Source organism: Variovorax boronicumulans (assembly GCF_029892485.1).
Lineage (GTDB): Bacteria > Pseudomonadota > Gammaproteobacteria > Burkholderiales > Burkholderiaceae_C > Variovorax > Variovorax boronicumulans_B.
The window spans coordinates 56,683-114,353 of the sequence record NZ_JARXVG010000012.1 but is presented as its reverse complement, the minus strand read 5'-3'; the positions used below and the strand labels follow the sequence as shown (position 1 = coordinate 114,353).

Annotated in this window: 42 protein-coding genes and 1 pseudogene (2 of these 43 only partly in view); 20 read left to right on the top strand and 23 right to left on the bottom strand. The window is 68.0% G+C overall.

The features are described 5' to 3' along the window. The 4 genes from M2282_RS24565 to M2282_RS24550 form a co-directional block, all read right to left on the bottom strand. On the bottom strand, positions 1 to 33 hold the start of the coding sequence (locus M2282_RS24565) for a VOC family protein (protein ID WP_280811382.1). It extends 357 nt beyond the left edge of the window; 33 of the gene's 390 nt are visible here — the first part of the coding sequence; the start codon lies at positions 31 to 33; its stop codon lies beyond the left edge, outside the window. A gap of 17 nt (positions 34 to 50) precedes the next feature. Then, on the bottom strand, positions 51 to 527 hold the full coding sequence (locus tag M2282_RS24560; RefSeq protein ID WP_280811381.1) for a hypothetical protein: 477 nt from the start codon (positions 525 to 527) through the stop codon (positions 51 to 53). Between the two features lie 4 nt (positions 528 to 531). After that, positions 532 to 1,176, bottom strand: a complete 645-nt coding sequence (locus tag M2282_RS24555; protein ID WP_280811380.1) for a hypothetical protein — start codon at positions 1,174 to 1,176, stop codon at positions 532 to 534. A 101-nt stretch (positions 1,177 to 1,277) separates the two neighbouring features. Next, positions 1,278 to 7,304, bottom strand: coding sequence for an alpha-2-macroglobulin family protein (locus M2282_RS24550; RefSeq protein WP_280811379.1), 6,027 nt, complete (start codon positions 7,302 to 7,304; stop codon positions 1,278 to 1,280). Between the two features lie 183 nt (positions 7,305 to 7,487). Between M2282_RS24550 and opgC the strand changes: the two genes are divergently transcribed. Further along, on the top strand, positions 7,488 to 8,630 hold the full coding sequence (opgC, locus tag M2282_RS24545; RefSeq protein WP_280811378.1) for an OpgC domain-containing protein: 1,143 nt from the start codon (positions 7,488 to 7,490) through the stop codon (positions 8,628 to 8,630). A 130-nt stretch (positions 8,631 to 8,760) separates the two neighbouring features. On the opposite strand, the gene M2282_RS24540 is transcribed toward opgC, so the two are convergent. Genes M2282_RS24540 through M2282_RS24530 form a run of 3 tightly spaced genes read right to left on the bottom strand, consistent with a single transcriptional unit; the run spans position 8,761 to position 10,913 of the window. Continuing rightward, positions 8,761 to 9,528, bottom strand: a complete 768-nt coding sequence (locus tag M2282_RS24540) for an SGNH/GDSL hydrolase family protein (RefSeq protein WP_280811377.1) — start codon at positions 9,526 to 9,528, stop codon at positions 8,761 to 8,763. A 28-nt stretch (positions 9,529 to 9,556) separates the two neighbouring features. After that, on the bottom strand, positions 9,557 to 10,315 hold the full coding sequence (locus M2282_RS24535) for an anti-sigma factor (RefSeq protein WP_280811376.1): 759 nt from the start codon (positions 10,313 to 10,315) through the stop codon (positions 9,557 to 9,559). A 22-nt stretch (positions 10,316 to 10,337) separates the two neighbouring features. Continuing rightward, positions 10,338 to 10,913: an RNA polymerase sigma factor gene (locus tag M2282_RS24530; RefSeq protein WP_280811375.1), complete on the bottom strand. Its 576-nt coding sequence runs from the start codon at positions 10,911 to 10,913 to the stop codon at positions 10,338 to 10,340. Between the two features lie 167 nt (positions 10,914 to 11,080). Here M2282_RS24530 and M2282_RS24525 point away from each other — a divergent pair, with 167 nt between their 5' ends. Together M2282_RS24525 and M2282_RS24520 are read left to right on the top strand one after the other, a co-directional pair. Further along, positions 11,081 to 11,620 (top strand): hypothetical protein, encoded by a 540-nt coding sequence (locus M2282_RS24525; protein WP_280811374.1) that lies wholly within the window; start codon positions 11,081 to 11,083, stop codon positions 11,618 to 11,620. A 24-nt stretch (positions 11,621 to 11,644) separates the two neighbouring features. Then, complete coding sequence (locus M2282_RS24520; protein WP_280811373.1) at positions 11,645 to 12,958, top strand: hypothetical protein; 1,314 nt, start codon at positions 11,645 to 11,647, stop codon at positions 12,956 to 12,958. Between the two features lie 18 nt (positions 12,959 to 12,976). On the opposite strand, the gene M2282_RS24515 is transcribed toward M2282_RS24520, so the two are convergent. Both M2282_RS24515 and argH read right to left on the bottom strand, forming a co-directional pair. After that, positions 12,977 to 14,452: a rhomboid family intramembrane serine protease gene (locus M2282_RS24515; RefSeq protein ID WP_280811372.1), complete on the bottom strand. Its 1,476-nt coding sequence runs from the start codon at positions 14,450 to 14,452 to the stop codon at positions 12,977 to 12,979. 34 nt (positions 14,453 to 14,486) lie between these two features. Further along, a complete protein-coding gene (gene argH, locus M2282_RS24510) occupies positions 14,487 to 15,884 on the bottom strand; it encodes an argininosuccinate lyase (protein WP_280811371.1) in 1,398 nt (465 codons plus the stop codon). Positions 15,885 to 15,906: 22 nt separating this feature from the next. On the opposite strand from argH, the gene M2282_RS24505 reads away from it, so the two are divergent. From M2282_RS24505 to M2282_RS24495, 3 genes are read left to right on the top strand one after another with little or no spacing between them, the layout of a single operon-like run. Beyond that, a complete protein-coding gene (locus M2282_RS24505; protein ID WP_280811370.1) occupies positions 15,907 to 17,019 on the top strand; it encodes a sensor histidine kinase in 1,113 nt (370 codons plus the stop codon). Continuing rightward, on the top strand, positions 17,016 to 17,768 hold the full coding sequence (locus M2282_RS24500; protein ID WP_280811369.1) for a LytR/AlgR family response regulator transcription factor: 753 nt from the start codon (positions 17,016 to 17,018) through the stop codon (positions 17,766 to 17,768). Before M2282_RS24505 ends, M2282_RS24500 begins: the two co-directional genes overlap by 4 nt. After that, complete coding sequence (locus M2282_RS24495) at positions 17,765 to 19,036, top strand: AI-2E family transporter (protein WP_280811368.1); 1,272 nt, start codon at positions 17,765 to 17,767, stop codon at positions 19,034 to 19,036. The genes M2282_RS24500 and M2282_RS24495 overlap by 4 nt, the downstream gene beginning before the upstream one ends. A 6-nt stretch (positions 19,037 to 19,042) precedes the next feature. Here M2282_RS24495 and M2282_RS24490 read toward each other — a convergent pair whose 3' ends face one another. Further along, positions 19,043 to 19,522 (bottom strand): winged helix-turn-helix transcriptional regulator, encoded by a 480-nt coding sequence (locus M2282_RS24490; protein WP_280811367.1) that lies wholly within the window; start codon positions 19,520 to 19,522, stop codon positions 19,043 to 19,045. 93 nt (positions 19,523 to 19,615) lie between these two features. Next, entirely contained in the window at positions 19,616 to 20,149 is a 534-nt protein-coding gene (locus M2282_RS24485) for a GNAT family N-acetyltransferase (RefSeq protein WP_280811366.1), read from the bottom strand. Between the two features lie 48 nt (positions 20,150 to 20,197). Between M2282_RS24485 and M2282_RS24480 the strand changes: the two genes are divergently transcribed. Beyond that, positions 20,198 to 21,118 carry a LysR family transcriptional regulator gene (locus M2282_RS24480; RefSeq protein ID WP_280811365.1) on the top strand — a complete coding sequence of 307 codons (921 nt, stop codon included), beginning with the start codon at positions 20,198 to 20,200 and terminating at the stop codon, positions 21,116 to 21,118. A 112-nt stretch (positions 21,119 to 21,230) separates the two neighbouring features. Here the strand turns inward: M2282_RS24480 and M2282_RS24475 are convergent, their stop codons facing one another. The 7 genes and pseudogenes from M2282_RS24475 to ppc form a co-directional block, all read right to left on the bottom strand. Next, a complete protein-coding gene (locus M2282_RS24475; RefSeq protein ID WP_280811364.1) occupies positions 21,231 to 24,809 on the bottom strand; it encodes a YadA-like family protein in 3,579 nt (1,192 codons plus the stop codon). A 225-nt stretch (positions 24,810 to 25,034) separates the two neighbouring features. Beyond that, positions 25,035 to 25,106 (bottom strand): annotated as a pseudogene (locus M2282_RS31110) (ESPR domain-containing protein); the annotation flags it as partial. Between the two features lie 610 nt (positions 25,107 to 25,716). After that, positions 25,717 to 26,958 (bottom strand): MFS transporter, encoded by a 1,242-nt coding sequence (locus M2282_RS24465; protein ID WP_280811362.1) that lies wholly within the window; start codon positions 26,956 to 26,958, stop codon positions 25,717 to 25,719. Positions 26,959 to 27,156: 198 nt separating this feature from the next. Then, complete coding sequence (locus M2282_RS24460) at positions 27,157 to 27,684, bottom strand: hypothetical protein (RefSeq protein WP_280811361.1); 528 nt, start codon at positions 27,682 to 27,684, stop codon at positions 27,157 to 27,159. Between the two features lie 30 nt (positions 27,685 to 27,714). Next, positions 27,715 to 35,919, bottom strand: coding sequence for a GH36-type glycosyl hydrolase domain-containing protein (locus M2282_RS24455; protein ID WP_280811360.1), 8,205 nt, complete (start codon positions 35,917 to 35,919; stop codon positions 27,715 to 27,717). Then, entirely contained in the window at positions 35,916 to 36,134 is a 219-nt protein-coding gene (locus tag M2282_RS24450) for a hypothetical protein (protein WP_280811359.1), read from the bottom strand. Before M2282_RS24450 ends, M2282_RS24455 begins: the two co-directional genes overlap by 4 nt. A gap of 168 nt (positions 36,135 to 36,302) precedes the next feature. After that, on the bottom strand, positions 36,303 to 39,146 hold the full coding sequence (gene ppc, locus M2282_RS24445; RefSeq protein ID WP_280811358.1) for a phosphoenolpyruvate carboxylase: 2,844 nt from the start codon (positions 39,144 to 39,146) through the stop codon (positions 36,303 to 36,305). Positions 39,147 to 39,230: 84 nt separating this feature from the next. Between ppc and hemC the strand changes: the two genes are divergently transcribed. From hemC to M2282_RS24425, 4 genes are all read left to right on the top strand, one after another. Further along, positions 39,231 to 40,157 carry a hydroxymethylbilane synthase gene (gene hemC, locus M2282_RS24440; RefSeq protein ID WP_280811357.1) on the top strand — a complete coding sequence of 309 codons (927 nt, stop codon included), beginning with the start codon at positions 39,231 to 39,233 and terminating at the stop codon, positions 40,155 to 40,157. A 16-nt stretch (positions 40,158 to 40,173) separates the two neighbouring features. Beyond that, entirely contained in the window at positions 40,174 to 40,956 is a 783-nt protein-coding gene (locus M2282_RS24435) for a uroporphyrinogen-III synthase (protein WP_280811356.1), read from the top strand. After that, positions 40,953 to 42,053: a uroporphyrinogen-III C-methyltransferase gene (locus M2282_RS24430; RefSeq protein WP_280811355.1), complete on the top strand. Its 1,101-nt coding sequence runs from the start codon at positions 40,953 to 40,955 to the stop codon at positions 42,051 to 42,053. Before M2282_RS24435 ends, M2282_RS24430 begins: the two co-directional genes overlap by 4 nt. A 102-nt stretch (positions 42,054 to 42,155) precedes the next feature. Further along, complete coding sequence (locus M2282_RS24425; protein ID WP_280811354.1) at positions 42,156 to 43,439, top strand: heme biosynthesis protein HemY; 1,284 nt, start codon at positions 42,156 to 42,158, stop codon at positions 43,437 to 43,439. Positions 43,440 to 43,452: 13 nt separating this feature from the next. Here the strand turns inward: M2282_RS24425 and M2282_RS24420 are convergent, their stop codons facing one another. Beyond that, positions 43,453 to 45,000, bottom strand: coding sequence for an MFS transporter (locus M2282_RS24420; RefSeq protein WP_280811353.1), 1,548 nt, complete (start codon positions 44,998 to 45,000; stop codon positions 43,453 to 43,455). A gap of 109 nt (positions 45,001 to 45,109) precedes the next feature. On the opposite strand from M2282_RS24420, the gene M2282_RS24415 reads away from it, so the two are divergent. Next, positions 45,110 to 45,976, top strand: a complete 867-nt coding sequence (locus M2282_RS24415) for a LysR family transcriptional regulator (RefSeq protein WP_280811352.1) — start codon at positions 45,110 to 45,112, stop codon at positions 45,974 to 45,976. 48 nt (positions 45,977 to 46,024) lie between these two features. Here M2282_RS24415 and M2282_RS24410 read toward each other — a convergent pair whose 3' ends face one another. Next, positions 46,025 to 49,270, bottom strand: a complete 3,246-nt coding sequence (locus M2282_RS24410; RefSeq protein ID WP_280811351.1) for an Rne/Rng family ribonuclease — start codon at positions 49,268 to 49,270, stop codon at positions 46,025 to 46,027. 546 nt (positions 49,271 to 49,816) lie between these two features. On the opposite strand from M2282_RS24410, the gene M2282_RS24405 reads away from it, so the two are divergent. Genes M2282_RS24405 through M2282_RS24390 form a run of 4 tightly spaced genes read left to right on the top strand, consistent with a single transcriptional unit; the run spans position 49,817 to position 53,002 of the window. Further along, positions 49,817 to 50,908: an RluA family pseudouridine synthase gene (locus M2282_RS24405; protein ID WP_280811350.1), complete on the top strand. Its 1,092-nt coding sequence runs from the start codon at positions 49,817 to 49,819 to the stop codon at positions 50,906 to 50,908. Further along, positions 50,901 to 51,575, top strand: a complete 675-nt coding sequence (locus tag M2282_RS24400) for an HAD family hydrolase (protein ID WP_280811349.1) — start codon at positions 50,901 to 50,903, stop codon at positions 51,573 to 51,575. Before M2282_RS24405 ends, M2282_RS24400 begins: the two co-directional genes overlap by 8 nt. Before the next feature lie 10 nt (positions 51,576 to 51,585). Beyond that, a complete protein-coding gene (locus tag M2282_RS24395) occupies positions 51,586 to 51,954 on the top strand; it encodes a Rieske (2Fe-2S) protein (RefSeq protein WP_280811348.1) in 369 nt (122 codons plus the stop codon). A 4-nt stretch (positions 51,955 to 51,958) separates the two neighbouring features. After that, on the top strand, positions 51,959 to 53,002 hold the full coding sequence (locus tag M2282_RS24390; protein WP_280811347.1) for a S49 family peptidase: 1,044 nt from the start codon (positions 51,959 to 51,961) through the stop codon (positions 53,000 to 53,002). 21 nt (positions 53,003 to 53,023) lie between these two features. Here M2282_RS24390 and M2282_RS24385 read toward each other — a convergent pair whose 3' ends face one another. The 3 genes from M2282_RS24385 to M2282_RS24375 are packed head-to-tail and all read right to left on the bottom strand — an operon-like array spanning position 53,024 to position 55,517. Further along, positions 53,024 to 54,175 (bottom strand): MFS transporter, encoded by a 1,152-nt coding sequence (locus M2282_RS24385; RefSeq protein WP_280811346.1) that lies wholly within the window; start codon positions 54,173 to 54,175, stop codon positions 53,024 to 53,026. 2 nt (positions 54,176 to 54,177) lie between these two features. Next, a complete protein-coding gene (locus M2282_RS24380; protein WP_280811345.1) occupies positions 54,178 to 54,939 on the bottom strand; it encodes an SAM-dependent methyltransferase in 762 nt (253 codons plus the stop codon). Then, entirely contained in the window at positions 54,936 to 55,517 is a 582-nt protein-coding gene (locus M2282_RS24375) for a Maf family protein (RefSeq protein WP_280811344.1), read from the bottom strand. Before M2282_RS24375 ends, M2282_RS24380 begins: the two co-directional genes overlap by 4 nt. A gap of 83 nt (positions 55,518 to 55,600) precedes the next feature. Between M2282_RS24375 and M2282_RS24370 the strand changes: the two genes are divergently transcribed. From M2282_RS24370 to M2282_RS24355, 4 genes are all read left to right on the top strand, one after another. After that, positions 55,601 to 56,158, top strand: a complete 558-nt coding sequence (locus tag M2282_RS24370) for a YceD family protein (protein WP_280811343.1) — start codon at positions 55,601 to 55,603, stop codon at positions 56,156 to 56,158. Positions 56,159 to 56,313: 155 nt separating this feature from the next. Then, positions 56,314 to 56,496 (top strand): 50S ribosomal protein L32, encoded by a 183-nt coding sequence (gene rpmF / locus M2282_RS24365; RefSeq protein ID WP_007830466.1) that lies wholly within the window; start codon positions 56,314 to 56,316, stop codon positions 56,494 to 56,496. A 61-nt stretch (positions 56,497 to 56,557) separates the two neighbouring features. Continuing rightward, a complete protein-coding gene (gene plsX / locus M2282_RS24360; protein WP_280811342.1) occupies positions 56,558 to 57,655 on the top strand; it encodes a phosphate acyltransferase PlsX in 1,098 nt (365 codons plus the stop codon). Then, positions 57,655 to 57,671, top strand: partial view of a beta-ketoacyl-ACP synthase III gene (locus tag M2282_RS24355; RefSeq protein ID WP_280811341.1) — the start only. The gene runs 961 nt beyond the window's last position; only the first 17 of its 978 coding nucleotides appear in the window; its start codon is at positions 57,655 to 57,657; the stop codon falls past the right edge of the window. The genes plsX and M2282_RS24355 overlap by 1 nt, the downstream gene beginning before the upstream one ends.

The window sequence follows — 57,671 nt, the reverse complement described above, 5'->3', positions numbered from 1 at the left end:
GAGGAGGGTGACGGTGGCGAGGTGGCGTGGCATCGGTACCAAAAGGAGGCTCAGTGGGTGCGAACGAAATACTCACGAAGATGTTCGTCCGGGAAGCCCGTGTCCGCGCACCCGACATATACCCACATGGTGTTTGCATCCTCAAAGTTGTAGACGGTGATCGCTTCATTGCCGACGACCGCTGCCTTGGATTTCACAGCCACGGTGTTGCGCGTGTGCCCGAGTCGGATGTAAGGGTGCGTCTCCTTGAAGCCTTGAAATCGTTGCACCGGACCACCGCCGAGACGCATGTTTGCATCGGGCATGTCGTAGGCAATCGAGTTCTTGGTGAATGTGAGAGTCATCCTTCCCATCAACTCGGAAAGAAACGCCACCTTCTTGTCGTCGAGCTTTGCGCGTTCCTTGTTGAATCGCATCGTGCGATCGACGTCGGACTTCCACTCTCCGACAAGAACTGGCTGAGCCACCGCTCCGAAATGGAGAAACGCCAGAAACCCGGCCACGGCGAGCGCGCGCATCGCTGTCATCGGCTCAGGTGAAAACAATCGCCGTCTTGTGCGCAATGCTCAAGCGCGCCGATTCGTACAGCAGCAGCCACGACTCGATTTCCCGGTAGAGGCCTTCGTCGTCGCCCATGCCGTCGGCCAGCCGGGCCGCTTCCTCGTCCGACAGCTGGCCGTCCGTGAGCGCGATGCCCAGGGCCGGCGCAACCAGCACCAGTTCTTCGAGCAACCGGTACGAGGAGCCGAGCATGCCGCCCGGCAGGTCGGTGTCGTCTTCCCCGGCAAAGATCACCTCCTCGAAGTCGACCGGCAGGTAGAAGCCTTCCGCGTCGGAGTGGCAGAGCAGGTGGCTTTCGAAGGTGCTGGCCACGTCTTCGAGCGTCTCGTCTTCCGTGGGGTCGGTGTCTTCCGGCAGCGGCGTTGCCATCCATCCGGACGTCGTCACGCGGTGCGCGTAGGCGCGGCGCAGGTAGTGGATGAACGAGTAGGGCAGGCCGTCGATCGGTGCGCGCGAATCGAGTGGCGGCAGTGTGCGAGGCTCCACGTGCGGCGGCAGGCCCGCCTCGGCGAGCTTGCGGTTCACGGCCGCGAAGTCTTCATCGAACCGCTCGGCGCTCTCGGGATCGTTTTCGATCAGGTCGGCGAGGATGCCGACGCAAATGGCCAGACCCATGGGGTGCTCCAGGTTGTTGGTTGGTTGCTTCGCTGCGATGGTGACGGGAACCGGTGAAGGCGGGATGACGGCCCGCCCTTCACCGTTCCCCGGTGGCCGAGTTATTTCGCCGCCTCCACCTTCACCCGCGCATTCGGCGTCTCGCCGAACATCTCGGGCGCGTACATCGCCTCGACGCGGCTGGGCGGCAGCGCGAAGTCGCCGACGTTGTTCAGGCGCACGGTGTATTCCATTTTCACCACGCCCTTGGGCAGGTACTCGTAGTAGCTGCGGAAGGCCTCGAAGCTGCGTTCCTCGAAGGCCGGCGAACCCGCGCCCGACTTCTTCTCGCCCTGCGTGGCGATCTGCGAATCGCGGCCGAGGCCCCCGCCCAGGATGGTTGCACCGCCCGGGATCGGATCGCTGATCACCACCCAGGTCATGTCGGCGCTGGCGTTCACCTCGAGGGTCACGCGCAGCACGTCGCCGCGGGTGTACTTGCCCGCGGTGGCCTGCTCGACCGGGGTGATGGTCTTCTTGATCGCATAGCCGGCCGCGAACGGCGCCTTCAGCTGCACGGCGGCAATGGACTGCAGCGTGAGCCACGGCTTGCCGGTGCCTTGCTGCGTCACCAACAGCGTGTCGCGTACCGGGGCGCCCGAGGGGGAGGCAGCCCACGGCAGGAACATCGTGTTGTTCTTCAGGTTGCCCGGCGATGCGGGTGCGCCGAAGAAGGTGGTCTGGTTCGGTGCGCCGGCCGCGTCGCTGGTCTTCACGCGTTCCACACGGCTCCAGTCGACCTGCGCCTTCACCGCGCCCAGCGTGGCGGCCGTGACGCCGGCCACCGGCGTGCTCTCGAACACCTTGCTGAATTTCTCCAGCGCGAGCCCGCCCCACAGGTTGGCGGTGGTGGTGTGCCAGGCACCGTTCTGCTGGCGGCCGATGAAGCCGTTGGCGAGCTTGCCGATGTCGTCCTTCCAGCTCGGGTCGTCCATCACGCTGAGCAGCAGGCGGGCGGTGTTCACGTCGCCGTTGGTCATCAGCCACCACCAGTAATCGTCCTGCTCGGTGCTGAAGATGAGCTTGGTGCCCTGGTACGACAGGCGCGCCTTCAGCACGTTGTTGGCCTCGTCCAGCCGCTGCTGGCGCTGCGGCACATCGTTCACGCGCTTGAGGATGTTGAGCCAGTCGATCACCGCGCTGGTGGGCCACTGGTTCGGCGCGATGGTGATGCTGCCGACCATGCTCCCCTTGGCCTTGCCGTAGCGCGAGAGCGCTTCGAGCGCGGCGAGCTTGCGCACGTCCAGGTCCTTGCGCGGGCTCCAGAACTCGCGCGTGATGCGGCCCTCGACAAAAGCGATCAGGCCCGACTCCATCGGCGCGCGCACGTCGTCGGCGAGCGCGAAGGCGGGGTTGAGCTGCGCGGCCTCGTTCGTCGCTGCGAGCAGGTACGAGGTGAGGATGTCGCTGCCGCGGTTGGCTTCGCCGTCGCGCGGCGGGAAGTAGTTGGCGAGGCCGTCGCTGTCGAGGTAGGTCGGCAACGTCGCCAGCACGCCCTGCCACATCTTCGCGTCGCGCAGGCCGACCGATTTGCTGGTCTTCTGTTCGAGGCAGATGAAGGGGTAGTTCGCGAACCAGTCGCGCACGCCCGGCAGGCCTTCGGCGAGCTTGGGTTGCAGAGAGAGCTTGAGGCCGCCGCGGCCGGGGAGGGCGTCGGCGGGCGGGGCCACGTCGAGCGTGAAAGGTCCGTCGACCTGCACCAGCGTCGCTTGCTGCACGGTCAATGGCACCGAGGGCACGATGCGCTGGCGCACCTTGAGCGCGTCGCGCGCACCGCCGAGGGTGTCCTTCGCCTCGATCTCCCACAGGATGGCTTCGGCGCGCGTCTGCGCGAGCTGCGCGGGCGCGGTCACGGTCCATGCGACTTCACGCGCTTCGCCGGCCGGGATGTCCACGGTCTGCGTCTCCAGCGTGAGCAGCGTGGCGCGCGGCGTGGCCTCGACCTTCATCGGTTTCTGCGTGGTGTTGCGCAGCGTGATCTGGGCGCGGAACTGGTCGTCCTCGCGCACCAGCGGCGGCAGGCCGCTGATGATCTGCAGGTCCTGCGTGGCCTGGATGCTGGCCTGCCCGGTGCCGAAGAGGCTGGTGCCCGAATCGGCGACGGCCACGATTTTGAAGGTGGTCAGCGCGTCGTTCAGCGGCACGGTCACCACGGCCTGGCCGTTGGCATCGAGCACCACCTTCGGGTTCCACACGAGCAGGGTGTCTAGCAGCTCGCGCGTCTGGCCCTTGCCGCCGCCGCCGCCCGCGGGCACGGCCTTGCGCCCGTAGTGGCGCCGGCCGACGATTTCCATCTGTGCGGTGGAGGTGCTCACGCCCCAGCTGCGGCGTTGCAGCATCGCGTTGAGCAGGTTCCAGCTGTCGTTGGGCATGAGTTCCAGCAGGGCCTGGTCGACCGCGGCGAGCGCCACTTCGGCGCCGGCGGCCGGCTTGCCGTCGGGCAGCTTGGCGGTGATGGTGACCTGCGCCTTGCTGCGGATCGGGTAGCTGGGCTTGTCGCTGGTGACGGTCACGTCCAGCTGGTGGGCGCGCGTTCCCACGCGGATCTCGGCCATGCCGAGGCGATAGGCGGGCTTGCTCAGGTCGACCATCGCGGTGGGCGCGACATATTCCTTGCCCTCGTACCAGAAGGCGGTCCACCACTCGCGCGGCGCCTTGAACCCCCAGGTGAAGAAGCTGTACCACGGCACTTCGCGCAGGCGGCCGCGCAGCGCGAGCACGCTGATGTACGCGTTCGGGCCCCAGTCGGCCTTGACCTGCAGGGTGACCGTCGGGTCCTTGCCGTCGAGCTGCACGACGTGGGTTTCGATGATGCCTTCGCGTTCCACCGAGACCAGCGCGGTCGCGAAACGGAAGGGGCTGCGCACCTGGAACTTGGCGACCTCGCCGGGCTGGTAGCTCTTCTTCTCGGGCAACACGTCGATGCGGTCGTTGTCCTCGCCGCCGAACCAGAGTTCGCCCTGCTTGGTCACGTAGACGGAGCTCACGGCCTTGCTGTCGCGGCCGTCGCCGTCGGTGGCGCTGGCGATGAGTTCCACTTCGCCGGCTTCCTTCAGCTCCGATTCGCACAACAGCAAACCGCGCGAATCGCTCTTGCCGCTGCAGACAGTGCCGATGTCCTTGGTCTCCGTCTTGTTGTCGTAGGTGTAGAAGCCGCCCACCATGCGCTTGCGGCTGGTGGTGGTGATGCGGGCCACGGCGCGCACGTTGAGCGTCACGCCGGCCTGGGGCTTGCCCGTGAGGTCGAGCGCGAGCGCCTGGAACTTGAGCTTCTGGCTGGTGGAGACCCAGCCCTCGGTCTTGATGCCGGCAATGACGGAGGCCGGCCACAGCGTCTGCGTGCTGCGGATGGTCTGCACCTCGCCGTTCGGGTCGGCGTAGGTGGCTTCGAGCAGCAGCTCGCGCGCGGCCTTCACCTTCGGTACTTTGTCGATGGTGACCTTGCCGGCGCCGTCTTTGTTCAGCGTGAGCGGCAGCTTGTCGGCGATCACGCGGGTGTCGCTGGCGCTGTTGATGTCTTCCTCGCCGCCCGCGGTGTCGGCCGCGACAGCGGCCTGCGTGCCTTCGCCCTGTTCGACGCGCGGCGGGTTGAAGCTGAAGGCGTCGTAGTCCGGGAAGCTCAGGCTCTTGCCTCGCACCATGGCCGACACGCGCACCGGCAGGTTGGCGGCGCCGCCGCCGGCTACATAGTTGATCTGCACGTCGGTGGGCACGCTCGTTGCGGCCACCAGCGGTTTCTTCTCGGTCGGCGCGATGCGGCCTTCGAGCACGGGCAGGCGGAATTCCTCGACGCGGAACGTGCCGGTGCTGAAGCTGCGGCTGCCGCCGCCTTCGTCGCCGTCGCCTTCTTCACTGTCGCCGTTGGCGTCCTTGCCGCCGCCGGTGCGCAGCATCACCTCGTACGCGCCGAGCTTGGCGGCGGGCGGAATGGGGAAGGTGTTCTCGGCGCTCAGGCCGCCGGTGGCGGTCTTGCGCCAGTTCAGCGGCTGGGTGAAGCGCTGGCCGCTGCCGGTGTGCGTGATGACGAGCGTGTCGGGCCGGTTTTCCGGCAGGCCAAAGCCCTTGCTGGTCTGCGTGCGGATCAGGTGCTTCATCGACACCGTCTCGCCAGCGCGCAGCAGCGTGCGGTCGAAGATGGTGTGGGCGATGCGGTCGGGCTCGGGCTGCAGGTTGGTGGGCACGTTGAAGCGCCAGGGCTCGATGCCGCGCTGCCAGTCGCTGAAGGTGACGGCGAGGTCTTCGACGCCCTTGTCGTCCTTGGCGCGGGCGCTCACGAACCAGGCGCCGCTGTCGTATTCGTTCGGGCCGTTGCAGCTGGGTGCCTGCGGCGACACGCCCTGCAGCGTGACGATGCCGTTGGCGTCGGTGGTGCCGGTGGCCACGGCCTTGCCGTCGCAGCTGGAGACGCGCACTTCGGCGCCCGCGACGACCTTGCCCTTGTCCAGGGTGGTGACCCAGGCCATCGAGTTCTCGCGGCCCAGCTTGAAGTGCACCGCGAGGTTGGTGGCGAGCGCGGTGGTGCGCACGTACATCGTGCGGCCGGCGGGGTAGCGCTCGTCGAGCAGGGCTTCGCCCAGTTTCTGCGAGGCGATTTCCAGCACATGGAAGCCCGGCGTCAGCGGGATGCCGATGACTTCGAAGGGGCGCGGGTCGCCGCCTTCGGCCTTGGGCATGTCGAGTGCCTTCACGCCCGGCTGGCCCGCCAGCAGCGACAGCATGCGGGTCTGCAGGCTGGTGCGGTCGTCCTTGTCGATGACGGGCGGCAGCGCGCCCTTCACGTCCTTGCGCGCCTGTTCGCGCGAGACGGTGTAGCTGTCGTAGCGGCGCACCTTGCGGAACCACGCGATGATTTCCGCGTCGGTCTTCGGGTTCATGTCGCTCACCTTGCCGGGCGTGAGGGCCTGCACCATCAGCTGCGGCTCCACGCGGCGCACGGTCACCGGCATCATGGCCGGGGTGTCGGGCTCTGCCAGCCGCTCGATCACGCCGAAGGGCGAGGCGGCGAACTTGGCCAGCGGCGGCATCGCGCCGGTCGCCACCTTCAGCGGAAAGGTGGCGGGCGTGGCCAGCGGGCGGCCCGAGGCGTCCTCGAACTTGGAAGGCAGCTCGATGCTGTACTGCGTGCTCTCGGCCAGCGGCGGGCCGAAGCTCACGTTGCTGACCACGTCGTCGTCGCTCTGCGTGCCACCGTCGTTGTCGAGCTTGGCCTTGATCGTCTTGCCGTCGCCCTTGAGTTCGATCTGCGAGGCCAGCTTGCGCGTGACCGGTGCGTTGAAGCTCAGCTGCATCGGGCGCAGCGGCAGGCACGCGGACTGCGCGTTCTCGCGCTCGCAGGTGAACGAAATGGCGAAGGGCTCGCGCACCTGGTAGTCGAGCCGGCGCTCGACGTTGTTGGCAACGCCCGAGGGCGTGGCCACGCCCTTGCCGTAGACCACCTGCACCTTGGCGCCCGGCGTCAGCGTGCGGTTGCACTGCATCGTGATGAAGCGCAGCGGGTCCTTCTCGGCCGCCTTGTCGCGGCTGAAGGCCTTGAGCACGCCCGCGCGCTGCTCGCCGTCGAGCAGCTTGACCGGAATGCGCTCGCCCACGCCGTCGGCCGAGCACCAGACGTTCTGGCGCACGCTCTCCAGCGTGGCCGCGCCGTTGAGTTCGAGCACGAACATCTGCTGCTCGTCGATGCGGGCGTAGGTGCCCGGCATGAAGCTGCGAACGAACGGGCCGCCGCTGTTGAACTGGTAGCGCTCAGGGCCGGTCAGCTCGCCGCCCGCGCTGGGCTTGAAGGTGGGGATGCGGGTGACGGTGCAGCGCACGCCGGGCGGCAGGTCGTTCTCGAAGTCGTAGACCCAGGCTTTTGCGTCGGTCCAGCGGCCGGTGCCCTTGCCGGCCTGCGCATCGGTGCAGCTCACCGAGAGCGGCGCGGGCGCCTTCGGATCACCGAAATTGACGGCGGCCTGGTCGAACTTGGCAACGATCTGGCGCACGCGCGCCACCTCGCCTTGCGGGGTCAGGCTGGTGATCTGGAGTGCAAAGCTCGGGGCGGCCAGCAGCGTGCTCGCGGCCAGGAGCAATGAGGGAACGAAACGGGTCACGGAATCTCCTCCTTGGGGGCAGCGCGCAGCGTAGCCTATTTGTGCTTCAAAACGTCAGTGCCAACCGTCATATGTCGTTCGTGCCTCCGGCCCGGTTCACACGAGGTTTACGTCGGGCTTCTTACAATCCACCCCGTCGTGCGTGCGCCGCGCAGACCGCCACCAAGACCTCGCCGCCGACCGATGAAACGCTACTGGGAAATAGACGCCTTGCGCGGGCTGATGCTCGTGCTGATGACCGTCACCCATCTTCCGACCCGCCTGACCGATCCGCTGGGCCAGCCTTTCGGCTTCGTCTCGGCCGCCGAGGGCTTCGTGCTGCTGTCGGCCTTCGTGGCGGGGCTGGTCTACAGCCGCATCGGCTATGTCCGCGGGGTGGATTCGATGCGCATCGCGTTCTGGCGGCGCGTGGTCAAGGTCTACCTGTGCCAGGCGGCGATCCTGCTGTTCCTGTTCACGGTGATCGCGGCGCTCGGGCTGCACATCGACCAGCCGGCGGTGAAGAACCTGGTCTCGTACTACCTGGCGGAGCCGCGCGACGGCTTCCTGTTCGGGCTGCTGCTGATCTACGAGCCGGCGCTGCTGGACATCCTGCCGATGTACATCTTCTTCATGCTCATGAGCCCCTGGGTGCTGGCTTTCGCCATGCGCCACGGCTGGACGCTGGTGATGCTGGCCAGCGTTGCCGTGTGGGCAGCGGCGCAGTTCGGCGTCAGCGAATGGATCTACGGGCTGGCCGTGCACTACCTGGGCATTCCGGTGCCGTTCCACGAGATGGGCGCCTTCAACACCTATGCCTGGCAGTTCCTCTGGTTCGCGGGCCTGTGCATCGGCGCCACCCGCAACGGGCCCGAGGCGCGGCCGCTGCGCTTTCCGTGGTGGCTGCTGGTGCTGGCGGCCGCCATCGCGATCTACGGGTTCTACTGGCGCCACACCGGCATCAATGGCCAGGCGCCGTTCGGCGGCGACGTGGAGATGAACCTGCTGTTCGACAAGTGGCAGCTCGGGCCGCTGCGGCTGGTGAACCTCCTGGCGCTGGGCATCCTGGCGGTGCGCTTCGGGCCCTGGCTGATGCGCCGCATTCCGCGGCTGCACTGGCTGGAGGCGATGGGCTCGGCGTCGCTGCCGGTGTTCTGCGCGCACCTGGTGGCGGTGCTGCTGGTGCTGGCCTTCTACGGCGACAGCCAGACCGCGCGGCCCTGGTGGGGCGACGGGCTCCTGCTGCTGGTGGTGTTCGCGGGGATGTACTTCGTGGCGCGGTTCACGCGCGGTGCTGATGTGCCGCCGCCGGCGGATGACGTGCCGTCGGGGCCGGCGCCCGCCTGAGAAGGTGTGAATAAACCTACTGCGCGGTCCGATCTCGCACCTGCGGTCCTCACCGTACAGAGTACGGTTCCGGTCCTCGGTGCAAGCTCGAACCGCTCGCTACGGTTTCTTCACACCTTCTGAGGCTGGTTCAGGGCAGGCTGGGGGCGGGCGTTGCGGGTGCGTCGGCACCCGGCAGGTGCGACGCGATCACGGATTGCCACAGGCGGTAGCCCGCATCCGTCATGTGCAGCCTGTCCCCGCGGAACAGCTCCATCCGCGGCCGGCCGTCGGCACCGAGCATCGGCGTGTAGATGTCGATGAACTCGCTGTTGGGCAGCAGGTTCAGGTAGGCCGAGATCACGTGGTTGGTCTCGCGGATCTGCGGCATCAGCTGCTCGCGCGAGGGGCTGGGCTTGACCGAGACGAAGCTGATGCGCGTGTCCGGCAGCTCGGCGCGCACCGTGTTGGCAAAGCGCGCGAAGCTGTCGAGCACCTGCAGCGGCGTGCGGCCCTCGGCCAGGTCGTTGTCGCCGGCGTACACCACCACCTGCCGGGGCTTGTAGCGCACCACCAGGTCGCGGGCGAAGAGGCTGCAGTCGGCCAGCGTCGAGCCGCCGAAACCGCGATTGACCACGCCGCCGGGCACGCGGGAAAAGTCCTGCGCGAGGCGGGTCCACATGCGCACGGTGGAACTGCCCACGAACACGACGCCGCCCGGGGGCGGCAGGTGCTCCTGGTCGGCCCGGGCGAAAGCCGCGAGCTCGTTGTGCCAGCGCGCCTTGGCGGCCAGGTAGGCGGAAGAGGCGTCGGCGGCGGTGGCGCCGTCCGCCTCGTAGGGGAAGGCGGCCGAGGCGGTCTGGGCGTGGGCGGCGAGCGCAGCCATCAGCAGCGCGGCCGCGGCCAGCGCGGATTTCATCGAGGGCATCGGAATGGCAGAAAGCGGGTCAGATTGTTTTTTCGATCAGGGCGCCCTTGAACACGACGGGGCCCTTCGGGCCGCTGCCCGGTGGCACGCCGCCCTTGGCTTCCAGGGTAACGGCCAGGGTCGGCACCTGGTGCACATCGGATTCTGACGCAGCCAGCCGCAGCGCCGGTGCGCTGTCGAGCACGCCCAGCGAGCGCGGTGCGCCGCCGGGCGGCAGCGCCCAGAGCTGCAGCGACTTGTCGGTGCCTTCGCTGTAGCTGCCCACGCGCTGCAGCACCAGTTGCTTCTTCTTCGGGTCGAAGGTCACCAGCATCGAGGCGGCGGCCTGGTCGTCGGACAGCACGGCCACGTACTGCACGGCCGGCGCATTGTTCAACTGGTCGCGCAGGTTGAGGCCGACCACCACCGCCAGCACGGTGGCCAGCGCGCCCGCGGCCGTGGCGCCGCGCCAGAGCGCCAGGCTGCCGAGCCACCCGCCCTGCGGCCTGGCGGCATCCCGCGCGTTGGCCGCATCGCGCTGCCGTTCGACGGCGTACTGCGCCTTCTCGGCATCGATGATGTTGCGGATGCGGGTCCAGACGGCGGCGTCGGGAACGATCGGGCTCTGCAGCTCGGTCATGCTCGCGAGCCGGCCCTGCCAGACCAGCGCCGCGGCGCGCACCGGCGCCTGCTCGCGCGCCAGGGTCTCGAAACGGCGGCGTGCACCGCCGCGCAGGGTGCCGAGCGCATGGCTTGCGGCCAGCATTTCGAGCAGTTCGGGATGGGCGGTGAGGTTCATAAGAAAGCTGCTTTCTCCGCCGTCATGCAAAGCGAGCCATGCAGACGCGCAGTTTTTCCAGCCCGCGCCGGATCCAGGTCTTGACCGTGCCGAGCGGCAGCTTGAGCTGCTCGGCCAGCTCGCCGTGGCTCATTTCGCGCAGGTAGGCCAGGCTGACAACCTCGCGCTGGCGGCCCTCGAGCTGGCTCAGGCACTGGTGCAGCGCCCAGGCCTGTTCGCTCGCATCGGCGGTGTCTGCGGGGTTGGGCGCATCGGATTCGAGGGTGTCGGCCATCAGTTCGTCGAACTCCTGCGTGAGCTGGGCGCGGTCGGCAGTGCGGCGGCGCAGGAGGTCGAGCGCCCGGCTGCGAACGATCAGCCCCAGCCAGGCCAGCGGTGGGCTCAGCGAGGCTCGGTAGTCGCCGGCCACGCGCCAGACCGTCAGAAAAGCCTCCTGCAAGACATCCTCGGCCCATTCGCGCTGCCGGACCACGCGCATCGCCAGACCCATGAGCTTGGGTGCGGTGCGGTCGTAGAGCTGGCGCAGGGCGGCTTCGTCGCGATGGCCGATGCGATCGATCAGCGCCATCAGTTCGGCGTCGGGGCTGGGTGCTGTCATCGGCGGATTGTCGGGCATCGGTGGGCATGGACAAGGTACGGCCCCGCCGGGGCGCCGGATTCAAACAACAGCTCTCCGGAACCCCAGCCAACCCCGGTTTTGGAAACATTCGTTAACGTATACTGCCCCGCAAAATCGGAGCGAGGCCGCGCAACGCGGGAGGCGGAATGAAGCAAATTGCGATCGTCATCGTGCTCTGCGTGGGCGCGTGGTACTTCCTTGTCGGCGGCCGCAAGCTCGACGAGCCGATGGTGCGCGACTACTACCAGAAGGAAGCGCGCGCCATTTCGGCCAACGACGCCGACAAGCTGTGCAAGCAGCTCAGCCGCAAGGCCGTCATCGAGAGCAAGACCACGATGATGGGCAAGACGGTTGAAACCACGCACAACCGCGACGAAGCCTGCGAAGCCCAGCACAGGACCTTCGAGAAGCTGCGTGCCATCGGCGACCAGGCCGGCAGCATCCTCTCCGTGGAATACGACTATCACATCGACAGCGTCGAGCTCGCGTCCGACCGCAGGAGCGCGACCGTCCAGGGCACCAACGTGCTCAAGATGGGCGATTCGATCCTCCAGTTCAAGACCAGCTTCACCCAGCGCCTGGAGCGCGAGCTCGGCCAGGTGCGCCTCGTGCATGCCGACGAGGCCACGGTGGTGCGCCTGGGCGGCCGCGGCGCCATGAGCCAGAGCGAGTTCTTCCGCAAATAGACAACAACAAGGACAGGAGCCGTCATGATCGTCCAGGATTCGCTGCCACCCCCGCCGCCGTTCTGGCACCGCCTCAACAGCTTCTTCGCCTTCCCGTTCCAGCTGCGGCCGCTGGCCTATGCGCTGGTGCTGTCGTTCTGCAGCCTGCTCTTCGAGGCGATCTTCTTCCTGCCCGATGCGCTGGCCTTCGTCGTCATCGAGATCGGCATCATGCTGGCCGCCAGCCGCTACGGCTTCAAGATCACCGCGCTGGGCGCGCGCGGCATCTGGCAGTCGGCCGACTTCGGGCGCGAATCGAGCGACGAGTGGACCTACCTGCCATGGAAGCTCTTCGCCATCTCGCTGGTGCAGGGGTTGCTGATCGGCTGGCTCGCCTGGTACCAGCCGGTGCTGGGCACCGTGGCGCTGTTCGTCATGTCCTTCACTTTCCCGGCCGCGGTGCTCGTGCTGGTGCAGTCGGGCAGCTTCTGGCAGGCGATGAACCCGGGCCATGTGATGGATGCGATCCGCACCATCGGCTGGCCGTACGCGCTGCTGTGCTTCTTCCTGTTCCTGCTGAGCACGGGCGCGCAGATCGCCATCTCGATGGTGCTGCCGATGTTCGACGGCCGCATCATCCTGCCGATCGTCAATTTCGCGTTCATCTACTTCGGCTGGGTGATGGCGAGCCTGCTGGGGTACGTGATGTACCAGCACCACGACGCCTTCGGCATCGACGTGGCACCCGGCGGCGGTGTGGGCGATGGCATGCCGGTGGACCGCCGCACGCCCGCACAGATCGCCGCGCAGCGCATCGATGCCGAGGTGGCGCAGTTCATCACCGAAGGCGACCTGGGCGCCGCGCTGGGCACCGCCTACGAGGCGCAGCGCACCGCAGCCATCGACGACCTGGCCGCGCAGCGCCGCTACCACCGCGTGCTGTCGATGATGCCGGACAGGCAGAGCACGATGCTCGACCAGGCCAGGCGCTTCATTCCGCTCTTGATGCGGCGCGACCTGTCGTCCGAAGCGCTCAAGGTCTTCAAGTCCTGCCGCGAGAAAGACAAGACCTTCGCACTCGACGATGCACCCCTGGTGATCGCGATGGCGCGGGCCGAATGGCGCAACGGCGATGCGCATGCCACGCTCGCGCTGCTGTCGGGCTTCGACCGGCGCTTCCGCGGGAACGAGGCGATTCCGCAGGCCTACGAACTCGCGGCCCGCGCGCTGATTCAGGGCCTGGGCCGCGCCGACATGGCGCAGCCCATCCTCGCCACGATGGAGTCGCGCTACCCCGACAGCGAGCAGACGCAGGAAGTGCGCTGGCTGCTGCGGCCGTCGCCCGCCGCCTCCGCCTGACGGCCGGGAGAAGACGCCTCAGGCGCGCTGCAATGCGCGCGTGACCATGTCGTTCGGCGCCAGCCGCAGCAGATGCGGGAGCAGGCCGATGGCCTTCTCGCGCTCGCCGGCATGCAGCAGGCCGTTGGCGCACACCGAGAGCGTGTCGGCCAGCGCGGGGTGGTCGGGCGCGGTCTTCAGCAGGATGCGGCACAGCATGTCGGCATCGGCGAACTCTCGGATGCGCGCGAAGCGGCGCGCGAGCCGGGCCATGTCGTCGGGCTTCAGGCGCAGGCCCGGCTTGGCTTGGTCAAGATAGGAGCGGTAGCTGGCGTGCTGCAGCGCGATCGTCTCGGGGTCGGTGGCCGGCAGGCGAAAGATGCGGCGCGCGGCCTGGTGGAAGTCTTCGCTCGCGGGCTGCAGGCGCGCGGTGTTGAACCAGGCGCGCAGGGTGTCGGTGTCGTTGGGCCGCAGCGCTGCGGCGGCGCGCCATTCGGCCGAGGCCTGCTCGAACTTCATCGCGGTGCCCAGCCGGCGGGCGGTGGCCACGTGCGCATCGAAGCGGTCGTCGTCGTTCGCCATCTCCGACTTCACCGTCTCGGGCGTCTTGACGCGGCCCAGCAGCATCGCCCCGGCCATCAGCACGGCGCCCGTGAGCAGGCCCCCCAGGTGGGCCATGTAGGCGACGCCCTGGCCGCCCAGCCAGTGCTGCATCAGCTCGTTGACGATCCATGCCGGCAGCAGCAGCAAGGCCGGCGCGGTGACGTAGTTGAAATAGAAGAACAGCTGGTAGAAAAAGCGGATGCGCCGCAGCCGGTACATCACGGCGTACATGCCCATCAGCGCGGAGATCGCCCCCGAGGCGCCCAGCCCGTAGGTGCCTTTGCCCGCATAGGCCCAGGCGGCCAGCGCCGAGGCGCCGATGGCGCCCAGCAAATAGAACGTGAGGTAGGTGGTGCGCCCCAGTGCCAGCTCGACCGAAGCGCCGAACAGGAAGAGGAACAGCATGTTGCCCAGCAGGTGGCCGGTGCTGCCATGCAGGAAGGCGGCGGTGACCAGCGTCCAGGGCTTCGATCCGGCGTCCTTGCCGTAGTCCTGCGCCCAGCGCTCGGTGAAAGGGGCGGGCAGCATCGACTCGTACTGCTGGCGGTCGCGCTTCCACTCGGCGTACTGCGGATGGGTGGGCGTGATGATTTCATCGGCCTTCAGCTTCTGCAGGAAGGCCTTGTCGTGCTGCAGACCTTCGAGCAACTCTGCATAGGCCTTGGCCTGGAGCATGCGTTTGCCCAGCTTGCCGCGCTTGGCGTCGGTCTTGGCGATCCAGTCCACGAAGGGCGGCAGCTCCAGCTCGGGCAGCACGCTCTTCGTGTAGTAGTGGGCGGCGCGTTCGCGCGCGCTTTCTTCGCTGCGCTGCGGCCCCCACCACACGATCATGTTCACCAGGATCAGCAGCACCGTCAGCCACGGTGGGTTGCGCCAGCTCGGTTTGTTTTCGAGCGGGATGGCGTAGAACACGGTGCGGCGGCCGGTGGTTTTTGCCGTGCCGCGCTCAGCCGAGCCGCTTGCGGTGGCGCGCGATCTGCGCCTTGACCTGCGCGGGCGCCGTACCGCCGAGGATGTTTCGCGCGTTGAGCGAGCCGCGCAGGCTCAGCACGTCGTACACGTCCTTCTCGATGTTCGGGTTGAACTGCTGCAGCACCGACAGCGGCAGTTCGGCCAGGTCGACCTTGTGCGACGTCGCTGCCTTCACGGCATGCGCCACGGTCTCGTGCGCGTCGCGGAAGGGCAGGCCCTTCTTCACCAGGTAGTCGGCCAGGTCGGTGGCGGTGGCGTAGCCGCGCAGCGCCGCGGCTTCCATCGCCTCGGGCTTCACGGTGATGCCGCCGATCATCTCGGCAAAGATGCGCAGGGTGTCCTTGAGCGTGTCGACGGTGTCGAACAGCGGCTCCTTGTCTTCCTGGTTGTCCTTGTTGTAGGCCAGGGGCTGCCCCTTCATGAGCGTGATGAGCGCCATCAGGTGGCCGACCACGCGGCCGGTCTTGCCGCGGGCCAGTTCGGGCACGTCGGGGTTCTTCTTCTGCGGCATGATCGACGAGCCGGTCGTGAAGCGGTCGGCGATCTGGATGAAGCCGAAGTTCTGGCTCATCCACAGGATGAGCTCTTCGCTCATGCGGCTGATGTGCACCATGCAGAGGCTCGCCGCGGCGGTGAATTCGATCGCAAAGTCGCGGTCGCTCACGGCGTCCAGGCTGTTCTGGCAGACGCCGTCCATGTTCAATGTTCTGGCGACCAGTTCGCGGTCCAGCGGGTAGCTGGTGCCGGCGAGGGCGGCGGCGCCCAGCGGCAGGCGGTTGACGCGCCTGCGCACCTCGCCCATGCGCTCGGCATCGCGGCTGAACATTTCCACGTAGGCCAGCATGTGGTGGCCGAAGCTCACCGGCTGGGCCACCTGCAGGTGGGTGAAGCCGGGGAGGATCACCTCGACGTTCTTCTCGGCGATGTCCACCAGCGCCTTCTGCAGTTCGGTGAGCAGGTCGCCGATGAGGTCGATCTCGCCGCGCAGCCACAGGCGAACGTCGGTGGCGACCTGGTCGTTGCGGCTGCGGCCGGTGTGCAGGCGCTTGCCGGCATCGCCCACGAGCTGGGTCAGGCGCGCCTCGATGTTCAGGTGCACGTCTTCCAGGTCGAGCTTCCACTCGAAGGCGCCCGATTCGATCTCGCTGCGGATCTGCGCCATCCCACGTTCGATTTCGGCGTGGTCCTGCTTCTGGATGATGCCCTGGGCGGCGAGCATGCCGGCATGGGCGAGGGAGCCTTCGATGTCGGCTTGCCACAGGCGCTTGTCGAAGAAGACGCTGGAGGTGTAGCGCTTCACCAGGTCGCTCATCGGTTCGGAGAAAAGGGCCGACCAGGCTTCGGATTTCTTGTCGAGTTGGTTTTGGGTCATGGGAGCCGTCCAGGAGGCAATAATGGGTTGGTCACCCGATGTAACTGTGATGTCCGCGATGCGCAACCCGGCGATTTTATCGGCCACCTCTGGCTCCACGCCCCCGACGCCGTCGGAGAGGGCCCGTGCGCCTCTGCGCGGCGGGCCGTCGCTGTTCGATGCCTGCCAGATCGGCGTGGTGCTGCGCACCGTGGTGTTCGTCGAGGCGGTGGTGGCCGTGGCCGCGCTGTTCGTGGCGGGTACGCCGGGCGAGTGGCTGGTGCAGACCGCCACGGTCACTGGCGGCGCCTTGCCTGCCACCCTGCTGTGGCTCGTCACGGCCTGCGGACTCAAGAAGCAGCTGCGGCGCCTGCCGCGTCAATGGCAGTACGCGGCCGGTGCCGTGCTGGGCGCGCTGGCCTCCCTGTACGGCTGCGGCCTCTTGCGACTGACCGGCGTGCTTGCGAGCGCGCCGTGGCTTGCCAGTGCATTGGCCGGGGCGCTGTTCGCCGGCCTGGTGATGACGGCGATGGCCCTGCGCGCCCGCGGCCAGACCCCCGCCGCCACCACGGCCCGGCTCGAGGAACTGCAGTCGCGCATCCGCCCCCACTTTCTCTTCAACACGCTCAACAGCGCCATCGCGCTGGTGCGCGAGGAGCCCGCCAAGGCCGAGACCATGCTCGAAGACCTGGCCGAGCTGTTTCGCCAGGCGCTGGCGGACCCCGGCGAATCGGGCACGCTGGCCGACGAGATCGCGCTGGCCGAGCGCTACCTGGCCATCGAGCAGGTGCGCTTCGGCGACCGGCTGCGCATCCGCTGGGACCTCGATGCCGCCGCCAGCAATGCGCGCCTGCCGCCGCTGCTGCTGCAGCCGCTGGTCGAGAACGCCATCAAGCACGGCGTGGAGCCCAGCCCCGAAGGCGCCAAGCTGCGCATCCGCACCGAGCGGCGCGGCAGCATGGTGGTGATCGAGGTGGTCAACAGCCTGCCGCCGCTGCGCTGGGCCGACGAGCCGCTGCCGCGCGGCCACGGCATCGCGCTGGCCAATGTGCGCGACCGGCTGCGCCTGTTGCACGACATGCAGATGCAGTTCAGCGCCGGCATGGACCAGAAAAACTACCGGGTGCGCATCGCCATCCCCGCCGAATCATCATGAGCCTCAAGACCCTGATCGTCGACGACGAAGCCCTGGCGCGTTCCCGCATGCGCACCCTGCTGCGCGACTGCAGCGCGCCCGGCGCCGAGGTGGTGGCCGAGGCTTCGCAGGGCGCCGAGGCGCTGGAGCACCTGGGCACGATGGCGCTGGACCTGGTGCTGCTCGACGTGCACATGCCCGGCGTCGATGGCATCGAGGTGGCGCGCGCGCTGCGCAGCCGGCCCGATGCGCCGGCCGTGGTGTTCGTGACGGCGCATGCGACGCACGCGGTCACGGCTTTCGAGCTCGATGCGGTCGACTACCTGACCAAGCCAGTGCGCGCCGAGCGGCTGCAGCAGGCGCTGCAGAAGGCCGAGCGCTTCCTGAAGGAGCGCCGCGCGATGCAGGCGGCGGCCCCGGCGGTGCCGGAGACCGTGCTGATCCAGGACCGCGGCCGCGCAGAGCGCGTGCCGCTGTCCGAGGTGCTCTACCTGAAGTCCGAATACAAGTACCTCACCGTGCGCACCGCCACGCGCAGCCACATCCTCGATGGCTCGCTCAACGAATTCGAGGAGCGCTATCCGAACCGCTTCCTGCGGGTGCATCGCAACGCGCTGGTGGCCCGCTCGGCCATCCGGGCGCTCGAGAAATACGACGACGGCGAAGACGCGGAAGGCTGGGCCCTCAGGCTCGATGCGATTCCCGAACCCGTCGCGGTGTCGCGCCGCCAATTGGCCGCAGTGCGCGAAGTGCTCAAGGAGGCGCGATGACCGAAGAGAAGAACACTCCCCCCGACAAACCCGCGATCGCGCAAGCACCGGAGCCCGCACCCGAACCTCCGGCCGCGGAAGCACCTCCTCAAGCGCCGCAAACGCCCACACCGCCTTCCCCCGCGCCTGCTCCTGCGGAAACGCCCGCCGCCGCCCAGCGCCGCCGCCTGCTGCTGCACATGCCGGTGGATGTGCGCAGCGCCTCGCTCGTCGTGCTCGCCGTGCTGGCCAGCGTCTTCGCGCTGCAATGGGGCCAGGCGGTGTTCATCCCGCTGATGCTGAGCCTCCTGCTCACCTATGCGTTGTCGCCCGTGGTCGAGATGCTCCACCGCTGGCACCTGCCGCGCTGGATCGGCGCGGCGCTCATCCTCGTGGGCCTGTTCGGCGGCATCGGTTGGACGGGTTATTCGCTCTCGGGCAACGCATCGCAGCTGGTCGATTCGCTGCCGGTCGCCGCGCAGAAGCTCGGGCAGGCCATGCGCCGCGACAAGGGCGCCAGCGCCACGCCGCTCGAAAGCGTGCAGCAGGCCGCCGCCCAGCTGGAGAAAGCGGCCGAGGAGAACTCCGCGCGTGTCGCCTCGCGGCGCGGCGTGGCCCGCGTCATCATCGAGCGGCCCGGCTTCAACGTGCGCGACTACCTGCTCAGCGGCACGGTGGGCCTCCTGAGCGCGCTGGGTCAGTTCACGCTGGTGGCCTTCCTCACCTACTTTGCGCTGTGCTCGGGCGACACCTTCCGGCGCAAGCTCATCAAGATCACCGGACCGAGTCTGCAGAAGAAGAAGGTCACGGTGCATGTGCTGGACGACATCACCCGCAACATCGAGCGCTACCTGCTGGTGCAGATATTGGTCAGCGTGGTCGTGGGCGTGACGACCGGCCTCGCGTTCTGGCTGATGGGCATGGAGAACGCGGCCGTCTGGGGAATCATCGCCGCCGTGACCAACCTCATTCCCTACATCGGCTCGGTGATCGTGCTGGTGGCCGCGGGGCTGGTGGCCTTCCTGCAGTTCAACAGCCTGCAGATGGGCATCCTGGTGGGCGGCGTGTCGCTGGCGATCCACACCATCATCGGCAACCTGCTGATGCCCTGGCTCACCAGCCGCACCAGCCGCATGAACCCGGTCGCGGTGTTCGTGGGCGTGATCTTCTGGGGCTGGCTCTGGGGCATCTGGGGGCTGCTGCTGGGCATTCCGATCACGATGGTGATCAAGTCGATCTGCGACCGGGTGGAAGACCTGCAGCCCATCGGCGAGCTGCTCGGAGAGTAGGGCCGCTCAGCGCGGCGGCGCCTTGCCGCGCGCCGCCTTCAGGGGCAGCTTCTTCACGAAGGTGCCGGCAGGGTCGAGCGGCTTGCCGTCGTGGGTGCGCAGGTCGAGCCTGCGCACCGGCTTGCCGCTGTCCCGCTCGACCAATACAGAGTGCGCCTCGCCCTTGGCGTAGAGGTGCTGCTCGCCCCAGTGCCGCAGGCCCACCACCACCGGAAAAAGGCCGTTGCCCTTGGGCGTGAGAACGTACTCCTGGTACATCGTGCCGTCGGAGGCGGGCGCCAGTGCCAGCACGCCTTCCTGCACGAGGTTCTTGAGCCGGTCCGCGAGGATGTTCTTCGCCACGCCCAGGCTCTGCTGGAATTCGCCGAAGCGCTTCATGCCGTCGAACGCATCGCGGATGATGAGCAGCGACCATTGGTCGCCGACGATGTCGAGCGAGCGCGCCATCGGGCAGGTGTCTGATTTGAGGCTTCGTCTCTTGGCCATGGGCCGTATTAGACGGGGGATGGCCTTCCGGTGGCAAACAAGAACTTGAATGCCTCGCACAGCCATGCGAGCCAAGCCGGGCCGGGCGCAGGCTCAGCGCAGTGCACGCTGCATCAGCACGGTGTCGACCCACCGCCCGAACTTGAAGCCGACGTTGCGCAGCACACCCACCATCTCGAAGCCGAGGCTTTCGTGCAGGCGCTGCGAGCCGGCATTGGCGCTGTTGCCGACCACCGCCACCATCTGCGTGAAGCCGCTCTCGGTGCAGCGCGCGATCACCGCCTGCAACAGCGCGCGACCGATGCCGTGGCCGTGCATGCCTTGCGCGACATAGATCGAGTCTTCCACCGTGTGGCGGTAGGCGGAGCGGGCGCGGTAGGGGCTCGCGTAGGCATAGCCGACCACCTCGCCGTTCTTCAGCGCGACAAGGTAGGGAAGGCCGCGGCGCAGCACCTCGGTGCGGCGCGCCTGCATCTGCTCGACGGTGGGCACTTCTTCTTCGAACGAGCACAGGTCGTGCTGCACATAGTGGCTGTAGATGGCCAGCACCGAAGCCATGTGGTGCGGCTCGGCATCGTGGATTTCGACGGTGGCGGAAACCGGAGGAGGAAGGGTCGGTGAGGGCATGCCCGAATCTTGACGATTGTTCATCAATAAGTGAAGCTTGGGCAGCCTATGCAAAGCATGAGGAATACTTTGGAAAAGACGCTCAACCTCGACCAGCTCAAGTCCTTCGGCCTGGTGATCGAAACCGGGAGCTTCTCGGCCGCGGCCGACCGGCTCGGACTCACGCAGCCAGCCATCAGCCTGCAGGTTCGCCAGTTGGAGCGCAGGCTCGCGGTGCGGTTGATCGAGCGCGTGGGCAAGCGCGCGCGGGCCACGCCGGCCGGATTGGAGCTGCTGCGCCATGCGCACCACATCGAGACCGCGGTGGACAACGCCTTCGATGCCCTGGCCGGCCACGCCAGCGGCGTAACGGGCCGCGTGCGGCTGGGCACCGGCGCCACGGCCTGCCTGCATTTCCTGCCGGCCGTGCTGCGCGCGCTGCGGGAGCAATTCCCGGCGCTCGGCATCGTGGTGAGCACCGGCAACACCGAAGACCATGTGCGCAAGGTCGAGGAAAACAGCATCGACCTTGCGCTGGTCACGCTGCCGGCCGCGGGCCGTTCATTGAGCGTTGTGCCGGTGCTCGACGACGAGTTCGTCGCCATCGGCCCCAGCGACCTCGCACTGCTGAAGGCGCGGGTGACGCCTGCCGAACTGGGCGCCCTGCCGCTGGTGCTGTTCGAGCCTGCGGCCAACACGCGCAAGCTGGTCGACCGCTGGTTCGCCGCCGCAGGCCTGCAGCCGCAGCCCGTGATGGAACTGGGCAGCGTCGAAGCGATGAAGGAGATGGTGGCCGCGGGACTGGGCTACGGCATCGTGCCGCACATGGCGATGACGGGCCGAGGCGCTCATCCCGATCTGAGGACCAGCCGCCTGGTCCCACGCATGCACCGCACGCTGGCCCTGGTCGTGCGGCGCGACAAGCCGGTCAACAAGGCCTTGCGCGCGGTGCTCGATGCAATCGTCGCGGCCGGAAAAGCGCACCGCTAGGCGAGCTTCCGTCCCGCACCGGCGGATCTTCGGAACGCTTGCGCCGAGCCGGGGTCCGCTGCGGGACGGCAGGCCATTCCAGGGGCCGCCTTGTTCCGGCTGCGAACGGCCGTCAATCGAATTCATAGCCGACGCCGACGCCGATGTTGAGCCTGGTGCCGCTGTAGCCGCCATTGACCTTGTAGACCCACTTGCCGTTGTCCGACCGCGACGAGAAGCCGATGGCGAACGCGCCGTAGCCCGAGTAGTTGCCCACGCCCACGGACATCAGCGTCTTGCCCGGCGTCATGGCCTGCGGCAGGGCGCTCATGGCAGTGGCCATCGCGATGCCGGAGTACGCAATGCGCTGGGTGGCACCGATCTGGCCCTGCAGCTGGCTCTGCGCGGCCCTCAACTGGCCCACGTTGACCGCGTCGGTGGGCGCGATGCCCGGCGCCACGTTCGAGACGCGCGTGCCGTTCGGCGCCTGGCCGTTGCCCAGCGTGACCTGGTTGTAGTCGACCGAGCCGTCGGGGTGGGTGGCGTACTGGACGCTGCCCGCGGCCACCGCGCTGGCGCTGGCCCTCAACTGCGCCACGTTGGCAGCGTCGCTGTCTGCCGTGCCGGCCGCCACTCCCGTGATCTGGCGGAACTGGCCGTTGGCTGCGTCGCCGACCGACACGGCGGCCTGCGTGCTGGTGGTCGCCCGGACGGCGGCCTGCTCTTGTGCCGACGCGCCGCCGGGGATGTACCCCGCCGTGCCGGCTGCCGTCGAGGCGACCGAGTTCGCACCCAGCGCCACGCCGCCGCTCTGCGTCACCACCGCGCCGAAGCCGATGGCCGTGCCATGGGAAATGTCCTGCGCATGGCTCATCGCCGTGCCGCCGGCGTCGGCGTCGTCGCCGAACGCCACGCCGCCGCGGGCGGCGCGGGAATCCACGCCGATGGCCTGCGCGTTTGCGGCCAATGAACCGGTGCCGATGGCAATCGCGTTGGCCCCCGTGGCCTGCGCGCCGAAGCCGACCGCCACCGCTCCGTCGGCCATCGCCTTCGCGCCGTTGCCGGCCGCAAAGGAGTTGGCGCCGCTGGCCAGCGACTGCGGCCCGATCGCCACGGCGTCCTGGCCGGAGGCCCTGGGGCCCGCCGCCGTCGAATTGTTGCTGAAGTACTTTGTGCCGTCGTTGTAGATGGTGTCGACCGCCGTGCTCAGGCTGCCGACATTCAGGTTGGTGGTGCTCAACCCGGTGGACAGGCTGCCGATGCCGACCGTCGCGGTGCTCAGACCCGAGGACGTGGAAGTCGACAGGCTGCCCACACTGCTGGTCGCTGAACTCAGGCCGGCGGACAGGCTGGAGATGCCGCTGGTGGAGCTGCTGATGCCTGTCGACAGGCCGCTGACCGTGCTGTTGGTTGTGCTCAGGGCGGTGGACAGGCTGGAGATGCTGCTTGTCGCGGTGCTCAGACCCGAGGACGTCGAGGTCGACAGGCTGTAGACCTTGCTCGTCACTGTGCTCAGACCACTCGACGTGGACGTAGAGAGGCTGCTCACGCTGCTGCTGATTGCGCTCAAACCCGAGGAGAGGCTCGAGAGGCTGCTGGTCGCCGTGCTCAGGCCGGACGAGGTGGAAGTCGACAGGCTGCTCACGCTGCTGTGGGCCGTGCTCAGGCCCGACGACGCCGAAGTGGAGAGGCTGCCGATGCTGCTGGTGGCCGTGCTCAGGCCAGACGACGTTGAAGCCGACAGGCTGCTCACGCTGCTGTTGGTCGAGCTCAGGCCGGTCGAGAGGCTCGCGATACCGCTTGTGGCGGTGCTCAGACCCGATGACGTCGAGGTCGACAGGCTGCTCACGCTGCTGTGGGTCGCGCTCAAGCCCGTGGACAGGCTGGAGATGCCGCTGGAAACGCTTGTCGAGAGCGATGTCAGCTGGCCATAGTTCACCGCGTCGGTGGGGTTCACACCCGCAGCAAGGTTGGTGATCGTCACCGAAGCCTTCGCGCCCACGCCGCCCAGCGTGATCCTGGTGTGACTCGCGTCGTCGTACTGAACCGAGTTGGCCAGGCCCGTCGACAAGCTGCCGATTCCGCTGGAGACCGTGCTCAGGCCCGTCGATGTGGACGTCGACAAGCTGCCGATGGTGCTGGCGGTCGTGCTCAACCCCGTGCTCAGCTGGGCCACCGTCACGGCATCCTGCAGCGCGGCGCCGTCGGCCACGTTCGTGATGCGGCGCCGCGCCGAAGACGAGCCCACCGACACCTCGGAGGCCGGTGCGGTCGCGCCGGTGATGAAGCCTGTGGCCGTGGAAGCCGAAGCGCTTGTCGTGCTGCCCGAGCCGATGGCAACGCTGCCGGCATAGGCCGCGCTGGAGCCCACGCCCATTGCGATGGCAGATTGCCCGGCCGCATTGCTGGCGTTGCCGATTGCGACGGCATCCGACCGGGTGGCATTGGCGCCGGCGCCGATGGCCGTCGCATGGGAAGCGCTGGCGTTGGCCTGGTCGCCCAGTGCGATGCTGCGCAAGCCCGATGCCTTGCTCTGGTTGCCCACAGCCACCGCGGCGAAATTCGAGGCGACGTTGCCGACACCCAGCGCCAGCGAATTGCCGCCGCTGGCATTGGCACCGTTGCCCAATGCGGAGCTCGACCCGCCAGTGGCCCTGGCGGTGACGCCGACCGCCGTGTCCTGTGTTCCCGATGCCAACGCGCCGTTGCCGAGCGCCGTCGCGTCGGTGTTGGCCGCATTGGCGTTGACGCCAATCGCCGTGCTGGTTCCAACGCTTGCTTTCGCGCCATTGCCGATGGCGGTGATGCCGCTGCCGCTGCCGGAGGCATTGGCCCCTTCACCGATGGCGAGGCCGAAGATGCTGTTGACGACCGCACCGCGTCCGACCGCGACACCCGAGGTGGCCGTCGCGCTCACCGAAGACTCCCCGCCGATGGCGATCGAGTCGGCGCCGGTGGCCAGTGCGCTGGTGCCGATGGCCACCGCATTGGCCGCCACGGCGTTGGCGTCATTGCCGATGGCGACGCCACCCGTGCTGTTGGCGACGGAGAACAGGCCGATCGCCAGGCTGTTGTCGCCAAGTGCATGCGCGGTTGCGCCTATGGCAGTCGCCGAATGGCCGTTCGCGTTGGCCCAGTTACCGATGGCGGTACCCAAGTGCTGGCTGGCACTCGCGCTCGCGCCGATGGCTATGCTCGCATACCCTTGGGCATTCGCGGCGTTGCCGGTGGCCAGCGAGAAGCCGCCGCTCGCATTCGCCCTTTCCCCAAAAGCCGTGCTCGAGACGCCTGCGGCATTGCTCTGGAAGCCTACGGCCGTCGAGTTCAGTCCCTCCGCGCTTGCCGAATGCCCGAAGGCGGCGGAACTGGGCCCGTAGGCGTTGGCATAGGTACCGATCGCCGTGCCAAAGGTGTTGGCGCGAGCGCCCGTGCCGATCACAACGGCTCGGGTTCCATAGGCATTCGCCTGGCTGCCGATTGCGATGGTGTCCGAAGCGCTTGCCCGGGCATCGATGCCGATGGCAGAACTGTTGGCGCCGGACGCCGTGGTCGCGCTGTTGCCTACCTGGAAGTGGTTGGCGAGGATCGTCGTGGTGGAGTCCGTGGCGTCCGCGTCGCCCAGCGTGACGTTCGAAGTGTTGGCTACGTCGGAGTTGCCGACGAAGTAGTTGCGAACAACGCCCCCGGCACCGCCGCCACGCAAGCTGAGCAACTTGCCAGTTCCGGACGCGTCGGCATTCGCGGTGAACGTAAAACCAAAACCGTCCGTGGCGCCCGCCGCCGGTTGGCAATTCACGATCGGGTTGGAGGCTGTGCAGGTTATCTGCGCATTGGCTGCCGGGGCCGCCCCGCCAAAAGCAAAAGCCACAGCAGCCGCCAGCGAGCTGTATCGCAGAGGGTTCCCGGCACGGCCGCTCTTGCTTGCCTTGCCCTTGCTTTTTTCCAACTCGCCGACCGCAACCCAGGCGCCCAGCGATTCATTCCAGATGGAGCGATATGTCTTGTTCATGAGATTTTTCAGTGATTTCAGGCTGTCTTCGCAGCGAGCGCCACGGTTCGATGGACATGCCATACGAGAGAAGCTGCAGCAAAACCGCCTTGTGGATTCGGCGGTTTTTGTTTTATTGACCTTGCTCTCGAATTCGAGAACGGCGAGTCTAAAAGTGCGCAGCTTCTGAGGCGCGTGAAATACTTCTCGACAAATAAGACATTTATTAACAACCAATTTTGGCTATTGGTTTTTATTTTCCTTTGTGCAATTTGCCGCACTCGGCCGTCGCGGATGTTCAATTGATTGCATTTCAAAATCAATTGTCAATAATTTGTCTGGATCACTGCATTTGTTTTGCAATCGATTTCGGTTGTTCGAATTTCGATCAATGCATTTGGAGATGGAATGGCGGCGACGATCGCATCGCGCTCGCGAATCCGTGCGCTTGCAGCGCACCGGCGCAGGCAGCTTGACGCGGGCTGCCTGCCCTGCCACGGCACCCCGAGCAACGCATGGCTCGGTAGATGCTGCGTTCGACGGCCTCCCGGCGATGTGCGCGGGCAACGCGCGCTTCACCGCGGGATGCACGGGCCCGGCCAGGCGGGTCCGTGCGGGGGCGCCAGTTTCGTTATTCCGGAATGGCCGCCAGCGGCGCGCCGCCGCGCGCGCGGCCCAGCGTCCCGACGATCAGCGCGGCGATCAGCACCAGCACGCCGCTGAGCACCATCGCGCTGGAGATGCCGAAGTTGTCGACCGTCAGCCCGCCGATGAGCGCACCGGAGGCGATCGCGACCTGGAAGCCGCTCACGAGCAGCGCCTGGCCGGCTTCGGGGGCATCGGGCACGGCTTCCATCATCCAGCCGGTGAGCGCCACCGGGATCAGGCCGAAGGCCACGCCCCAGATGAAGACCACCACCGCGCCGGGCACGAAGCCGCTGCCGATCATCGTGGACAGCAGCAGCGCCGTCGCGAGCATCAGCGCCGCCAGCAAGGTGGTGCCGCGCACGCTGCGCGCCACCAGGCTGCCACCGACGAAGGTGCCGATGAAGCCGACCGCGCCGTAGACCAGCAGCAGCGTCGACACCGCGTTGGGTTCCAGGCCGAACACCTGCTGCAGCAGCGGCTTGAGGTACGTGTAGGCCGCGAAATGGCCGGCGATGAAGAACAGCACCGCAAGCAGCCCGACCTGCGCCATGCGGCGCGTGAGCGGCGTCAGCAGGTCGCGGGCGCCGATGGCGCGCACCGGCGGAATCGCAGGCAGCAGCCACAGCTGAACCAGCAGCACCACCGCGGCGAGCGCGCCGGTCACCGCGAACGAAGCGCGCCAGCCGAACAGCGTGCCGAGGAACGAACCCGCGGGCACGCCGAGCACGGTGGCGGCCGACACGCCGGCCAGCACCAGCGACATGGCGCGCGCCTTCGAGGCGTCGGGCACCAACTGCGTGGCGGCCGCGGGTGCGAAGGTCCAGAAGCCGCCCACGCACAGGCCGAGCAGCAGGCGCGCGACGAGCATCGTGGCGAAGTTGGGCGCAAAGGCTGCGAGCAGGTTCGAGGCGATCAGCAAGGTGGTGAGCGCGATCAGCACGGTGCGCCGATCCAGCTTGCCCGAGGCGACGATCAGCGCCGGCCCGGCGAAGGCGGCGAGCACGCCGGGCATGGTGACCATCAGGCCGGCCGTGCCGTCGGAGACGTTCAGGCCGCGCGCGATGTCGGTGAGAAGGCCGATGGGCATGAACTCGGTCGAGACCATCGCGAAGGTGCCGACGGCAATGGAGCCGACGGCGAGCCAGGCGGAGCGGGTCGTCGCGACCTGCCCGGGCGACGACGACAGGTCGTCGATGCAGGGATTGCTGCTGGGTGCATTCATCATGAAGAGGGGTCCTGGAGCGCATCGGCGAAGCGCGTGCCGATGCTTGTTGCGGGAGTCCAGGAAGTGTGGAAGCGGACGCCCGCGAGACCAAGGGGCCTCGGGGCAGTAGTCAGTTTCCCGTGGGCGAACAATCGCCCCTTTTTGCAACCCCGTGGCGGCGGGAGGCTTCGCAATGGTGGCTGTCGCCACCACGCTCCGCTATCTGAACTGCACGACCCGGCCGTCGGCAATGAACGAATCGCCGACCAGCACACGAAAGTCCGCACCTTGCGCAAAGCGGGGCCTGGCGAGCTCCGGCGTCAGGAACTCGATGTCGAGCGGATGCGCCTTGCCGCGCTCCAGCGCGTCGCCCGGCGGCACGAACCACCGCGCGGAAAAACCTTCGTTGTCGATCACCAGCGCGCAGCGGTATTCCCCGGCGCCGAGCGGCACGTCGTGAACTGGCAGTGCCGGCGGGCGCAACGTGATGTCGGCCAGCAGATGCGGCGTGAACGCACCCAGCGCATCGAAGGTCACGGGTTCGGGCGGTGGTGCGCGGCGCGGCAGCTTGCCGATGAGCCACGCGATCACGTTGCCGATGATCGGCACCCACAGCACCATCAGCAGCGTGGCGATGTCGCGGGTGGTCGTGCCGCGCTCCGCATAGTGCCGCACCACCGCGCCCGTGACCGCCACGCACAGCAGGATGATGACGATGAGCTTGCGGCGGAACTGGATCTTGGTCATGGGCGTGCGTGTGGAATCGGCCCGCGGACCTTAACCGACGCGCAGCACGGCGTTCGCCGGCAGCGCCTGCCAGTCGATCCATTCGCCCACGGCCACATGGTGCGTGGGCGTGGCGGCCACCTCGGGTGCGCCCCATTGCAGCGTGAGGCTGCGCCCGCCGAGCCGCAATGCGATCTCGAAGCCCGGCCAGTGCGCGGGCACGTGCGGCGTCAGCGAGAGCTGCCTGCCCTTCACGCTCAGCCCCAGCAGCGTTTCGACGGAGGCGCGGTGCAGCCATGCGGCCGAGCCGGTGTACCAGCTCCAGCCGCCCCGGCCCACATACGGCGCGGCGCCGTAGATGTCGCCCGCCATCACGTAGGGCTCCAGCTCGTAGGCCGGTCCGCGCTCCGGATGCGTGGCGCGGTGCGCCGGGCTCAGCCCCTCGAAGCTCTGCCACGCGGCTTCATGGTCGCCCTGCAGCGCCTGCGCCATCAGCGCCCACACCGCGCCGTGCGAATACTGTCCGCCGTTCTCGCGCACGCCCTGCGGGTAGGCCTGGATGTAGCCCGGGTTGTTGGTCGAGTGCGCAAAGGGCGGCGTCAACAGGCGCAGCAGGCCCGCCGGCTCGTCGTGCAGGTGCTTCTTCACGGCGGCCATCGCCGGGCCGGTGTGCGCTTCGTCCGATGCGCCCGAGAGCACCGACCACGCCTGCGCGATCAGGTCGATGCGGCATTCGTCGTTCGCCGACGAGCCCAGCGGCGCGCCGTTGTCGAAGAAGGCGCGGCGGAACCATTCGCCGTCCCAGCCTGCGTCGTGCAGCGCGGCGATCCAGCCTCGGCGCGCTTCGGTCCAGCGCGCCGCGCGCTGGTGTTCGCCGCGCGCCTCGGCGATGGGCGCGTAGTGCTCCACCACGCTGCACAGGAACCACGCGAGCCACACCGATTCGCCGCGGCCTTCGTGGCCGACGCGGTTCATGCCGTCGTTCCAGTCGCCCGTGCCCATCAGCGGCAGGCCGTGCACGCCGGTCTTGAGGCTGCGATCGATGGCGCGCGCGCCGTGGTCGAACACGGTGGCCGTGCGGCCGTTGTTCTGCGGTGCGTAGTAGGCGTCTTCGGCACCGTCGGGAATCGCGGGGCCTTCGATGAAGCCGACCACCTGGTCGAGCAGCGAGGCATCGCCGGTCACTTCGACATAGTGCGCCGTCGCGAACGGCAGCCACAGCAGGTCGTCCGAGAAATGCGTGCGCACGCCGGCGCCGCCGGGCATGTGCCACCAGTGCTGCACGTCGCCCTCGGGGAACTGGCGCGCGGCGTTGACGAGGATCTGATCGCGCAGCCGCGCCGGATCGGTGAGCGCGAAAGCCATCGCGTCCTGCAGCTGGTCGCGGAAACCGAAGGCGCCGCCCGCCTGGTAGAAGCCGGCCTTCGACCAGAGCCGGCAGGCCAGCGTCTGGTAGATGAGCCAGCGGTTGACCATCGCATCGAAGAGCGGATCGGGCGTGCGCACCGCGAGGCGGCCGAGCAGTTCGTCCCAGAAGCCGCGCACCTGAGCCAGTGCTTCAGGGATGTCGCGCTGCCGCCAGCGGTGCGCCAGGTCCAGCGCGGCATCTGCGGTGTCGGCATGGCCCAGCACGAAGGTGAATTCCGCGGTCTCGCCGGCGCCGACGACGAACTCGCCGGCGATGGCCGCGCAGGCATCGAGGCCGCTGCCCGCGCGCCGCGCGAGCGTTTCGGGCACTTCGACGATGCCGTGGCCCGCGAAGAACTCGTTGCGGTCGCAGGTCCACTGTGTCGCGCCCGGCAATCCCGCGAGCAGCAGGAAAGCCGTGCTCCCGCCGAAGCCGCCGCCCGATTCGCGCTGCTGGCCGAACACCGCGGGTTGGTCTTCCGGCTTCCAGCAATGCACCGTGCGCCGCTCGCCGCGTGCCGCACCCATCTGCCACTCGACCATGCCGAGCGCGCGCAGGCGCCGCTGGTTCGCGCCCTCGTTATGCACGCGCACCTGCACCAGCTTGACGGCATCGTCCCGGTCCGCGAAGAAGGTGGTCCTGAGCGTCAGGTTGCGCAGCCGGCATTCGAAGACCGAGTAGCCCTGCCCGTGCCGCACGCGGTGGCGAACGTCTTCGGAGCCGCTGGCGCCCTGGCCGGCCGGCGTGAGCGGCAGCAGCTCGCGCGTGGAAAGGTCCTGCAGCAGGTAGTGCTCGAAGGCCGGGTCCTGCACCGGGTCGTTCGACCACGGCGTGACCTGGTGCATGCGGCTGTTGCCGGCCCAGGTGAAGCCCGTGCCCCACTCGGACACCTGGAAGCCGAAGTTGGCGTTGGCGATCACGTTGACCCAGGGGCGCGGCGTGCGGTTGTCCATGTCGACGTCGAAGCGGAACTCGCCGCTCTCTGCATCGAAGCGGCCGGTGGGCGCCGTCATCGGCATGGTCGCGGGCTGGGTCGACTGGGCCGCGGCCGAGCGCATCAGGAGCGGCGTGCGCTGCGGCACCGGCGCGCTGCTGTCGTCGGCGATCGTCGGGCTGCGCGCTTCGTGCAACGCGGCCACCTGCACTTCGAGGGCGCGTCCGTCCGCCGTGAACACCACGCGCGCGAGGCTGGAGAGTGCAGCCTTTTCCGACGGCGCCACCTCGTGGTCGCGCAACAGGTAGAAGCCGGCCGTGTCGTTGCGCGGAAAGCTGTTCTGGGTCTGCTGCTGCACGCGGGTGCGCAGGGTCTCGATCTCGCGCTGCAGCGGCATCAGGTAGGAGTTGGGCTCGCTGTTGAGCACCACCAGGTCGCAGGCCACGCCGCCGAAGCCCCACCACGGCTGCGCGCGCAAGAGCGTGTTGATGAGCCCCATGCCGTTCATCGAATGGATGTAGACCAGCACGATGGGCTTGTCGCCCGAGATGCCGAAGCGCCAGATCTGCCGCAGGTCGATGAGCCCCCGGTCCTTCATCACGCGCGGCGTGGTGTAGGTGAGGATGGTCGTGAGGTCCTGCAGCGCCAGGTTCTGCGCGGGCGCGATGCTCAGGTCGCGAAGGCGCACCTGCGCCAGCGTGGCGGCCATGCGCGTGGCGCGCTCCACATGCATCGGCTGCATGTAGCGGTCGATGCTGGGCATCAGCGCCTCGATGCTTTCGTCGGCGGCGGTCGCGAAGCTCAGGCGCGCGGTGGCGCCCGGCGCGATCGACAGGCGCACGCGCAGGCACGCGATCGGGTCCAGGCCGTTCACCGGCTTGCCGTTGGCGCCCAGCGGTTGCGGATCGAGCGCGGGGCTCGCGAGCGAGCGGTTGCGGCCGATGAAGGCGCGCCGGTCGGTCATGCAGTCGATGGACAGCACATTGGCATCGACCGAGGCAACGAAGTGCGCGGCCGCCACCACCGCATCGCCATGCAGCCGGGCCTTGCGCGACAGCAGCAGCGCGCGCCACGCGGGTTCCCAGCGCGACTCGACGAACAGGTTGGCGAAGGCCGGATGCGCCTCGTCGGCCTTGGGATTCGAGAGCACCGGCTCGAAGTACGAGATTAGTTCGAGCGTGCGCGTTTCCTCACCCGAGTTGTGCAGCGTGATGTTGCGCAGCTCGGTGTCGTCCTCGGGGCTGATGAGCACCGTGGTGCGCACCTGCAGGCCGGGGCCGGCCGCATCGAACTGCACCTGGTCGGCCAGGAAGCGGGTGCGGTAGAGCCAGTCGGCGCCAGGTGCGGGCAGCGCGGTGAGCGAGGTGAGCTGGCGCTGGCCTTCCTGTCCTTCATCACGGATGTAGAAGAAGGTGCCGTGGCTGTCGCGCAGCGGGTCGTCGCGCCAGCGCGTCACGTTGAACGAGCGCCAGCGGCTCACGCCCGCGCCGTTGGCGCGCAGCGCGACCGTGTAGCGGCCGTTCGACAGCAGGTGCGTGGGCTGGAAACCGGCTGCCATCGGATCGACCAGGCGCGGCTGGAACAACGGCGCCAGCTCGGTCTGGCTGGGTTCGGGCGGCGTGCGCGGATCGGCGCTGCCGATGATCTGCCGCGGCGTGCGCTCGTGCAGCAGCGATTCGTGCGCCTGCACCAGCGCCGCGCTGCCGAACCAGCGGCGCGGTGCGTCGCCCCGCAGCACGTTGCACAACGCCACCAGCGACATGCCCTGGTGGTGCGCCATGAAGTTGCGCACCACGGTGTAGTCCTGGCCCTCGGCCTGGCGCGACGCGGTGAAGTCCACCGCGTCGTGAAAGCCGAACTCGCCGCGCGCGCCCAGCGATTCGAGCCGTTCGAGATTGGCCACCGCAGCGGCCGGTGCCAGCACCGCGGCCATCGCGCTCGCATAGGGCGCGATCACGCGGTCGGTGGGCGGCGTGCGGCGCAGCGCGAGGCGCGGCACGCCGAAGGGCGAGTACTGGTAGGCGAGCGAGTGGTCCTGCGCGAAGTAGGCCGATTCCGAAACGCCCCACGGCAGGTTCTGCGCGCGGCCGAAGGCCTGCTGCTCGGCGATGGCCGCGGTGTTGGCCACCTGCAGCAGGCCGTCTTCGGGCTCGGACATCACGAGCGCCGGCATCAGGTACTCGAACATCGAGCCCGACCACGATTTGAGGCTGGGCTCGAAACCCACGAGCAGGAACGGCCGGCCCAGCGCCATCCAGTGGCGGCGCGGCACATCGCCCTTGGCAATCGCCAGGAAGCTCAGGAGGCGCGACTCGGAAGCCAGCAGGTCGTAGTAGCTCGCGTCGAGCACGTTCTCCTCGACGCGCAGGCCGATGTGGAACAGGTGGCGCTTGGCGTCGTAGAGGCCGCTGAAATCCATGCCGGCGTGCAGCGCGTCGCAGCGTTGCGCGAGGGCTTCGAGTGCGGGCGCCTCGTGGGTCTCGCAGCCCTCCGCCGAAAAGGTGCGGCAGGCCTGCGCCACCGCCACGAGGTGGCCCGCGAAGTTGCCGCTGTCCACGCTGGAGACATAGTCCGGCGGCAGCGGCTTCAGGGTCTGCGTGTCGTACCAGTTGAAAAGATGGCCCTGGTGCTTCTGCATGCGGTCCACGGTGTCTAGCGTGGCGGTGATGCGGGCGAGCAGTGCCGCCGTGTCGATCCAGCGGAACTCGCGCGCGCAACACGCCGCCAGCAGGTACATGCCGATGTTGGTCGGCGAGGTGCGATGGGCGATGGTGGGCTGCGGCTCCAGCTGCAGGTTGTCGGGCTGCAGGTGGTTGTCATCGGGGCCGACCACATGCTCGAAGAACAGCCAGGTGTCATGCGCGAGGTTTTCGAGGTAGCTGCGCTGCTGGGCACTCAGCGGATCGGGCACTTCGGCATTGACGCGGCTGCTCCACCATGCCGCCACAGGCGCCAGCGCCCAAAGGACGAACAGCAGCGGGCCGATCACCGGGTACGCGCTCCAGTGCGCCGCCACCGCGAGCGCCAGGCAGATCAGGGTGCCGATGGCGCCACTGCGAAGGAATGGCAGCAACTGCTGGCTGGACTGGGCCTGCGCCTGGGCGGCCGTGGTCCATTGCAGCAAGTGCTTGCGGCTGACAACGAGTCGCCAGGTCGCGAGAAACGCCGCATCGAGCAGCAGCCGCGTCTGCGCCGCGAGTTGCACGAACTGCCATGCCGCGCTGGCCAGGGCGCGCAGCAACTCGACCGCGCCCACGTCGAAAAAGTGGCGCAGTTCGATGGCACGGCGCGTCGGCACCAGCCCGGCGAGCGCGCCGAGCAAGGGACCGAGCACGAGGGCCGAGCCGACTGCGGCCAGCGCCCAGCCGAGCGGCATCGCCTGCGTGAAGATCACCAGCACCAGCAGCGCGAAGGACGCCGGCACCACCTGCGAGCGCCGCAGGTTGTCGCCCATCTTCCAGAGGCCCAGCGCGTCGATGCCGAAGCGCCGGGCGCGCCACATCAGCGGCAGCAATTGCCAGTCGCCGCGCACCCAGCGGTGCACGCGCGAGGCGGCCACGCCGGCGTGATGCGGATGGTCTTCGACCAGCACCACGTCGCTCACCATTGCGCAGCGCGCGACCGTGCCTTCGAGCAGGTCGTGGCTCAGCACCGCGCTGTCGGGAAGGCGGCCGTCCAGCGTGGCGTGCACCGCACGCACGTTCAAGAGGCCCTTGCCGGTGAAGGAGCCGCTGCCGAACACGTCCTGGTAGATGTCGGAGGCACCGCTGCCGTAGGGGTCGAGCCCGCACTGTCCGGCGAACATCCAGTGGAAGGGCGAGCGCTCGTTGCGCATCGGAAAGGGCGTCACGATGCGCGGCTGCAGGATGCCGAAGCCCGCGACGACGCGGCGGCTTTCTGCGTCGACCTCGGGCGCGTTGAGCGGGTGCGCTGCGATCGACACCAGGTCGCGCAGCGCGCCGGGCGGAAGGCCCGTGTCGCTGTCGAGCGTCAGCACATAGGGCGTCCGGCCCGCAGCCAGTTGCTGGCCCGGCGCGAGCGGCAGGAAGCCGCCGATATCGCTGGTATTGCCGGTCGCCAGCAGGTGCACCAGCATCTCGAGCTTGCCGCGCTTGCGCTCCCAGCCCATCCAGCGTTCTTCGGTGTCGCTCCAGGTGCGCGGGCGGTGCAGCACCAGGAAGCGCTGTGCCGTGCCGTCTGGTGCGGGGTACTTCGCGTTGAGCGCGGCGATGCGTTCGATGGCGTCTTCGAGCAGCGGCGCGTCTGCGGGCAGCGAGGCTTGCGGCGCGTCGGCCCAGTCGGTCAGCAGCGCGAACTGCGCGTGCTGCTCGCGGTTGGCGAGCCAGTGCAGTTCGAGGCGGTGCGCGAGCTGCGCGTTGCTCGCGGCGGAGGTCAGCAGCGTGGGAATGACGACGAGCGTGCGGTGCCGCTCGGGAATGCCGCCCGCGAAATCCAGGCGTGGCAGTGCCTGCACGCGCACCGACTCCGCCATGATCCGCTGCGCCAGCGCGAGCAAGGCTTCGGAGAGCGGCCATGCGAGCAGGAAGAGCGCGGCCACGGTGACCCAGTCGCCGCGGTGCGGCAGGCCGTGCGCCACGACCGCGAGCAGCAAGGCCGCGCCCACGGCGACGGACAGCAGGTAGGCAGGCAGGCGCCAGTTGCGATGGCTGCATGTGGCCCCGGTGCGCGATGGGCGGCCTGTCTTCCCACCGGATTGCAACGCAGCGATCAGGGCCGCGCGGCCCTGACCGAAGAGGTAGTAGCCGGCGGTGCCGTCGGCACGGTCGGTCTCGGCCGCGGCGTCGTCGGCCGGCGCGCTCGCCGCCATGCGCACGACGGCCTCGGCCACTTCGCGCTCGGGCTGCTCGGTGTCGCGCGCTACCCGTTCCATCGCATGCGTGATCTGCTGGCGGGTGAGTTCGCTTTCGCTCGCGAAGCTGGGCAACTCGCGCAGCACGCGCAGCGACCGGCTCACCGGCTCGATCAGGTCGCTCCACTCGACCTGGCCGATCATGCGCAGCGTGGTGATGATGTTGCCGACCGTGAGATTGGCGGCCGCCTGCGCGTTCTGCGCGTCGTTGATCAGCGCGGGGCCGCTGGGGCAGTGCTGCTCGGTCCAGCGCACCAGCGCGGGCATGTTCTCGCCATGCTCGACCGGCAGGCGCTGCCAGAGCTGCGTGAGGTAGTTGTCCTGCAGGCCGTGGCTTTGCAGCGCGCGGTAGAGCACGTCGAGGTCATGTGCAGAAAGATCCGGCGCCGCATCCCAGGCCGCATGCGCGATCTCGCGCGCGACCTTGTTCTCGGCAATGCTCTCGGCCACGCGGCGCAGGTTTTCGAGCAGCACCACGCGCAAGGTGGTGGGCAGCGCCCAGAGTTCGCCGAGCGTGAGTTCGTCGATGTCCTGGTAGGCGTTGAGGAAGGCGGTGAACAGCGTCTTGTTGAGCACGCTGTCGGTGTGCGCCACATAGGCCCACGCAATGCCGTACACGCGCGGCAGGCCCGCGAGCGGCGGCGTCGCCAGCTTGGGCAGGCGCGCGTAGTAGCTGCGCGGCACGCCGTCGTGGATCTGCTGGAGCTGCGCCTCCACGAGGTGGAAGTTGTCGAGCAGCCACTCGGCCGCCGGCGACACATAGCGCCCGCTCTGCGAGATCCGCGCGATGTAGTCGAATGCGGCGCGCAGCGACTCGAGGTTTTCGTCAACGCGCGGAAAAAACGGCGCGCCTTCGCCGGCGCGGCGACGGTCTTCTTTCACCACCTGCGCACGCGCGAGGCTGTGGCCGTGCTGCTCGAAACGTTGGGCGCCGAAGAGTTCGGCGCGGATCGGAAGGGCTACGGGGTCATGAGGACCCAGGAGAAGAGTCCGGGCGTAGTGACTGAGCCCCTGGAGGCGGTCGACGACGGCTGCGGCGCTCAAGCGATCGCGAAGAGACCGATGGCGAGAACCACGGCCATGCAGGCCATCGTGACAATGCGGCCCGCAGCGAGTGCGCGCACACGTTGCATGTGGCTTCGCACCGAGAACCATCGCCCGTGGGCACGCGCGCAATGGCGCATGTGGGAAGCCAGGGCTTCGAAGTCGTCGCTGACGAAATCGACTTGCGAATGGGTAAGGGACTGCGGGACTGACATTGCAACGGGCTCCTGTGAAACGACTTCGAGCTGCCGCGCGATTGCGAGAACTGTGAACGTGTCCGACCGTACTCTTTTAAATGACCTTACGGGTTCCTCATTGCCGACTGTGGATGTAGGAGAGGGCGCACAAGGCGCCCTCTGTCTTTGGTGCTCGAAGCCTAAAAATCAACCGGTGTTGCGCAAGCCCGCAGCGACGCCATTGATGGAAATATGGATGCCGCGCTGCAACCGCTCACCGCCATCGCCCGCGCGATAACGCCGCATCAGCTCGACCTGCAGGTGATGCAGCGGGTCGATGTACGGAAAGCGATGCCGCACCGAACGCTGCATCTCCGCATTGCCTTCGAGCCGCTGCTTCGCGCCGGTGATGAGCGTGAGCGCATCCGAGGTGCGGTGCCATTCGGCATCGATCATCGAGAACACCTTCTGGCGCAGCTTGCGGTCGGTCACCAACTCGGCGTAGCGCGAGGCGAGGGCGAGGTCGCTCTTGGCGAGCACCATGTCCATGTTCGACAGCAGCGTGCGGAAGAACGGCCACTGTTCATACATGCGTTGCAGCAGCGCTTGGCGTTCCTTCTTGCCCGCGGCATTGCCCGCAGCCGCGAGGAACTGTTCGACCCCCGACCCGAAGCCGAACCAGCCCGGAATCGTGAGGCGGCACTGGCCCCAGCTGAAGCTCCACGGCACCGCGCGCAGGTCGTCGATCTTGTGGCTCGGATTGCGCGAAGCGGGGCGCGAGCCGATGTTGAGTTCGGCGATCTCGCGGATCGGCGTGGAGCCGAAGAAGTAGTCGCCGAAGCCGGGCGTTTCGTACACCAGCTTGCGGTACGCGGCCATGCTGGCGGTCGAGAGTTCGCCCGCGGCCGAGAGGAAAGTGGCGGGCGCCGACTTGCCCTGCGGCAGCAGCGTGGCTTCGAGCGTGGCGGCCACCAGCGTCTCGAGGTTGCGCCGGCCGATCTCGCGGTTGGCGTACTTGGAGCCGATGACTTCGCCCTGCTCCGTGAGGCGGATCTGGCCGCGCACCGTGCCGGGCGGCTGCGCGAGGATCGCCTGGTAGCTCGGGCCGCCGCCGCGTCCCACCGTGCCGCCACGGCCGTGGAACATGCGCAGGCGAATGGGGTTGGCCTTCTTCTTGTTGAGCTCGTCGAACAGCGACACCAGCGCGATGCCCGCGCGGTACAGCTCCCAGTTGCTGGTGAAGATGCCGCCATCCTTGTTGCTGTCGCTGTAGCCCAGCATCACGTCCTGCTCGCCGCCCGAGCGCTCGATGAGCGCCTGGATGTTCGGCAGCGCATAGAAGGCGCGCACGATGGGTGCGGCGTTGCGCAGGTCTTCGATGGTTTCGAACAGCGGCACCACGATCAGGTCGCACACCGCGTTGGTCGCCATCGCGCCGCGCAGCAGGCCCACTTCCTTCTGCAGCAGCAGCGCCTCGAGCAGGTCGCTCACCGTTTCGGTGTGGCTGATGATGTAGTGGCGAATGGCCGCGGCGCCGTAGCGCGCACGCGCAGTGCGGGCGGCGGCGAAGATGGCCAACTCGCTTTTCGCGAGCGGCGAGTAGTCGGCGTCGGGCACGCGCAAGGGGCGGGCATCGTCGAGCAGCTTGAGCAGCAGTGTCTGCTTGGCCTCTTCGGCGAGCGACGCGTACGACGGCTCGATGCGTGCGGTGGCGAGCAGTTCGGCGATCACCGCCTCGTGCTTGTCCGAGCTCTGGCGCAGATCGACCGTGGCGAGGTGGAAGCCGAACACCTCCACCGCGCGGATCAGCGGCCGCAGCCGCTGCGCCGCGAGCACGCTGCCATGCTTTTCGGCCAGCGACTCTTCCACGGTGCGCAGGTCGGCGAGGAATTCCTCGGCCTTCGCGTACGGGTTCTGCGGCGCGACGGCATGGCGCGCAGCCTCGCCGCCGGTGAGTTCGCGCAGCGTGGCTGCCAGGCGCGAATACACGCCGGTGAGCGCGCGGCGGTAGGGCTCGTCCTTGCGATGCTCGCTGGTGTCGGGCGAGCTTTCGGCCAGCGCCTGCATCTCGACCGACACATCGACCAGCGTGGCCGAGAGCGAGAGCTCGCCGCCCAGGTAGTGCACTTCGGTGAGGTAGTGGCGCAGCGCCAGCTCGCACTGGCGGCCGAGCGCGTATTCGAGCGTCTCGGCGGTGACATTGGGGTTGCCGTCGCGGTCGCCGCCGATCCATTGGCCCATGCGCAGGAACGGCGCGACCGAAGGGATCTGGCCGCCCTGGACCAGTGCCTTCTCGAGGTCGGCATAGACGCGCGGAATCTCGCGCAGGAACGTGGCTTCGTAGTAGCTCAGCGCGTTCTCGATCTCATCGGCCACGGTGAGCTTGGAAAAGCGCAGCAGGCGCGTCTGCCAGATCTGCGTGACGCGCGTGCGCATCTGCGTTTCGTTCTCGGCCAATTCGATGGGCGAGAGCGCATCTTTTCCGCCCGCGTAGGCGTTCTGGCGCAGCTTGATCTCGTCGCGCGTGGTGAGCAGCAAGGCGATGGCGCGCTCGGCGTCCAGGATGCTCTTGCGCTGCACTTCTGTCGGGTGCGCGGTGAGCACGGGCGAGACGTAGCTGTGGGCCAGCGAGGCAACGATTTCGTCGGGCTTCACGCCCGCCTTGCGGATGCGGGCGAGGGCGGTCTGCAGGTCGCCGTCGGCCAGCACGCCTTCGCGATCGGCCTCGGTGCGGCGGCGGATCTGGTGGCGGTCTTCCGCGAGGTTGGCCAGGTGGCTGAAGTAGGTGAAGGCGCGGATCACGCGCACCGTTTCGGCGGCGCTCAGGCCCTTGAGCAGGTTTTTGAGCGCGCGGTCGGCCGCATGGTCGGCGTCGCGGCGGAAGGCCACGGACAGGGTGCGAATCTTCTCCACCAGCGCATAGGTTTCGTCACCTTCCTGCTCCCGGATCACATCGCCGAGGATCCGGCCCAACAGCCGGATGTCGTCGATCAGTGGCTGGTCTTCGGCCTGGCGGCGCTTGGGGGGAGCAGGGGTCTTGCTGGCTTTCATTCGATGTTGTTCCTGGGGACTTGAATGGACGCGCCGCCTGCGTTGCTGCGGCGCAACATGCTAGCATTCCGGCGGTCTGGAAACATGTACTTTTTGGGAGCGATCTTGAGCAATATCGTGATCGCGACGCGCGAAAGCCGGTTGGCCCTTTGGCAGGCCGAACACGTGCGAGCGCTTTTGCAAGAACGGGGCCACACGGTCAGCCTGCTGGGCATGACCACCCGGGGTGACCAGATCCTCGACAAGAGCCTGAGCAAGGTCGGCGGCAAGGGCCTCTTCGTGAAGGAACTCGAAGCGGCGATCGAAGACGGTCGCGCCGACATCGCGGTGCATTCGCTCAAGGATGTGCCGATGGACCTGCCCGAAGGCTTCGTCCTCGCCTGCGTGCTGGAGCGCGAGGACCCGCGCGACGCACTGGTCTCTCCCCGCTATGCCTCGCTCGACGAATTGCCGCACGGCGCGGTGGTCGGCACCTCGAGCCTCCGCCGTGTGGTGCTGCTCAAGGCCAGGCGGCCCGACGTGCGCATCGAACCGCTCCGCGGCAACCTCGACACGCGCCTGCGCAAGCTCGACGAAGGCCAGTACGACGCGATCATCCTGGCCGCCGCGGGCTTGAAGCGCCTCGGCCTCGAAGACCGCATCCGCGTCGCCTTCGAACCCGACGACATGCTGCCCGCCGCAGGGCAGGGCGCATTGGGCATCGAGGTGCGCGCCGATCGCACCGACCTCATCGAACTGCTCGCACCGCTCGCCCACCAGGGCGATTGGCTTTCGACCGCCGCCGAGCGCGCAGTGAGCCGCGCGATGGGCGGCAGCTGCTCGATGCCGCTCGCCGCCCACGCCCGCTGGCAGGCCGACGGCGCCTTGCGCATCGATGTCGCCTGGGGCGACCCCGAAGGCAACGCGCCGCTCGTGCGTGTCCAGGCGCAGGCCGAAGCGGGCGACTTCGCGCAGGCCAACCGACTCGGCGAACACGCCGCTGCGCTGCTGCGCGACGCGGGCGCCCACTGAGATCCGTGGTCGTCCGATGAGTGCGCGGCCCGTCATCGTCACGCGGCCCGCGCGCGAGGCCGTGCAATGGGTCGCCGACCTGCGTGCCGTCGGCCTCGATGCGGTGGCGCTGCCGTTGATCGTCATCGAGCCGGCCCTCGATGCCGAGCCGCTGCGCGCGGCCTGGCGGCGGCTCGAAGACTACGCAGCGCTGATGTTCGTCAGCGCTGCGGCAGTCGAGCACTTCTTCGGGCACCGGGATTTGGCTTCGTCCGGCGAAGCAATGGCCGGCCGCCGCTTCTGGGCCACCGGACCCGGCACGACGCGTGCCTTGTTGCGTGCCGGCGTTCTGCCCGAAGCCATCGACGCGCCGCCGCCCGACGCCACGCGCTTCGATTCGGAAGCGCTGTGGGAGCGCGTGCAGGCCCAAGTGGCGACCGGCGTGCGCGTGCTGATCGTGCGGGGCGGCGATGAAGCCGGGAACCCCACCGGCCGCGACTGGCTCGCCAACGAGATCGACGCTGCTGGCGGCGAACGCGACACCGTGGTGGCCTACCGCCGCCTACCGCCGTTGTTCGATGTCGGACAACATCAACTCGCCATCGATGGCGCGCAAGGCCGCGCGATCTGGCTCTTCAGCAGCTCCGAGGCGATCGCCAATCTCCAGCGCGCGATGCCCGGCACCGCCTGGCACGCCGCGAGCGCGGTGGCCACGCACGCACGCATCGGCGAGGCCGCGCGAGCCGCGGGTTTTGGTGCGTTGCGTGTCTGCACACCTCTGCGGGATGCGTTGATCGCGTCGATAGAATCGTTGGCATGAGCGCCGCGTCCCCGTCAGACGACATTTCTCCCTCTTCTCCCGCTGCCGCAACGGCGCCGGTGCCCGCCACGCTGGCGCCGCACCAGACGCCCGCCGCGATGGCCGCCGCGGCGACTCTCCTGTCCCGCATCGGCTTGGGCCTCCTCACTCTCGTGGCGCTGCTCGCATTGGTGATGACCATTGCACTGTGGAACAAGGTCAGCGGCATGAAGGAGCAACTGGCACGCCAGAGCGCCGATGCCACCGCGCAGTCGATGGAAGCGCGCACGCTCGCGCGCCAGGCCAGTGACACGGTGCGCGACGCCGCGGCCCGCGTGGCACTCATCGAAACCCGCGTGGCTGAAGTCGCGCTGCAGCGCTCTCAGCTCGAGGAGCTGATGCAGAGCCTCTCGCGTTCGCGCGATGAAAACCTCGTGGTCGACATCGAGTCGGCCGTGCGCCTCGCGCTGCAGCAGGCCCAGGTCACCGGCAACGTCGAACCCCTGCTGGCTGCGCTGAAGGCCGGCGACTTGCGTATCTCGCGCGCCGCGCAGCCGCGGCTCGCACCGTTGCAGCGCGCCATGCAGCGCGATGCCGACCGCCTGCGCAGCAACTCCAGCGTCGACAGCGCCGAAGCGCTGCAGAAGCTCGACGAGCTGATGCGCAACGTGGACGACCTGCCCGCGATCAATGCGGTGGCAGTGCGCGGCACGGGCGTCAACGCCTGGCAGCCCGAACCGATTCCGGCCGATGCGCCCTGGTGGCGCCGTGCGCTGCTCACGGTGCGCGGCGAGGCCCGCTCGCTGGTGCGCGTCGGCCGCATCCAGAGCCCCGAGGCCATCCTGCTGGCGCCCGAGCAAACCTACTTCCTGCGCGAGAACCTGAAGCTCAAGCTGCTCAATGCACGCCTCTCGCTGCTGTCGCGCCAGGTCGATGCCACGCGCACCGAGCTGGCCCAGGTGGGCGCGTCGCTCAATCGCTACTTCGATCCCGCTTCGCGCCGCACGCAGGCTGCGGCCACGCTGTTGCAACAGCTTCAGGCGCAGGTGAAGACCACCGAGCCGGCTCGCGTCGACGACACGCTCGCCGCATTGGCCACCGCGGCCGCAGGGCGATGACCATGACCCCCCGGCTTTTCACTCGCTTCGCTCCGTGTAATTCGCCACCCCCCGAGGGGGAGGCTCGACCCGCCTTGGGGCGGCCCGGCGGCGGTCGCTGACATGCGCGCTGCAATCTGGCTCCTCGCGCTGTTCGCCGTCGCCGCGGCAGTGGCTCTTTTTGCAGGCAACAACCGGGGCACGATCACGGTGTTCTGGCCGCCCTGGCGCGTCGACCTGTCGCTGAACCTCGTGCTCGTGATCCTGCTGGCGACCTTCGTGCTGCTGCACGTTGCGCTGCGCGCGCTGGCGGCCTTGTTCTCGTTGCCGACACAGGCGCGCCAGTGGCGCCTCCAGCAGAAGGAACGCACCTTGCACGCCGCATTGCTCGATGCGATGGTGCAGCTGATCGCCGGCCGCTTCTCGCGTGCGCGCAAGGCGGCGCAGGCTGCGCTCGTGCAGGAAAAGACACTGGCCGCGCTCGGTGCGAGCCTGCCGCAGGCGCAGCAGGTGCGCGTGCTTTCGCACCTATTGGCGGCCGAGAGCGCGCAGTCCTTGCAGGACAGGCCCGCGCGCGATGCGCATCTGCAGCAGGCGCTCAACGAGAGCGTCGACCGCACAGTGCTCGCGAGCCCCGAGACGCGCGAAGGCGTGCAATTGCGCGCGGCCCGCTGGGCGCTCGAAGACCGCGATGCCGCTGCGGCGCTCGCCCGCCTCGAAGAACTGCCGCAGGGCGCACAGCGGCGCACGCTGGCCCTGCGACTTCGCCTGAAGGCGGCGCGCCAGGATCGGCGCACGCTCGAAGCCCTCGAAACCGCCCGCCTGCTGGCCAAGCACCGGGCCTTCTCCGACGCGGCGGCCCAGAGCATCGTGCGCGGCCTGGCGACCGAACTGCTGACGGGCGCACACGACCCGGCACAGCTGATGCGCGCCTGGTCCGAACTCGATGCCAACGAACGGGAAATGCCAGAAGTGGCAATCCACGGCGCGCAACGCATGGTCGTGCTGCATGGCGACCTGGCGTTGGCGCGCGGCTGGCTGTTGCCGGCCTGGGAGCGCATGGTCGCGAGCCCGCGCGGCCTGGGCGATGCATTGCACGTGAAGCTGGCGCGCGCGCTCGAAGCGGGGCTCGACTCGGTCGATGCCGACTGGCTGGCCCGCATCGAAAGCGCACAGCGCAACAACCCGCGCGATGCGAACCTGCAATACCTCGCCGGCATGGCCTGCATGAAACGCCAGCTCTGGGGCAAGGCGCAGCAACTGCTCACGCAGGCCGGGCTCGGCCTGCAGGACACCGAGCTCTATCGCCGTGCCTGGCTCGCATTGGCCGAGCTGGCCGAAGCGCGCGAGGACGCCGAGCAGGCCGCCGCCGCCTGGAAGCGCGCGGCGCAGGCGCCCAGCAACTGATCCTGTCCGGCATTCAGGGGCACGCACCCGAAGCCTGCACCGACGGCCTGCGGCTGCCGAAGATCACGAAGCTGATCGCCGCCAGCACCCAGATGCCGATGCCGCCATAGAGCATCACCAGCTCGAAGCCGTGCAGCAGCGCCGCATGGACGATCGCACCGGACGGATCGAACTGCGCGAGGTCCGGAAAGCCCTGTGCGAGCGAGGCGAAGTTGCCGGCCGCGATCTTCTCCGCGAGCGGGCGCAGTTGCTGCGCGTCAAACGACGCGGGCAGGGCATTCCTCAGCGACGAAAAGATGCCCCCGAGCAGGATGAACCCCATCAGCGCGATATTGACCGCCAACGTGATCAGCCGCGCGCTCATGTCGATGCCCGATGCCATGCCCGCGCGGTTGCTGGGCACCGAGCCGGTCGTGGTGTTCGTCACGGGCGTGTTGGTCAGGCCGAGGCCGATGCCGGCCAGCAGGCAGCCGGGCAGCATCGTCAGCCAGCTCGCATGGGCCGCGCCGCTGCCGTAGCGCATCGCGAAGAAGCCCACGCCGATCACGAACATGCCCAGCGGAATGACCACGCCCGGCCGCCAGCGCAGCGAGAGGCGCTCGGCCAGCGGCGGCATCAGCAGCGTGGGCAGCGTGTAGGCCAGCAGGGCCGAGCCGGCGGTGACGGCGTCGTAGCCCAGGCCGCTCTGGAAGTAGATCGGCAGGTAGATCATGAACGGCCAGAAGCTGAAGTTCATGCCGATGGAGCCGAGGATCGCGCCCGAGAAATTGCGGATGCGGAAGACCGAGAAATCGAACATCGGATGCGGGTTGATCTTCTCGACCCACAGGAACACCGCGAAGCTCGCGGCCGAGGCGGCGAGGATGCCGAGCGCGAGCGGGTTCGTGAAGCCGAGGTCCGGCCCCTGCGTGATGAACCATGTGAGCCCGAACACCGCCAGCGACAGCGTGACGATGCCCGGCAGGTCGAGGCGCTTTGCATGCGGATCGCGTGACTCCTCGATGCTGCCCGGCACGAGCGCCAGCGCCAGAATGCTCAGCGGCACATGCACCAGGAAAACCCATTCCCAGCTCGCCAGCGCCGCGATGGCGCCGCCGATGATCGGCCCGAAACCCAGCCCCATGCCGAAGACCACGCCCCAGATCGCGAAGGCCTTGCTGCGCTCCGGCCCCTCCTGGAACTGGTGCGACAGCACCGCGAGTTGGCAGATCAGCATCACGCCGCCGCTCAGACCCTGCAGGAAGCGGGTCGCGATCAGCACCGGTGCGTCTTGCGCGATACCGCAGACCAGCGAGGTGATGCCGAACAGGACGATGCCGACGACGAGGATGCGCTTGCGGCCGTAGCGGTCGGCCAGCGTGCCGGCGGCCATCAACACCGTGGTGCAGGCAATGGTGTAGGCGTTCATGATCCATTGCATGTCCTCGAAGTCGCCGTGCAGGACTTTCTCGAGCGTGGGCAGGATCACCGGGACGCTGGAGATTTCCAGGCCGAACATCAAGGCAACGAGGCAGACTGCGCAGAGGGCAATGCGGTTCTTGCCGGGATGGGAGAGAGGCATCGAAAGGCTTTCGAAAATCAGGTCCGGGCGATTCTGGGGAAAGCATCCTCATGATGAAAATGATTTAATTTGCTGAGATTCATTTCAAATCATCATTTATTGCCGACCCATGGACTTTGACCCCACGCTTCTGCGCGCCTTCGTGGCCGTCAAGGAAACCGGTGGCTTCACGCGAGCGGCCGAGCGGCTGCACCTGACACAGTCCGCCGTCAGCCACCAGATCCGCAAGCTCGAGGAGCAGGTGGGCCGGCAGCTTCTGCACCGCACGACGCGCCGCCTCACCGTGACGGAAGACGGCGAGGACTTCCTGCGCTATGCACAGCAGATCCTCGACACGCTCGACGCGATGACCCGGCGCTTCCAGCCCTCGCCGATCACGGGCGTGGTGCGCTTCGGCGTGCCGGACAACTTCATGGGCGATCGCCTGCCGCCGTTGCTGTCGCAGTTCGCGCGGGCATTTCCCGCGGTGCGGATGGAGGTCTGCGTGAGCATGCACGCCGACCTGCGCGCGGCGATTCGGTCCGGCGAGCTCGATCTTGCGGTGGTGATGTCGCCGCCCAACGTGGCGGAGGGCACGTGCCTGCGGCGCACGCAGCTGGTCTGGGCCGCGGCCGAAACCTTCGAGGCGCCCAAGGGCGCATCGCTGCCGCTGGCCTTCTTTCCCAAGCCCTGCGTCAACCGGCAGGTGGCCGGATCGGCGCTCGATCTCACGGCGATCGACTGGCACGTGGTCTTCACTTCGGCCAGCCCGCAAGGCATTCGCGCGGCCGTGCTCGCGGGGCTCGCGGTGACGGTGCTCACGCGCGAAGAGGTCGAGCCGGGCATGAAGATCGTCGACGGCCGCTACGGCCTGCCGCCGCTGCCGAGCGTCGAGTTCGCGCTGATCTGGAGCGAGAGCGGCAAGACGCCGTGCGCCTGCCGCTTCGGCCGGATGATCCTGGAGATGCCCGACCTGCCGGGCGGCGCGCAGGCATAAAAAAACGGCGCCAGAGGCGCCGTTTCTTGTTGACCGAGCTTGTTTCGGTCAGTGCGTGTTTTGCTGCTGCGCGTCGGCAGCCGTCTTTTCGAACGGCAGCGACATCGAACCCAGGTCGCGGCGGGTTTCGACCAGCACCAGCGGGCCTTCGTCGAGCACGATCGCCGGCGGGCGTTCGCGCGGCACGTGCACCGGCTTCGGCTCGGCGGCGATGGCAGCGCGCGCCTGCGCGATGCGGTCGGCATCCGAGTTGACCCACTGCAGGCCCGAGCTCTCGGCGATCTGCGCGAGTTCGTTCAGCGGCAGTTCGAAGGACTGCACCTTCGGCAGGGCGCGGCCGTTGCCGGCGGGCGCTGCTGCCTTGGGGCTCTCGACCATGATGGGCGCTGCGACCGGTGCGGGCGCCGCTGCAGGACGCTCGAAGCGCGGCTGCTGCTGCGGTGCGGGTTCGCGCACTTCGGGGGCTGCGACGACTTCACGCTCGGCGACGGCTTCCGATGCCAGCGGCAGCGGTTGCTGGTGGGCGACCGGCGCTTCGTACGATTCGCCGGTGGCTTCCACCGCAGCTGCGACGGCGCCTTCGACGACCGGTGCACCAGCTTCGCTCTCGTCACGCGGACCGCGTTCGCGGCGGTCGCGGCCGTAGCGGTCACGCGAACGGCCACGGCGCTCTTCACCTTCTCGGCCCTCGCGGCGCGGTGCTTGGTCGTTGCTGGCGTTGTCGCTGCCTTGTTCGCCATCGGCGGATGCCACTTCGGCCACGCGCGCTTCGCCTTCGTTGGCGGCGGGCGGTGCATCGTTGCGGCGCTCGCGGCGGCCGTCGTTGCGATCATTGCGATCGCCACGCGGCGCGCGCTGTTCGTCGCGGCCGTTGCGGGGCGGGCGTTCGCCTTGCGGTGCGCCTTCACCGGCGACGGCTTCGCCGCGCGGTTGAGCATCGCCATTGCGTTCGCCACCGCGGTCGTTACGTTCACCGCGTTCGCTACGCTCGCCGCGTTCACGACGCTCGCCACGGGCGCGGGGTGCGCGTTCCGCTGCGTTGCTTTCGTCGGCGCCGGGTGCTGCCTGCTGGGCTTCGAGGTTGACGTTGCCATCGACCAGCGCCTCGGCCGGTGCATTGCGGCCTTCGCCTTCGCGGCGCTCGCCACGGCCGCCACGGCGTTGCTCGCCGTCGCGCGGGGCGCGTGCTTCACGGGGTTCACGCTGTTCGCGCGGCTCGCGTTGTTCTCGCGGCTGGCCGCCTGCGGCTGCGTCGTTGCGCAGTTCGCTGCTGCGGCCCTCACGGCCTTCGCGGCGTTCACCACCACCTTCGCGGCGCTCGCCACCGCGGCCGCCACGGCGTTCACCGTCGCGACCACCACCACGGCGTTCGCCGCCTTCGCCTCGCGCTTCGCTGCGGCCTTCGCCGCCGCGGCCGCCACGGCGCTGTTCGCCATCACGTGCGCCGCCGCGTGCTTCGCCATCGCGGCCGGGACGGCCATCGCGGCGGGGCTTCGGTGCCTCGACGGGAATTGCGGCCGGCGCAGGCGCCTTCGCCTCGGCCGGCGAACCGCCGAACAGGCTCTTGATCCAGCCGAAGAAGCCGCTCTGTGCCGGAACCGGTGCGCTCACGACGGGTGGGGCAACCGGTGCGGGTGCGGCGGCGACAGGCGCGCGCACCGCTTCGGGCTTGGGCGGAACGACCGGCGCGGGTGCATCGGGCAGCACGCCCTTGATGACCGGCGTCTGCTTGTTGGTCGGCTCCTGCGAGCGGCGGGTGACGGCGGTCGGATCTTCGATCTCGTCGGCCATCTTGTAGCTGGCTTCGATGTGGTCGAGACGCGGATCGTCGTGCTTCAGGCGCTCGAGCTTGTAGTTCGGCGTCTCCAGCGTCTTGTTGGGCACCATCAGCACGGTGACGCGCTGCTTGAGTTCGATCTTGGCGATCTCGGGGCGCTTTTCGTTCAAGAGGAACGACGCCACTTCGACCGGCACCTGGACGTGCACGGCGGCCGTGTTGTCCTTCAGGCACTCTTCCTGAATGATGCGCAGGATCTGCAGAGCGCTGGATTCGGTGTCGCGGATGTGGCCCGAGCCGCCGCAACGGGGGCAGGGGATCGACGAACCTTCGCTGAGCGCCGGCTTCAGTCGCTGGCGGCTCATTTCCATCAGGCCGAACTTGCTGATCGAGCCGAACTGCACGCGGGCGCGGTCTTGGCGCAGCGCATCGCGCAGGCGGCTTTCGACTTCGCGGCGGTTCTTCGACTCGTCCATGTCGATGAAGTCGATGACGATCAGGCCGCCCAGGTCGCGCAGGCGCATCTGGCGGGCCACTTCGTCGGCGGCTTCCAGGTTGGTGCGGGTGGCGGTTTCTTCGATGTCGCCGCCCTTGATGGCGCGGGCCGAGTTCACGTCGACCGAGACCAGTGCCTCGGTGTGGTCGATCACGATGGCGCCGCCCGAAGGCAGTTGCACGGTGCGGGCGTAGGCCGATTCGATCTGGTGCTCGATCTGGAAGCGGCTGAACAGGGCCGCATCGTCGCGGTAGCGCTTCACACGGGCGGCATGCTCGGGCATGACGTGCGCCATGAACTGCTGCGCCTGGTCGTAGATGTCGTCGGTGTCGATCAGGATGTCGCCGATGTCGTGATTGAAGTAATCACGAATCGCGCGGATCACGAGCGACGATTCCTGGTAGATCAGGAAGGCGCCCTTGCCGCCCTTGCCTGCGCCGTCGATGGCGGCCCAGAGCTTGAGCAGGTAGTTCAGGTCCCACTGGAGTTCAGGCGCGGAGCGGCCGATGCCGGCGGTGCGCGCGATGATGCTCATGCCCTTGGGGTACTCGAGCTGGTCCATCGCCTCCTTGAGGTCGGCGCGGTCTTCGCCCTCGATGCGGCGCGAAACGCCACCGCCGCGGGGGTTGTTGGGCATCAGCACGACATAGCGGCCGGCCAGCGAGATGAAGGTGGTGAGGGCCGCGCCCTTGTTGCCGCGTTCTTCCTTTTCGACCTGGACGGTGAGTTCCTGGCCTTCGCGGATCGCGTCCTGGATGCGGGCCTGGCTGGCCGACACGCCTTCGGCGAAGTACTGCTTGGAGATTTCCTTGAACGGCAGGAAGCCGTGGCGATCTTCGCCGTAGTCGACGAAACAGGCTTCGAGGCTGGGCTCGACGCGCGTGACGACCGCCTTGTAGATGTTGCCCTTGCGCTGTTCGCGCCCTTCGATCTCGATTTCGTAGTCGAGGAGCTTTTGCCCGTCGACGATGGCCAGGCGCCGTTCTTCGGCTTGCGTGGCATTGATCAGCATCCGCTTCATGATGCGTTGTCCTTATATGTATCGTTTACCGGCTCATGACGAGCCAACGATGCACGGACGACGCCCGCGAAACCAGGGAATTGCCGCTTGGCCCCGGATGCTGTGACTGCCGCGCCAGGCGCGAGCAGGCCTCTTGAGCGTCAGCTCAAGAAGACAGCCGGGGTGGGGGCGCGTGGATGGGCGCGAGCCAGATTCGGTGTTGAGTGGCTATCTTTTTGACAGCCGGTTGCGCAAGGGTGGCGCGCGCTGCGGATGACTTCATGCCGGAGGCCGCTGGCAGAAGCCAGGACGGCCAGCGAAGGCATATTTGAATCAGCAGCATCAACACAACAAAGGACTCGCTTCGATCCGCCGGCAGCTTGGAAGCTGCAGGCTGGGTATTCCGTATCGGTGTTTCGTGGGTGTCGGCTTGACTTGGGTGCCGGGCCTGCCACTTTGCGCAATTGCGCGGGGTTTGCAGCTCGGCGCCAAAGCGGCATCGACCTCACAGCATGGTCGTCAGTGCTCTAAACTTCTGTCTAATCAAGCACTTACACGACCGCGCTGGTGAAAAACATTATAGGTGCGAAGCAAAGCCCCGAGACCGCTCCAAATCCCGCAGATCGAAATGCCGGGGCCGAGGCAGGCGCGCATGCGGCCATCAAATTCATCACCGTCGACGCGGAGTCCGCGGGGCAGCGGCTCGACAATTTTCTTTTCCGCCATCTGAAAGGCGTGCCCAAGACGCATGTCTACCGGATCATCCGGTCGGGCGAGGTGCGCATCAACAAGGGGCGCGTGCAGGCCGAAACCCGCATCGAGGTGGGCGACGTGCTCAGGCTGCCCCCGGTGCGAATTTCGCCCCGCGCGGAAGAGGGCGCCACGTCACCCGCACCGGCCCGCGAATTCCCGGTGCTGCTCGAAGACGATGCGGTACTGGCCATCGACAAACCCGCGGGCGTGGCGGTGCATGGCGGCAGCGGCGTGAGCTTCGGCGTGATCGAGCAATTGCGCACCGCGCGTCCGGGCGCCAAGTTCCTGGAACTGGTCCACCGGCTGGACCGCGAAACCTCCGGCATCCTGCTGGTCGCCAAGAAGCGCAGTGCACTGGTCGCGTTGCAGGACCAGTTCCGCGAGCGCGAAACCGGCAAGACGTATCTCGCGCTGGTCGAAGGCGACTGGCCCGTCAACAAGAAGGTGCTCGATGCACCGCTGGCCAAGTACCTCGTGCCTGATGGCTCCAGCGCCGGCGAACGCCGGGTGCGCGTGGTCGCCAAGGACCATCCGGACGCGATGCGCGCCATCACGCTCGTTCGCGTGCTCGCGCGCCTCAAGCTGCCGGGCGATGCCGCACCGCTGACATTGCTGGCGGTGACGATCAAGACCGGGCGCACCCACCAGATCCGCGTGCACCTGGCCTCGGCCGGGCACCCGATTGCGGGCGACGACAAATACGGCGACTTCGAGCGCCAGCGCGCGTTGCAGAAACTCGGCTTGAAGCGCATGTTTCTTCACGCATGGCGGCTGCAGTTCAACCACCCGGCGGGCGGCGAGCGCATCGCACTGCAGGCCGACCTGCCGCCCGAACTGCGCACGCTGATGCCGCCACCCGCGCTGCAGGCGCTGGCCCAACACCCTACTCCCACGGCCCATGACTGATTCCCTTGCCAGACCTCCCCGCTTCGACCTGATCGCCTTCGACTGGGACGGCACGCTCTACGACTCCACCCGCCTGATCGTGCGCTGCATCCAGGCCGCGGTGATCGACGTCGGCGGCGCCAAGCCCACCGAGAACGACGCCGCCTGGGTGATCGGCCTCGGGCTCGCGGAAGCGCTCGCACGTGCGGCGCCCGATGTGCCGAAGGAAAAGTACGCCGAACTCGGCGCACGCTACCGCTACCACTATCTGCAGCACCAGGACGACCTCGTGCTCTTCGACGGCGTGCTGCAGATGCTCGATGCCCTGCGCGCGCGTGGGCACAAGCTGGCCGTGGCCACCGGCAAGTCGCGCCGGGGGTTGAACGAGGCGCTGAAGTCGGTGGCGCTGCGCGACCGCTTTGATGGCTCGCGCACCGCCGACGAAACCTTCGGCAAGCCGCATCCGCGCATGCTGCTGGAGCTGATGGAAGAACTCGACGTGCCCGCCGGGCGCACGCTGATGATCGGCGACACCACGCACGACCTGCAACTGGCAACGAACGCCGGCTGTGCCAGCGTCGGCGTGAGCTACGGTGCCCACGAGCCGGCGAGCTTCGACGAATTCAAGCCGCTGTTCGTCGCCGATTCGGTGGCCGCGCTGGAAGCGTGGCTGCTCGACAACGCCTGAAGAAGGCCCCATGAGCGAAGAGCGCATCCCGCTGTGCAATGTCTCGGATCTCGTGGAAGGCGGCCGGGCCGTACCTTTCGACGTGGTCCACGGCGGCGAAACCTGCCGCGCCTTCGCGGTGCGCTTCGAGGGCCAGCCGCATGCGTACCTCAACCGGTGCAGCCACGTGGCGATGGAAATGGACTTCCAGCCCGACCGCTTCTTCGACGACACCGGCCAGTGGCTGTTGTGCGCCACCCACGGCGCGGTCTACGCGCCCGACACCGGCGAATGCGCCGGCGGCCCTTGCCGCGGCGGCCTCGTGAAGATCGCCCTGAGCGAACGCGACGGCGTGGTGCACTGGCATACTGACTGGAACCTCCAACCTCTCTCCTTCTGACCACATGACCGACCCGACTCGCAGGGACCCCGAGGGTTTCGATCCGTTTGAGCCGGCAGCCCCTCTGACGCCTCGGCAAGACACCCCAAAGAACATGGCCCAAGACCCTACACAGCGCCCCGGATGGGAGCGCGCAACGCTCGAAAAACTCGCCTTTGCCGCGCTCGGCGAACAGAAGGCCACACGCCGCTGGAAGACCTTCGTGCGGCTGGCATGGCTCGCGTTCTTCATCTTCCTGGCCTGGTTCGCGCTCTCGCGCGGCACGCCGAGCACCGCCAAGACCACGGCCCACACGGCCGTCGTCGAGATCAAGGGCGAGATCGCTGCAGGCGGGGACGCCAGCGCCGAGTTCGTCGTGGCCGCCATGAAAACGGCCTTCGAGGACGATGGCGCCAAGGGCGTGGTGCTGCTGATCAACTCGCCGGGCGGCAGCCCGGTGCAGGCCGGCATCATCAACGACGAGATCAAGCGCCTGAAGGCCAAGCACAAGAAGCCGGTCTACGCGGTGGTCGAGGAGACCTGCGCTTCGGCGGCTTATTACATTGCGGCCGGCGCCGACAAGATCTTCGTGGACAAGGCCAGCATCGTCGGCAGCATCGGCGTGCTGATGGACGGCTTCGGTTTCACTGGCGTGATGGACAAGGTTGGCGTCGAGCGCCGCCTGCTCACGGCCGGCGAGAACAAGGGCTTCCTCGATCCGTTCAGCCCGATGAGCGATACGCAGCGCGCGCACGCCCAGACAATGCTCAACCAGATCCACGCGCAGTTCATCAACGTGGTGAAGACCGGCCGCGGCGATCGCCTGAAGCTCGACACCCCGGGCCTGTTCAGCGGCCTCTTCTGGAGCGGCGAGCAGGCAGTCGAATACGGCTTGGCCGACCAGCTCGGCAACGTCGATTTCGTGGCGCGCGAGGTGATCAAGGCCGAAGAAGTCATCGACTACACCCGCCGCGACAACGTGGCAGAAAAGCTGGCCAAGAAGTTCGGCGCTGCCATGGGCGAAGCCTCGGTGCGCTCGCTGCAGGTGGCGACACCCGCACTGCGCTGAAGCAGATCAAACCTTCGATCTTCAGCCCGCTTCGCTGCGCGTGAAGCGGGCCGAGGCGGCCAGCGCCGCGGCAAAGATCACCACCACATAGAGCGCGGCGGTCAGCGAACTGGCCCGCGCCAGCAGGCCGATCACCGCGGGTCCGGCCATGAATCCGAGATAGGCCACGGCCGATACCGACGCGATGCCGCTGGCGGGCTCGACGCCCGGCACGCGGGCCGAGGCGCCGAACAGGATCGGCACCACGTTCGCAAAACCGACGCCGACGCCTGCGAAGCCGACCAGGGCGAGCCAGGGCAGGTCGGTCAGCAGCACCAGCGTCATTGCGGCGGCCGCCAGCACGCCGCTGCCGCGCAGCAAGGCCACCGGGGTGAAACGGGCGCGCATCGCGTCGCCGCCGAAACGCGCGGCCGCCATGGCTGCGGAGAAGGCTGCATAGGCGAGCGCGGCCTGCTTCTGCGGACTGCCCAGCTCCTGCTGCATATAGAGAACGCTCCAGTCGTAGATCGCACCCTCGGCGATCAGGCCCAGCGCCGCCAGAATGCCAAGCACTGCGAGGGGGCCACGGGGCAGCCGGAAGCTGTGGTCGGCGCCAGCCGTGCCGCTCGCGGCGGCCACCTTGGGCAGCATGCGCGTCGAGGACAGTGCGACGAGCAGCACCATCGCCGCGGCAACGAGCAGCAGGTGCGTCTGTGCACCCATTCCCGCCGCAAGCACCGCACTGCCGCTCGCGGCGCCGGCCATGCCGCCCAGGCTGAACATGCCGTGCATGCCGCTCATCAGCGGCGTGCCGCTTTGCATTTCGAGCTGCGCCGCTTCGGTGTTGATGGCCACGTCGAACACGCTGGTGACGAGGCCGAACGCGGCCAGCAGGCCCATCAGCGCGAAGTAGCCCGGCATGGCGATCAGCCCGGCCAGCAGCAGCGCATAGACGCAGCCGGAGAGGGCGGCGATCCGTCGCGGACCGTGGCGGCCGATCCAGCGGCCCGCGCTGGTCAGGCCGAACATCGCGCCGGCGCCTGCGGCGAGCAGGGCCAGCCCGAGCTGGGCTTCATCGAGGCCGTAGTGCGCCTTGACCGTGGGCACGTGCACGCCCCAGGTCGCGAAGATGAAGCCGGAAGAGAAGAACTGCGCGCGCGAGGCCCAGCGCGTGCCGGCGGTCACCACCACCATCGTCAGCGCCCGATTGCGAACACCGCGGGCAGGCGTTCGTCGGTTGCGATCTGCGGCTTGGCGCGCCAGGATTTCACGGTCTCGCTGCGAACGTGGGACGTTGCCAGGGTCAGGCCGCGTGCGACGGCGAGGCGGGTGTTCTGGTGCATCGTCTGAACCAGCGCCTGCAGCAGCGCAGCATTGCGGTAGGGCGTTTCGATGAAGAGCTGCGTCTGACCGGTCTTGAGGGCGATCGCTTCGAGTTCGCGGATGCGCGTCTGGCGCTCGCCCGCGTCCTGCGGCAGATAGCCGACGAAGGCGAAGTTCTGGCCGTTCAGGCCGCTCGCGGCCAGGGCCAGCAGCAGCGAGACCGGACCGGTCAGCGGCACCACGGTAATCCCCAGGTCGTGCGCGGCGCGCGCCACCGAGGAGCCGGGGTCGGCCACCGCCGGCATGCCGGCTTCGCTCAGCAGGCCGATGTCGTGGCCCTCGAGCGCGGCGGCCAGCATCGGCCGGGCATCGAACTGGCCGGCGTGATCGCCTTTCTTGTGCACTTCGCGCGGAAGTTCCTGGATGTCCTGCGCTTGCAGCGGAGCGGCCAGTGGCGCGACGGCATCGATGCGCTTGAGGTACGCGCGGGCGGATTTCGCGTTCTCGCAGATCCAGTGCGTGATGCCGGCGGCCACCTGCAGGGTGCCGAGCGGCAGGGCGTCCTGCAGCGGAGCCTGGACGTCGCAGCCGAAATCGAGCGGCGCGGGAACGAGGTAGAGCTTGCCGTGGGTCACAGGAGTTCGACCCCCGCAGCGCGCAACATCTGGCAGGTGCGGATCAGCGGAAGGCCGACCAGCGCGGTCGGGTCGTCGCTGTCGATGGCGTTCAGGAGGGCGATGCCGAGGCCTTCGCTCTTGGCGCTGCCGGCGCAGTCGTAGGGCTGCTCGGCTTGAAGATAACTCTCGATGGCGGCGTCGCTGAACTCGCGGAACACAACGCGGACCGGCGCCAGGTCGCGTTGCACGAAGCCGGTGGCGTGGCAGACGACGGCGACGGCGGTCTGGAAGATCAGCGTCTGGCCACGCATCCGGCGCAATTGAGCGGTGGCGCGGGCATGGTCGCCGGGCTTGCCGAGCGCTTCGCCGGCGAGGTCGGCCACCTGGTCGGAGCCGATGACCACCGCTTCGGGAAAGCGGGCGGCGACGGCGTTGGCCTTTTCCAGCGCGAGGCGTTCGGCGAGGGCGCGGGGCGTTTCGCCGTCCAGTGCGGTTTCATCCACTTCCGGGGCGTGCACATCGAAGGGCAGGCGCAGGCGGTTCATCAGTTCGCGGCGGTAGCGCGAGGTCGAGGCGAGGATCACGGGGCGTTGCATGAGGACGATTGTGCGTGAGCTGCGCAAAAACCTTCTGGCTCGCACCATGCCGGTGAAGCGGCCGGCGCGCTAGACTGGCGCGGATGAAGAGAGAATTTGCACCCGAACGGCTCGACGTGGCCGGCTTTGCCGCCGCAGCCGCAACCCTGAATGCGGACGATCCGGTCCCTGATTACGTGCGCCTTGTCGCCGAACTGGCGGATCCCGCCGCCAATGCTGTCGTCCACTGGGAAGCCACCGGCGAGGAGCGCCCGGGCGCCGACGGCAAGGCCGCGCCCTGGCTGCACCTGGAAGCCGAAGCAGTCGTTCCGCTGACGTGCCAGCGCTGCCTGGCGCCTGTCGAGACGGAACTGGTGGTGGACCGCTGGTTCCGTTTCGTCGCCGACGAGGCCACGGCGGAGTCAGAGGACGACGAATCCGAGGAAGACCTGCTGGTCGTCAGCCGGGATTTCGACCTGCATACCCTGATCGAGGACGAACTCCTGATGGAAATTCCCGTCATGCCGGTCCACGACGTCTGTCCGGTGCCTGTCCAGTTGTCGTCCAGCGACGATGACTTCCAAGCCGCCGAGGAAGCCAAGCCGAACCCCTTCGCGGTGCTCGGAGCGTTGCGTTCGCGCAAGCCGGAAGAGGGCAAGTAGCCCTTTCCCGGCGGCTGGGCTATAATCATGGGCTTCGCGCGCGCCGCCGTGAGCAGCGATACAGACAAGGGCATTCCATACATGCCGCGCACTTTTTTGTATCGCCACCGCTTGAGCCCGTATCCAGTCACTCACCTAACAGTCCAGGAGCCATCATGGCCGTCCAGCAAAACAAGAAGTCGCCTTCCAAGCGCGGCATGCACCGTTCACACAACGCACTGGTCGTGCCCGGCATCGCCGTGGAGCCGACCACTGGCGAAACGCACCTGCGCCACCACATCAGCCCGAACGGTTTCTACCGTGGCCGTCAGGTGCTCAAGAACAAGTCCGAAGCCTGATTTCGCATCCCAAGGCCAAGGCCCGAAGCTACTTTTCCTGTAGCGTCGGGCCTTTGTTTTGATGGCTACGTCTTCTTCTCCCGCATTCACCGCTGCGCCTTCTGCAATCACGCTCGCCGTGGATTGCATGGGAGGCGACCATGGGCCGCGCGTCACGCTTGCGGCCTGCCGCGCGTTTCTCGAGCGGCACAGCGAGGCCTCGTTGTTGCTGGTCGGTGCGCCGGCCGCGCTGGCGGGCTTCGCCGCGCATCCACGCGCCCGCATCGTTGCTGCCAGCGAAGTGGTGGGCATGGACGATCCCATTGAAATCGCGCTGCGCAAGAAGAAGGACTCTTCGATGCGCGTCGCGATCCAGCAGGTCAAGGATGGTGCCGCCCAGGCGGCCATTTCAGCCGGCAACACCGGCGCCTTGATGGCGATTGCGCGCTACCTGCTCAAGACGCTCGACGGCATCGACCGCCCCGCGATCGCCCCGCAACTCCCGAATGCCAAGGGCGGCGCGACAACCGTTCTCGACTTGGGTGCCAACGTCGATTGCGACGCCGAGGACCTGCTTCAGTTCGCCGTGCTCGGCTCGGCACTGGTCTCGGCGCTGACCGGCAACGAGGCGCCTACAGTCGGCCTGCTCAATATTGGCGAAGAAGCCATCAAGGGCAGCGAAACGATCAAAAAAGCAAGCCAATTGCTGCGTACGGCGGCGAACTCCAAGGATCTAAACTTCTACGGCAACGTGGAAGGCAACGATATTTTCAAGGGCACCACCGACATCGTCGTCTGCGACGGTTTCGTCGGAAATGTGGCGCTGAAGGCCAGCGAGGGCGTTGCTTCGATGATCGGCGACTTCATTCGCGTTGAATTTTCTCGAAGCATCTTCACAAAGATTGCAGCAATTGTTGCTTATCCGGTTCTAAAAGCGTTCAAAAGCCGCCTAGACCACCGTCGATACAACGGAGCTGCCTTGCTGGGACTGCGCGGCCTGGTTTTCAAGAGCCATGGCTCGGCCGACGAAGTGGCTTTCGGCCATGCGCTGGATCGCGCTTATGATGCCGCTCGCAACAACCTGCTCGATCGCGTGCGGGCCCGTATCGCCCACGCCGCGCCTTTGCTCGCGCGGCAGGAACCGGCGGTGCCGGTCGACGCGACAGCCCTCCACGTTTGATGACCCCTTTTTCACG

Coding starts and splice junctions, on each gene's coding strand:
- ppc (WP_280811358.1), bottom strand. CDS start 39,146: ATGAAAGCCAGCAAGACCCCTGCTCCCCCCAAGCGCCGCCAGGCCGAA.
- M2282_RS24530 (WP_280811375.1), bottom strand. CDS start 10,913: ATGACAGCACCCAGCCCCGACGCCGAACTGATGGCGCTGATCGATCGC.
- M2282_RS24505 (WP_280811370.1), top strand. CDS start 15,907: ATGGGTTGGTCACCCGATGTAACTGTGATGTCCGCGATGCGCAACCCG.
- M2282_RS24560 (WP_280811381.1), bottom strand. CDS start 527: ATGACAGCGATGCGCGCGCTCGCCGTGGCCGGGTTTCTGGCGTTTCTC.
- hemC (WP_280811357.1), top strand. CDS start 39,231: ATGTACTTTTTGGGAGCGATCTTGAGCAATATCGTGATCGCGACGCGC.
- M2282_RS24385 (WP_280811346.1), bottom strand. CDS start 54,175: ATGGTGGTGGTGACCGCCGGCACGCGCTGGGCCTCGCGCGCGCAGTTC.
- rpmF (WP_007830466.1), top strand. CDS start 56,314: ATGGCCGTCCAGCAAAACAAGAAGTCGCCTTCCAAGCGCGGCATGCAC.
- argH (WP_280811371.1), bottom strand. CDS start 15,884: ATGACCCAAAACCAACTCGACAAGAAATCCGAAGCCTGGTCGGCCCTT.
- M2282_RS24400 (WP_280811349.1), top strand. CDS start 50,901: ATGACTGATTCCCTTGCCAGACCTCCCCGCTTCGACCTGATCGCCTTC.
- M2282_RS24465 (WP_280811362.1), bottom strand. CDS start 26,958: ATGATGAATGCACCCAGCAGCAATCCCTGCATCGACGACCTGTCGTCG.
- opgC (WP_280811378.1), top strand. CDS start 7,488: ATGAAACGCTACTGGGAAATAGACGCCTTGCGCGGGCTGATGCTCGTG.
- M2282_RS24415 (WP_280811352.1), top strand. CDS start 45,110: ATGGACTTTGACCCCACGCTTCTGCGCGCCTTCGTGGCCGTCAAGGAA.
- M2282_RS24425 (WP_280811354.1), top strand. CDS start 42,156: ATGCGCGCTGCAATCTGGCTCCTCGCGCTGTTCGCCGTCGCCGCGGCA.
- M2282_RS24490 (WP_280811367.1), bottom strand. CDS start 19,522: ATGGCCAAGAGACGAAGCCTCAAATCAGACACCTGCCCGATGGCGCGC.
- M2282_RS24375 (WP_280811344.1), bottom strand. CDS start 55,517: ATGCAACGCCCCGTGATCCTCGCCTCGACCTCGCGCTACCGCCGCGAA.
- M2282_RS24460 (WP_280811361.1), bottom strand. CDS start 27,684: ATGACCAAGATCCAGTTCCGCCGCAAGCTCATCGTCATCATCCTGCTG.
- M2282_RS24370 (WP_280811343.1), top strand. CDS start 55,601: ATGAAGAGAGAATTTGCACCCGAACGGCTCGACGTGGCCGGCTTTGCC.
- M2282_RS24540 (WP_280811377.1), bottom strand. CDS start 9,528: ATGAAATCCGCGCTGGCCGCGGCCGCGCTGCTGATGGCTGCGCTCGCC.
- M2282_RS24535 (WP_280811376.1), bottom strand. CDS start 10,315: ATGAACCTCACCGCCCATCCCGAACTGCTCGAAATGCTGGCCGCAAGC.
- M2282_RS24500 (WP_280811369.1), top strand. CDS start 17,016: ATGAGCCTCAAGACCCTGATCGTCGACGACGAAGCCCTGGCGCGTTCC.
- M2282_RS24430 (WP_280811355.1), top strand. CDS start 40,953: ATGAGCGCCGCGTCCCCGTCAGACGACATTTCTCCCTCTTCTCCCGCT.
- M2282_RS24480 (WP_280811365.1), top strand. CDS start 20,198: ATGCAAAGCATGAGGAATACTTTGGAAAAGACGCTCAACCTCGACCAG.
- M2282_RS24555 (WP_280811380.1), bottom strand. CDS start 1,176: ATGGGTCTGGCCATTTGCGTCGGCATCCTCGCCGACCTGATCGAAAAC.
- M2282_RS24450 (WP_280811359.1), bottom strand. CDS start 36,134: ATGTCAGTCCCGCAGTCCCTTACCCATTCGCAAGTCGATTTCGTCAGC.
- plsX (WP_280811342.1), top strand. CDS start 56,558: ATGGCTACGTCTTCTTCTCCCGCATTCACCGCTGCGCCTTCTGCAATC.
- M2282_RS24495 (WP_280811368.1), top strand. CDS start 17,765: ATGACCGAAGAGAAGAACACTCCCCCCGACAAACCCGCGATCGCGCAA.
- M2282_RS24395 (WP_280811348.1), top strand. CDS start 51,586: ATGAGCGAAGAGCGCATCCCGCTGTGCAATGTCTCGGATCTCGTGGAA.
- M2282_RS24410 (WP_280811351.1), bottom strand. CDS start 49,270: ATGAAGCGGATGCTGATCAATGCCACGCAAGCCGAAGAACGGCGCCTG.
- M2282_RS24525 (WP_280811374.1), top strand. CDS start 11,081: ATGAAGCAAATTGCGATCGTCATCGTGCTCTGCGTGGGCGCGTGGTAC.
- M2282_RS24485 (WP_280811366.1), bottom strand. CDS start 20,149: ATGCCCTCACCGACCCTTCCTCCTCCGGTTTCCGCCACCGTCGAAATC.
- M2282_RS24435 (WP_280811356.1), top strand. CDS start 40,174: ATGAGTGCGCGGCCCGTCATCGTCACGCGGCCCGCGCGCGAGGCCGTG.
- M2282_RS24390 (WP_280811347.1), top strand. CDS start 51,959: ATGACCGACCCGACTCGCAGGGACCCCGAGGGTTTCGATCCGTTTGAG.
- M2282_RS24420 (WP_280811353.1), bottom strand. CDS start 45,000: ATGCCTCTCTCCCATCCCGGCAAGAACCGCATTGCCCTCTGCGCAGTC.
- M2282_RS24520 (WP_280811373.1), top strand. CDS start 11,645: ATGATCGTCCAGGATTCGCTGCCACCCCCGCCGCCGTTCTGGCACCGC.